Annotated in this window: 46 protein-coding genes; 19 read left to right on the top strand and 27 right to left on the bottom strand. The window is 48.9% G+C overall.

The annotated features are described in order from the left end of the window. Positions 1-155: 155 nt before the first annotated feature. Positions 156-4,772, bottom strand: coding sequence for a C25 family cysteine peptidase (locus L1278_RS19110; protein WP_253406621.1), 4,617 nt, complete (start codon positions 4,770-4,772; stop codon positions 156-158). A gap of 78 nt (positions 4,773-4,850) precedes the next feature. Here L1278_RS19110 and L1278_RS19105 point away from each other — a divergent pair, with 78 nt between their 5' ends. Then, complete coding sequence (locus L1278_RS19105; protein WP_253406620.1) at positions 4,851-5,165, top strand: hypothetical protein; 315 nt, start codon at positions 4,851-4,853, stop codon at positions 5,163-5,165. An 80-nt stretch (positions 5,166-5,245) separates the two neighbouring features. Here L1278_RS19105 and L1278_RS19100 read toward each other — a convergent pair whose 3' ends face one another. Beyond that, positions 5,246-6,340 (bottom strand): PorV/PorQ family protein, encoded by a 1,095-nt coding sequence (locus L1278_RS19100; protein WP_253406619.1) that lies wholly within the window; start codon positions 6,338-6,340, stop codon positions 5,246-5,248. Between the two features lie 287 nt (positions 6,341-6,627). Here L1278_RS19100 and L1278_RS19095 point away from each other — a divergent pair, with 287 nt between their 5' ends. From L1278_RS19095 to L1278_RS19085, 3 genes are all read left to right on the top strand, one after another. Continuing rightward, positions 6,628-6,972, top strand: a complete 345-nt coding sequence (locus L1278_RS19095; RefSeq protein WP_253406618.1) for a PadR family transcriptional regulator — start codon at positions 6,628-6,630, stop codon at positions 6,970-6,972. After that, the gene (locus L1278_RS19090; RefSeq protein WP_253406617.1) at positions 6,969-9,488 is read left to right on the top strand and encodes a GIN domain-containing protein; all 2,520 of its coding nucleotides are present in this window, start codon (positions 6,969-6,971) and stop codon (positions 9,486-9,488) included. Before L1278_RS19095 ends, L1278_RS19090 begins: the two co-directional genes overlap by 4 nt. A gap of 112 nt (positions 9,489-9,600) precedes the next feature. Further along, a complete protein-coding gene (locus L1278_RS19085; protein WP_253406616.1) occupies positions 9,601-9,966 on the top strand; it encodes a hypothetical protein in 366 nt (121 codons plus the stop codon). A 189-nt stretch (positions 9,967-10,155) separates the two neighbouring features. On the opposite strand, the gene L1278_RS19080 is transcribed toward L1278_RS19085, so the two are convergent. The 3 genes from L1278_RS19080 to mce form a co-directional block, all read right to left on the bottom strand. Then, positions 10,156-11,583, bottom strand: coding sequence for a CCA tRNA nucleotidyltransferase (locus tag L1278_RS19080; RefSeq protein ID WP_253406615.1), 1,428 nt, complete (start codon positions 11,581-11,583; stop codon positions 10,156-10,158). Positions 11,584-11,725: 142 nt separating this feature from the next. Next, positions 11,726-12,298 carry an L-threonylcarbamoyladenylate synthase gene (locus L1278_RS19075; protein ID WP_253406614.1) on the bottom strand — a complete coding sequence of 191 codons (573 nt, stop codon included), beginning with the start codon at positions 12,296-12,298 and terminating at the stop codon, positions 11,726-11,728. Positions 12,299-12,410: 112 nt separating this feature from the next. Further along, positions 12,411-12,812 carry a methylmalonyl-CoA epimerase gene (mce, locus tag L1278_RS19070; protein ID WP_253406613.1) on the bottom strand — a complete coding sequence of 134 codons (402 nt, stop codon included), beginning with the start codon at positions 12,810-12,812 and terminating at the stop codon, positions 12,411-12,413. Between the two features lie 117 nt (positions 12,813-12,929). On the opposite strand from mce, the gene L1278_RS19065 reads away from it, so the two are divergent. The 4 genes from L1278_RS19065 (at position 12,930) to L1278_RS19050 (ending at position 15,409) form a co-directional block, all read left to right on the top strand. Beyond that, positions 12,930-14,144: an IscS subfamily cysteine desulfurase gene (locus tag L1278_RS19065; protein WP_253406612.1), complete on the top strand. Its 1,215-nt coding sequence runs from the start codon at positions 12,930-12,932 to the stop codon at positions 14,142-14,144. An 88-nt stretch (positions 14,145-14,232) separates the two neighbouring features. Next, the gene (gene iscU, locus L1278_RS19060) at positions 14,233-14,646 is read left to right on the top strand and encodes a Fe-S cluster assembly scaffold IscU (RefSeq protein WP_018478387.1); all 414 of its coding nucleotides are present in this window, start codon (positions 14,233-14,235) and stop codon (positions 14,644-14,646) included. A 15-nt stretch (positions 14,647-14,661) separates the two neighbouring features. Further along, positions 14,662-15,069 carry a hypothetical protein gene (locus tag L1278_RS19055; RefSeq protein WP_253406611.1) on the top strand — a complete coding sequence of 136 codons (408 nt, stop codon included), beginning with the start codon at positions 14,662-14,664 and terminating at the stop codon, positions 15,067-15,069. A 13-nt stretch (positions 15,070-15,082) separates the two neighbouring features. Then, the gene (locus L1278_RS19050; protein ID WP_018478385.1) at positions 15,083-15,409 is read left to right on the top strand and encodes an iron-sulfur cluster assembly accessory protein; all 327 of its coding nucleotides are present in this window, start codon (positions 15,083-15,085) and stop codon (positions 15,407-15,409) included. 97 nt (positions 15,410-15,506) lie between these two features. On the opposite strand, the gene L1278_RS19045 is transcribed toward L1278_RS19050, so the two are convergent. The 9 genes from L1278_RS19045 to murI form a co-directional block, all read right to left on the bottom strand. Then, a complete protein-coding gene (locus L1278_RS19045; protein WP_253406610.1) occupies positions 15,507-16,802 on the bottom strand; it encodes a T9SS C-terminal target domain-containing protein in 1,296 nt (431 codons plus the stop codon). Positions 16,803-17,099: 297 nt separating this feature from the next. Next, positions 17,100-17,414 (bottom strand): NADH-quinone oxidoreductase subunit NuoK, encoded by a 315-nt coding sequence (gene nuoK / locus L1278_RS19040; RefSeq protein ID WP_253406609.1) that lies wholly within the window; start codon positions 17,412-17,414, stop codon positions 17,100-17,102. Then, a complete protein-coding gene (locus L1278_RS19035; RefSeq protein ID WP_253406608.1) occupies positions 17,414-17,926 on the bottom strand; it encodes an NADH-quinone oxidoreductase subunit J in 513 nt (170 codons plus the stop codon). Before L1278_RS19035 ends, nuoK begins: the two co-directional genes overlap by 1 nt. A gap of 41 nt (positions 17,927-17,967) precedes the next feature. Further along, the gene (locus L1278_RS19030; RefSeq protein ID WP_253406607.1) at positions 17,968-18,576 is read right to left on the bottom strand and encodes an NADH-quinone oxidoreductase subunit I; all 609 of its coding nucleotides are present in this window, start codon (positions 18,574-18,576) and stop codon (positions 17,968-17,970) included. Positions 18,577-18,679: 103 nt separating this feature from the next. Then, the gene (locus L1278_RS19025) at positions 18,680-19,783 is read right to left on the bottom strand and encodes a complex I subunit 1 family protein (RefSeq protein ID WP_253406606.1); all 1,104 of its coding nucleotides are present in this window, start codon (positions 19,781-19,783) and stop codon (positions 18,680-18,682) included. A 69-nt stretch (positions 19,784-19,852) separates the two neighbouring features. Then, a complete protein-coding gene (gene map / locus L1278_RS19020; protein ID WP_253406605.1) occupies positions 19,853-20,611 on the bottom strand; it encodes a type I methionyl aminopeptidase in 759 nt (252 codons plus the stop codon). A gap of 29 nt (positions 20,612-20,640) precedes the next feature. Further along, positions 20,641-21,828 (bottom strand): glutathionylspermidine synthase family protein, encoded by a 1,188-nt coding sequence (locus tag L1278_RS19015; RefSeq protein WP_253406604.1) that lies wholly within the window; start codon positions 21,826-21,828, stop codon positions 20,641-20,643. 160 nt (positions 21,829-21,988) lie between these two features. Continuing rightward, positions 21,989-22,543: a hypothetical protein gene (locus L1278_RS19010; RefSeq protein ID WP_253406603.1), complete on the bottom strand. Its 555-nt coding sequence runs from the start codon at positions 22,541-22,543 to the stop codon at positions 21,989-21,991. A 690-nt stretch (positions 22,544-23,233) separates the two neighbouring features. After that, positions 23,234-24,049 (bottom strand): glutamate racemase, encoded by an 816-nt coding sequence (gene murI, locus L1278_RS19005; RefSeq protein WP_253406602.1) that lies wholly within the window; start codon positions 24,047-24,049, stop codon positions 23,234-23,236. A 308-nt stretch (positions 24,050-24,357) separates the two neighbouring features. Between murI and L1278_RS19000 the strand changes: the two genes are divergently transcribed. The 3 genes from L1278_RS19000 to L1278_RS18990 all read left to right on the top strand — a co-directional run bounded on the left by L1278_RS19000 (position 24,358) and on the right by L1278_RS18990 (position 27,331). Further along, positions 24,358-24,885: an RDD family protein gene (locus tag L1278_RS19000; RefSeq protein WP_253406601.1), complete on the top strand. Its 528-nt coding sequence runs from the start codon at positions 24,358-24,360 to the stop codon at positions 24,883-24,885. A 120-nt stretch (positions 24,886-25,005) separates the two neighbouring features. Then, positions 25,006-25,362 (top strand): hypothetical protein, encoded by a 357-nt coding sequence (locus L1278_RS18995; protein ID WP_253406600.1) that lies wholly within the window; start codon positions 25,006-25,008, stop codon positions 25,360-25,362. A gap of 97 nt (positions 25,363-25,459) precedes the next feature. Next, entirely contained in the window at positions 25,460-27,331 is a 1,872-nt protein-coding gene (locus L1278_RS18990) for an ABC-F family ATP-binding cassette domain-containing protein (protein ID WP_253406599.1), read from the top strand. A 56-nt stretch (positions 27,332-27,387) separates the two neighbouring features. On the opposite strand, the gene L1278_RS18985 is transcribed toward L1278_RS18990, so the two are convergent. Together L1278_RS18985 and L1278_RS18980 are read right to left on the bottom strand one after the other, a co-directional pair. Beyond that, on the bottom strand, positions 27,388-28,527 hold the full coding sequence (locus tag L1278_RS18985; RefSeq protein ID WP_253406598.1) for a hypothetical protein: 1,140 nt from the start codon (positions 28,525-28,527) through the stop codon (positions 27,388-27,390). Positions 28,528-28,611: 84 nt separating this feature from the next. Then, positions 28,612-29,637 (bottom strand): alkaline phosphatase family protein, encoded by a 1,026-nt coding sequence (locus L1278_RS18980; protein WP_253406597.1) that lies wholly within the window; start codon positions 29,635-29,637, stop codon positions 28,612-28,614. A gap of 160 nt (positions 29,638-29,797) precedes the next feature. Here L1278_RS18980 and L1278_RS18975 point away from each other — a divergent pair, with 160 nt between their 5' ends. Next, positions 29,798-29,971: a hypothetical protein gene (locus L1278_RS18975; RefSeq protein WP_253406596.1), complete on the top strand. Its 174-nt coding sequence runs from the start codon at positions 29,798-29,800 to the stop codon at positions 29,969-29,971. A 104-nt stretch (positions 29,972-30,075) separates the two neighbouring features. Continuing rightward, positions 30,076-30,834: a phenylalanine 4-monooxygenase gene (locus L1278_RS18970; protein ID WP_253406595.1), complete on the top strand. Its 759-nt coding sequence runs from the start codon at positions 30,076-30,078 to the stop codon at positions 30,832-30,834. 76 nt (positions 30,835-30,910) lie between these two features. Here the strand turns inward: L1278_RS18970 and L1278_RS18965 are convergent, their stop codons facing one another. Further along, on the bottom strand, positions 30,911-31,582 hold the full coding sequence (locus L1278_RS18965) for a hypothetical protein (RefSeq protein WP_253406594.1): 672 nt from the start codon (positions 31,580-31,582) through the stop codon (positions 30,911-30,913). A 125-nt stretch (positions 31,583-31,707) separates the two neighbouring features. After that, a complete protein-coding gene (locus L1278_RS18960) occupies positions 31,708-32,865 on the bottom strand; it encodes a CaiB/BaiF CoA-transferase family protein (RefSeq protein WP_253406593.1) in 1,158 nt (385 codons plus the stop codon). Positions 32,866-33,526: 661 nt separating this feature from the next. Between L1278_RS18960 and L1278_RS18955 the strand changes: the two genes are divergently transcribed. The 4 genes from L1278_RS18955 to pncA all read left to right on the top strand — a co-directional run bounded on the left by L1278_RS18955 (position 33,527) and on the right by pncA (position 39,224). Beyond that, complete coding sequence (locus tag L1278_RS18955) at positions 33,527-35,014, top strand: DEAD/DEAH box helicase (protein WP_371927377.1); 1,488 nt, start codon at positions 33,527-33,529, stop codon at positions 35,012-35,014. A 257-nt stretch (positions 35,015-35,271) separates the two neighbouring features. Continuing rightward, on the top strand, positions 35,272-37,719 hold the full coding sequence (locus tag L1278_RS18950) for a TonB-dependent receptor domain-containing protein (protein ID WP_253406592.1): 2,448 nt from the start codon (positions 35,272-35,274) through the stop codon (positions 37,717-37,719). A 125-nt stretch (positions 37,720-37,844) separates the two neighbouring features. Beyond that, complete coding sequence (locus L1278_RS18945) at positions 37,845-38,558, top strand: PIG-L deacetylase family protein (protein ID WP_253406591.1); 714 nt, start codon at positions 37,845-37,847, stop codon at positions 38,556-38,558. A gap of 51 nt (positions 38,559-38,609) precedes the next feature. Beyond that, positions 38,610-39,224, top strand: coding sequence for a bifunctional nicotinamidase/pyrazinamidase (pncA, locus tag L1278_RS18940; protein WP_253406590.1), 615 nt, complete (start codon positions 38,610-38,612; stop codon positions 39,222-39,224). Positions 39,225-39,579: 355 nt separating this feature from the next. On the opposite strand, the gene L1278_RS18935 is transcribed toward pncA, so the two are convergent. The 6 genes from L1278_RS18935 to rocF form a co-directional block, all read right to left on the bottom strand. Further along, complete coding sequence (locus tag L1278_RS18935) at positions 39,580-40,527, bottom strand: aldo/keto reductase (RefSeq protein ID WP_253406589.1); 948 nt, start codon at positions 40,525-40,527, stop codon at positions 39,580-39,582. Positions 40,528-40,610: 83 nt separating this feature from the next. Then, complete coding sequence (locus L1278_RS18930; protein WP_253406588.1) at positions 40,611-41,543, bottom strand: 1,4-dihydroxy-2-naphthoate polyprenyltransferase; 933 nt, start codon at positions 41,541-41,543, stop codon at positions 40,611-40,613. Between the two features lie 48 nt (positions 41,544-41,591). Continuing rightward, positions 41,592-42,185 carry a glutathione peroxidase gene (locus L1278_RS18925; RefSeq protein ID WP_371927376.1) on the bottom strand — a complete coding sequence of 198 codons (594 nt, stop codon included), beginning with the start codon at positions 42,183-42,185 and terminating at the stop codon, positions 41,592-41,594. 120 nt (positions 42,186-42,305) lie between these two features. Then, positions 42,306-42,671 carry an endonuclease domain-containing protein gene (locus tag L1278_RS18920; RefSeq protein WP_253406587.1) on the bottom strand — a complete coding sequence of 122 codons (366 nt, stop codon included), beginning with the start codon at positions 42,669-42,671 and terminating at the stop codon, positions 42,306-42,308. Between the two features lie 169 nt (positions 42,672-42,840). Further along, the gene (argS, locus tag L1278_RS18915) at positions 42,841-44,631 is read right to left on the bottom strand and encodes an arginine--tRNA ligase (protein ID WP_253406586.1); all 1,791 of its coding nucleotides are present in this window, start codon (positions 44,629-44,631) and stop codon (positions 42,841-42,843) included. Between the two features lie 8 nt (positions 44,632-44,639). After that, positions 44,640-45,611: an arginase gene (gene rocF, locus L1278_RS18910; RefSeq protein ID WP_253406585.1), complete on the bottom strand. Its 972-nt coding sequence runs from the start codon at positions 45,609-45,611 to the stop codon at positions 44,640-44,642. Positions 45,612-46,068: 457 nt separating this feature from the next. On the opposite strand from rocF, the gene L1278_RS18905 reads away from it, so the two are divergent. Both L1278_RS18905 and L1278_RS18900 read left to right on the top strand, forming a co-directional pair. Then, the gene (locus tag L1278_RS18905; RefSeq protein WP_253406584.1) at positions 46,069-47,466 is read left to right on the top strand and encodes an arginine decarboxylase; all 1,398 of its coding nucleotides are present in this window, start codon (positions 46,069-46,071) and stop codon (positions 47,464-47,466) included. A gap of 90 nt (positions 47,467-47,556) precedes the next feature. Beyond that, entirely contained in the window at positions 47,557-47,715 is a 159-nt protein-coding gene (locus L1278_RS18900) for a hypothetical protein (RefSeq protein ID WP_155800585.1), read from the top strand. A 138-nt stretch (positions 47,716-47,853) separates the two neighbouring features. On the opposite strand, the gene L1278_RS18895 is transcribed toward L1278_RS18900, so the two are convergent. The 3 genes from L1278_RS18895 to L1278_RS18885 form a co-directional block, all read right to left on the bottom strand. After that, positions 47,854-48,399 (bottom strand): GNAT family N-acetyltransferase, encoded by a 546-nt coding sequence (locus tag L1278_RS18895; protein ID WP_253406583.1) that lies wholly within the window; start codon positions 48,397-48,399, stop codon positions 47,854-47,856. Positions 48,400-48,507: 108 nt separating this feature from the next. Next, positions 48,508-48,858 carry a hypothetical protein gene (locus L1278_RS18890; RefSeq protein WP_253406582.1) on the bottom strand — a complete coding sequence of 117 codons (351 nt, stop codon included), beginning with the start codon at positions 48,856-48,858 and terminating at the stop codon, positions 48,508-48,510. A gap of 10 nt (positions 48,859-48,868) precedes the next feature. After that, positions 48,869-49,078, bottom strand: a 210-nt coding sequence (locus L1278_RS18885) for a hypothetical protein (RefSeq protein WP_253406581.1), incomplete at its 5' end; no start/stop codon positions are given.

Here is a 49,078-nt window from a genome sequence, read left to right as displayed (position 1 = left end):
GCAAGGTATAGCCGCAAGGTATAGCCGCAAGGTATAGCCGCAAGGTATAGCCGCAAGGTATAGCCGCAAGGTATAGCCGCAAGGTATAGCCGCAAAAAAGGAGCGCCTGACGGCGCTCCTTTTTATTTTATATGGATGACTCTTTGGCTTAGAGCTTACCGCAGGATATAAACCTTGCCATAACCATTCACGAAGCCCTTATCTCCTTTCTTCCAGATGTGCTTCATCTCCTCAGTATCTTTCGGCATCACCACACGGTACAGGTACACGCCATTGGCTAGCTTGTCGCCATACATGTCAGTGCCGTCCCAGGCATACTCCGTTTTGTTGTTACCAATACGGATCGGCCCGATTTCCTCCCGCAAGATCTCCTTCACAATTTTACCTGTTACGGTCATAATCTGAATTTTAAAATCATTTGGAATTACACCGCCGGTTAGGGTAAAAATAAACTGTGTCTTGGTAGAGAATGGGTTCGGATACGGGTAGAAGTTTGTGATTTTTGACTCGTTGTCTACCATGAAGTTAATTTCGTAGGCAGAAAGCCCAGAGGCTTTACCAGTTGCATCATTTCCTCGGACAACCAGTTTGTACCTGCCATTTTCTAACCGCTTAGGTTTATACTCAAAACGAAAATCATTCTTTTCATCTGCAGGGAAAACCTGAACTTCACCCGGATTGTTACCTATTGTGACGTCCTTTTGGTTGTTCATTTCATCAACAAGCGTCACATGCATCGCATCAGCATTCTCCAGGTATACATGCTTGTTTTCATCCTTCATGGTAATACTGATAAGCGGACTAGGTGCCACCAGTTCTCCGTCCATAATATGCACCCCGTCGAAAGCCACATCCATAATAGGATGTAGTTTCGATTTTACGGCAAAGTTCACTTCGTAAATGTTATTCTGGTACTGTTGCTCCGGCTGCAGCTGTGGGTTCACGTACAACGACAACTTGTAACTACCATCCAAGTCAAGCGTGGGTATAGCATGGTTGAACGTAGCTGTCTTATTGCCCTGCAGGGCTTCAATTTTGAACCGCGACACTCGTGGTTCTATACCTTCTCCAGTCAGGGTTACTTCCACCGTAATTGAGTCCCGGAAAGCATACGGCGTCACATTCTGAAACGCCATCGGCATCTCAATCCGACCCCTACTCGCTTGCTGTGTTATTATTTCATCATTAACTTCTACCAAGTCCGGCCTTATCACCCCTTCCGGTGCCGCCTGGTAATAAACCATCCACTGTTTTAGTTGTGGTGCCGTTCGGTCTTCCGTATCAGATAACTCAGCTTGCAGTTGCAAATGCGGGTATTTTATGGCATCTACCTGACTTAAGTTAAAAGTTTTAGTCGTTATTGCATCATTTAACAACTCGCGATTGCCATCTGCTCCAATACCAAACAACTTCAGCTTGTAGCTGTCGTTACCCGCTTTATAGCGTTCAATATTATAATGCAAGCTGCTCCAAGTTAGTGCAGGCCCAATGATACTGGAGGTAATAGAGCCTTGAGTATTATACGAACTTACTTGATGGATCAATTTAATATCTTGTTCTAGAGGATTAGGTGAGCCCGCTGTTAATTCTTGCGCACTTCCTATTGCCCCCCCCTGCTGTCCTATCATAGCAAAAGGGTACCCTGTCTTTATTTCGTTAATTAATTTAGATCCTAATTTATTAAATGCAGCCTTTAATTCAGGAGAGAACTCTCCAAATGGCACCTTGTTTACACTCATCGCTATTACATGATAGTCTTCAGGTATAGTCTCTAAGAATCGTTGGACTGTTGTTCGCGCTGATACATTATTCAGATTACCAAATTGGTAAAGCCCCCCCATAAATCTACAAGGTGTAAATCCTGGTACAGACACTACTTCTAAGGTCGTATTATTAATAACCAGAAAATACATAAGTGGAGCATCTGATGACATAAATCCACCACACGCATTATCTACCCGTGTAACGCTGTTAATAAATATTCCATAGTCTGGTGTCTTAAACCTTTTACCGCCCCCTACGGTTCTAATTTCTATATTGCTGAGTAAAGGTGTAAAGTTCCAGCCTGCCGCATTGCTAATTGATGTTTTATCAAATTCAGATTTAGCAAATTGTCCTGGATGGCTTTGTGACCAACCACCTGTACTGGCATCGATATATCTAAAAGAACTTTCTACCCAAATAGTATCTTCTTCCTTTGCAAAACTATCAAATCTTGCCCTCCAGTAGAACACGGTGCTATCAACAAGTTGTGTTGGGAGTATTACTTCCCAAGCTGGTAACACACCAGCTTGGGCTTGGAAACTTTGCTTGAGCGAAGATGAGAAAGTATCTGTAGTATCGAGTTCAAAGTAAACACCTTTGGGTTCAGCACGTAATTGAGTAGACTGTACCATCAGATTTACTGATTTTTCAGTTACAATTGCAAATTCGATAGGAGACAGGACGGATAAACCTGAACTTGGAAGGAAGTGCTGAACTTCCAGAATATTGTTATTTTCATTTAGCTCATCAACCCCATTCTCATAATCTAAGTATACTTCAAACCTATTCATACCTGCGGCAGAAATATCGACATTTGGAATATGAAGCATTAATTGCTCTTTATAATGTACAGGCTTCACTTTATTTGTTACTGTAGCCAATTCAGAACCATTTGGTAGTATACGTTTAATGCCTATCTGTACAGAGTCAGTAATAGCCTTGCCTAAGTTCATCGCATTTATTGCAATGGTAAAGCCACTTGACACTGCTATAGCAATATCACCACGAGCGTCTTTTATTGAAACCTGATTGTTTTCAAACGTATAATCAGGTTTACCAGGTGAATACATTCTGACTGCTGGATCTCCCTGCAACACCATTTGGGTCATCGTAGCAATATTAACATCATTAGTACTAACCTGCGCATTTCTGATAGTTTCCTTGTGGATATCACCAATTGTACTACCATAAAATTCATCATCATTGAAAGCAACTTCATAGAATTTGTCTGAAAATGAATTTAATGGTGTATCACCTCCTATAAATGATTGTGCCATAAAGGCAATGGCTCCACGGTCTGGAGTAACCAGCCAGTCTTCACCAAAAGAGTTTTTATTATGAAAGTAGGCATCACCACTATAGCACCCATTCATCAAAATCACCGGATATTTACCCTTGTTCCTGTAACCATTTACGTTAGTGGATACAAGACCAATCTCAAGATCTGTGACTACAGGAGAGCTATGACCAAAAAAAGTCAATAATGAAAGCCCTGCATTAACCTCGGAGGAAACATTAAGAAAATTACCTGGCTGGAAGTTAACGAAATATGAATTGACATTTGCCCCAAGGTGTATTCCTTCAGCTTTCCTTTTATACTCATTCAAAAAGCCTCTGTACCTATCGGCTTGATCTGGCCCCGCATGCCCTCCTCCTAAATGGAAAATATTTTTACGCCATTCTAACCCATCTGGTAGACTTTCATGCTCTTTTACCTTATTCAAATAAGCTATTATATTTTCAGGGGTTGTGGCGGGTAATCGACCTGTCGGTATTCGTGGCTCAAAGCGATTATTCCTAAAGTCAAAAGAGAAAAAAACATCTGAAGCGGGTACCATACCTGTTGGTACCAAATCCATTTCATGTACTTTAGGGTGTCTCGCATTGACATGATAAAAGCTATACCTATTATGAGCACCTGTCCAGTGACTATCCCTTAAGGACCTGTAATCAGGATCAGCATACTTCATACCCTTACCTATTAGAAATAGTTGTTTAGGGCGCGCAGAAGTAAGCATATAAAGCATAAACTTTCGTATAGCATTGGAAGAAAATTCTCCATAATGAAATTGGTCTACTACCTGATCCATTTGCACAAGAAGCGTATCGTATCCACCGCCCGGCGCTGAGGCTCTGTAAGCTGCATACTCAAGTGGAGCTGGTTTTTGGATACCAGCAACAGTTTTCATTAAGCGTTTATTTGTAATCATAATATAGTTATGATCATTTGGGGTAATCTGCCTAAAGCGGATGGAAGCAGTTTTACTGGCTGGCTTAAACGTACTACTTGTATTTGCTACTAGTACTTTATGAGATGATCCAGGACCAGTCTGTATCACAAACCCCTTTCTGTTACCACTCAGAGCACCTTCAATACGCTTTGGATTATAAGGGTCTGTAACGTCGTATGCAATGGAATTGGCTGTGGTATTTTCTATTTCATAATATGGATTTACTGCACGAGTTGAATCTGTATTAAACAGCAATGTATTACCTAATAAAGTCACTCGATGAGGGTACGTAATACGCATGTTCGACACACTGACATTGCTACCTTGAACAGCATTCGGGATGATTTGTATCGTTACCTTACCATTGGTTGAAATATCCGAAAACTCAATTTGCCCTTGCACATGCTGAAAATCATATGCTCTAAACATAAAAGACGTTATTTGTCTCGCTATTCCTGAAGCAGGTTCTACATTAATAATACCTGTCTGAGTAGTAGCGTTGGGACCAATAAGGTTTAGCTCAATCCTCGGTTTAGGACCAGTATTTACAACATTTGTTACAGCAGTGAAATCATAGCTTTTCTTTTCAGCACTAGATGTAGAAGTAAATCCTTCACCAGCATCCATCCAGGAGTGTTGAGCTTTTACATCATTCCTATTTACCGAACTATTATAGGTCATACCACTATAATAGAGATCCACAAAAATCTGCGTCACCTTCCTTAGTACATACAGCTCCGGTGTCTTCCCCGCCGGCGAAGGATTCACCTGCTGCATCCGCTTACCCCCAGCAGGATTTACCGTCAAAAAGTAAGCAGCTGTATCAGTATAGAGGCTATACAACTGATGCGGCTGATGCGCCGGATTCTTATACAAGTCCTGGTCCAACCTACCATCGTTTCGCTCACCATAGAACTCAATAAAGTCTTCTCTTTCCAATCTGCCATCAGTTTCGCCAGCTACGTGGATGGCGACTTCTTTGCCTCTTCTGAAAAGCTGGAAATGTTGCGGATTGGTGCCGGCCAGCCCAAGGCTGTCCAGGAAGCCGTAGCTGAGGCGGTGGAGGCCGGTGTTAACTACTTTGAGTTTGTAGTAGGTTTTGTTGTAGTCAATCCACTCGTTGCCGTAGGGCGTGGGCGACTGGGCTTGGGCAGTTGCCTGCAGACCTAATGTCAGCACGCTAACGAGTAAAAACTGTTGGAAGATTCTGTTTATTTTCATCGGCTGAAAAAACTTGAAACCGTATGTCTTTAATTGAAAGAATAACCTAGCGAAATGATAATGGAATAAAGACCCGCAGCATTGGCCGTATTACCATCGCTGCCATTGATGCGTGACATCGCTAAATCGATGTTCAATCCATTGTTCTGGAAGCCTACCCCAAAGTTGGGCTGCACTTTAGAAGACATGCCCCCGTCAAAATTCCGGAACTGCTGGTAGTTATTCAGGCCGCCGCGTACAAACACGGTCTGGGCATAGGCTAGCTCCATCCCCACATGTGGGTCCACGGAGGCAAAGTCGGATTTGAGGAGCACATTGCGTCGGCCGTCGAAAGTAAAATCAACATCAGTAGCCAGTATACCTGTGATCTTGTCAGAGAAAGTGAAGTTCTTGGCGGATCCGAGCACCAGACGAGGAAGCGTGAGTTCGGCTGTACTTTCGGGCAGGTCGTTGCCGGTTTGCTGATAGGTTGCCTCCAGTGCTTCTACGTTGTGGGTCCACGCGGTGAAGGTGGTTGTTACGTCTTTGGCCATCACGCCAAACTGCCAGGTACCGTGACGCAACTGGGCACCTGCATCAAAACCAAAACCCCAGGCATTGGCAAACTCGCCTACGTTGCGGTAGATAATCTTGGCATTCACACCCAGTGTTAGGCCTTCAATCAAATTGCTCTTGCGGGCATAGGAAAGTAGCACAGCATAATCGGCTACAGAGAAGAAACGGATGCTGTCGTACTGAATGTAGCCATACTCGTTCTGCAGACGGCGGGTGTCCACAATATCATCGACGCCGAGGCGGATCACCGAAACGGCCAGCGCGCTACTGGAGTCTATAGGCATGGCAAAGCTTCCGAAGTCGTTTTTGGCTATACCTGCGAATAGCTCGGAGTGCATCAGGGAGATGTTATACCTGTTTGGGAGCTGCACAAGACCGGCCGGGTTCCAGAAGCCAGCCGTGGCATCGTCTGCAAAAGCGACCTGCACATTGCCCATACCTAGCGCCCTGGCTCCTACGCCAATGTTCAAAAACTCGTTGCTGTACTTCGGCGTGGACACCTGCGCACACACGGCCCCACCCACAAAACACAACACGACAATAAATACAGAAAGGGTAAATCTGTTCATAGGCACAGGTATACTGTCACTTCAGTGGTCTTAAAAAGAATTTATTCGCTCAGCTGTAAAAAAAAAAATTTACCGCTCCTCAGGTATGTCAATTTGACTCCTAACACTTCAGAAACTGAATTAGTTGACTTTATGCGACATTTTTTCGCATCCAAAAATAATCATTTTTATCCACAATTAGCTGCCACTTAAACCCTTTAGAAAAAGTTTCGTAATTATTTTTACACAGTACCTTGCGTTACATAGTACCTTTTAATATCTTTGCTTCAACATTAAACGGAATCATCATGAAAGTAGAAAACACACAAGTGCAGATGAGGAAGGGAATTCTGGAATTCTGCATCCTGGAGATTATCGCTCGTGGTGAGGTATATGCGTCCGATATGTTGGAGGAGCTGACAGCTGCCAAGATGATAGTAGTGGAGGGAACCCTTTATCCTCTCCTTACTCGCCTCAAGAATGCGGGGCTTCTCGACTACAGTTGGGTCGAATCTACCTCAGGGCCTCCCCGCAAGTACTACACACTGACCGAGACCGGTCGCACATTTCTGGAACAACTCCGGGATACATGGGGCGAACTGGTAGCTTCCACCGAATTCATCATGCAAAACAAGAAAGCGCAGCAATCATGAAAAAGAACATAAATATCAACCTGCAAGGCATCATCTTTCACATCGAGGAGGATGGGTATGAGCAACTGAGCCGCTATCTTTCTTCTATCCGCAACTACTTTTCGAGCTACGAAGGCCACGAGGAGATTGTCGCTGATATCGAAGCACGTATCGCGGAGATCTTTTCAACGCGCCTTTCTCCGGGCAAACAGGTGATCACGCTAGAAGACGTGCAGTCCCTGGTTGCTCAAATGGGTGAGGTGACCGACTTTGAAATACTGGAGCCGATGGAAGAGGAGATGTCGCACGCCAGAAAAGCCTATAGCGCCGGTGCTCCTGAGCCCGAGTTTGCCGAGGCCGGAGGTGCCGCCGCAGCCGCTACAGCATTCAGACCCAGACGCCTGTACCGCGATGTGAGCCGCAAAGTAGTGAGTGGTGTAGCAGCGGGTATAGCCAACTACCTGAACGCAGACCCGGTGTGGATCCGCTTGATCTTTGTGTTCCTGGTAATAGGCACCCCGATTACTAAGGGTATCTCAGGTTCTTTCGGTCTGATTCTCTACATCATTCTCTGGATTGCGCTGCCGGTGAACTACTCACTGCCTGAAATCACGGTGAAAAAGCTCTTCCGCGACCCCGATGACAAAAAACTGGCGGGTGTGGCAAGCGGCATCGCCAAGTATTTCGGTGTGGATGTGGCCGTTATCCGCATCCTGTTCCTGGCCCTGATCTTCGCGGGCGGCTTTGGTATACTGGCCTACATCATCCTCTGGGTAGCGGTCCCGGAGGCGGCCAGCCTAACAGAGCGTATGCAAATGCAGGGGAACCCCGTTACGCTGGCCAGTATTGAGCACACGCTCAAGGAAAACCTGAACATAAAAGACCAGAACGGTGAAGAAAGTACGGCCGCCAAAGTATTATTGCTGCCATTTCGCATCATCTCGCAGGTGATTAACTGGCTCAGTCGTGGCCTGGGACCTATACTTGGTGTCCTGATTACGCTGGTAAGAATAGCTGCAGGTATAACTCTGCTGGTTATTTCACTTGGCCTGACTGTAGCGCTTTTCACTTCGCTGTTTGTGACGCTAGGTATAGTAGATGGTGATTCAGCGTTCATGATGGGTGATTTTCCGGCCTCCGTGCTTTTGGAGGGCTTTCCCCGGCTCGGACTGGTGGCTGGTTTTTTTGTAGGACTTATACCTATTCTGTTCCTGATTCTACTGGCCATCGGTCTTTTGGCGAAACGCTTCTTTATGCGTCCATTGGTAGGCTGGTCATTGTTCGGTATCTGGCTGATCAGCTTGTTCACCATGATAGCCTTTATCGCGGCGCACGCCGAAAACTTCCGTCGCTCGGGTGAAGTGGTAACCACGCAGTCTTTCCCGGTGGGTCCATACCCTACCATCACGCTGGATGGGTATAACACGAATTCGTCTTATGAAAACCGCATCTACTTTGATGTGCAGGGCCATACTGGCTCTAACCTGGAAGTGCAGCAACGCCTGCAGGCCAAAGGAAAAACTGAAGCCGAAGCACAGCAAAACGCCCGCATGGTGACTTACCGCGTGGTGCAGACCGACTCTACGATCCGTTTTGATGACAGCTTTGAGTTTGCCTCCGGAGCAGCCTACCGTAGCCAGCGTATGGACGTAACCTTGCTGATACCGCAGGACAAACAACTGCGCCTGACCAACAACTTCCTACGCATGGTGCCAAGCAGCGCTTTCGAGGAAGAGTACAGCCGTGAGAAAACCCTGCGTAATCTCTGGCAGGTAAAAGGCAACTTGTTGAGCTGCATCACCTGCGCCACCGATACACTCGATGTTGCCGACAGCGATTTCACTTACAATGCCGCTGCCACGATGGGCGCAGGCGGAAGCGTGCTGATGAACGAAGCGGAGTACAGCTCGAACAAGCAGACCTACGACTTTAGCGACTTCGATGCCATTACGGTAAATGGTGCCTACCACGTGCAGATTACGCAAGGCAGTAACTACAGCGTAACAGCCAGCGGTGACGCCGACGACCTGAAAAAGCTCGAAGTTAGAAAAGACGGTAGCGAACTAGTAGTGGAGCATGAGGACCGCACCATCAAGCTTTTTGAAAAACAGAAGCTAGTACTGATTCAGATCACTGTGCCTGAGCTACGCAGCCTCGACCTGAACGGTGCCATCAAGGCGGATATCGGGCATATCAAGGCATCTAACCTGAGCCTCGGCTTGACAGGTGCTACGCAGGCATTCGTGGATGTAAATGTGGGCCGTTTGAAAGCTGATATCGCGGGAGCCTCTAAAAGCACGTTTTCAGGCCGCGCCGATAATGTGGATATGGATATTGCAGGCGCCAGCAAGTTGGACGCTACCAGACTGGTTGCTAATACTGTGGAGATAGAAGCTGTTGGTGCATGTAATGCCGATGTGCATGCCACCAATACGCTGCGAGCCGACGCTGCAGGTGCCAGCAAAGTGCGCTACAAAGGCAATCCTAGCAATGTAGTAACTGATGTATCAGGCGCCAGCAAAGTATCACGCCTGTAGTAAATTTACAAAAAAGGGATAAGCTGTCTGGCTTATCCCTTTTTTATACCTGCCATACACCTGTTGGGCGCAAGCTTTATTAAATGTTTCCTGATAAATCTAAACCATAAAAATGAGAAAATACACTCTCATAGTCCTGACGACTCTGCTAATCGGCTTACTCGGCTGTTCAGAAATGACCGGAGAATTCAACTATATGGATCGTCTAAAAAAATCTATCTCAGCAAAATATGAGACCGACGAAGTAGAAATAAACATCAAAAACAATAATGAACTTACTGTATCGCTTATTGACCCAAAATTTCATGATTTCTCTCCAGCAAAAAAAGAGCAGATTGCCCGAGAAATTGGAAAGCTAGCACAAGAACTTCGAGAGGATAAGGAATCAATAAAATCTGGTGTGGTGAATTTCCGGGATGAAGAAAATTATGGTATAGCTAAAACCAGCAGCACGGTGAGTTTCCAGATGTACGAATAGATCATCCTATCCCATCATTAATTAAAAACAGTACTTGATTTGGTCTCTATTCGAAATCCTAAGCTTGCTTCGCAGACCATCCTGCGGACAAGTAAGCTTACCAGCCCGCACTGTTTCCATACCTGCCACTTAGTACAAGATAAGACTTTATACCCTGTTGCAGGTGCTATACCTGAATGATTTGTTTGCTTAGCTGTTTGGTGAGTTTACCTGGCGAAGTCCCAGTTCTCCCCCCTTCTTGAGGAGGAAAGCAAAGGCTTCGCCAAACTCGTTTTTGACTGTTCCCTCCAGTATTGCCTCTGTCAGGGCTTCCTTCAACTCCCCTACCGTTTTGGACGGTTTCAGGTCGAAAGTCTCCATGATAATCTCACCCGTGATCACGGGCTGGAAATTGCGCAGTTTGTCGCTCTCCTCCACTTCCACCAGTCGCTTCTCCACTTTATCAAAGTTCTGCAGATAACGCTTCACCTTGCTGTCGTTTTTGGAAGTGATGTCGGCGCGGCACAGTTTCATCAGTGCCTCAATGTCGTCGCCAGCCTCAAACAGGAGTCTGCGTATGGCCGAGTCCGTCACGGTGTCTTTTACCAGCGCGATGGGGCGTAGGTGCAGGCGAACCAGCTTCTGCACGAATTTCATGTGCTCATTTAGCGGCAGTTTCAGGTCTTTGAACAGCTTGGGCACCATGCGGGCGCCGCGCTCCTCGTGGCCATGAAAGGTCCAGCCCACTTTTTCGTGGTAGCGCTTGGTGTCGGGTTTGGCAATGTCGTGCAAAATGGCCGACCACCGTAGCCACAGGTCATCCGACACCTCGGCCACATTATCGAGCACCTGCAAGGTATGGTAGAAGTTGTCTTTGTGCGAGTTGCCTTTTACGGTATCCACTCCCTGCAATTCTGCCATTTTTGGGAAGATCAGCTGCAAAAGACCGGAGGCAAAAAGCAATTTGAAACCATAGGAAGGCTTCGGCGAGAGAACGATCTTGTTCAGCTCGTCCGTAATACGTTCCTGCGACACGATCCTGATGCGGTCTTTGTTATCGATGATGGCATCGAAGGTTTCAGGGGCAATGTCGAAGCTGAGCTGGGAGGCAAAACGGATGGCACGCATCATGCGCAGCGGGTCGTCGGAGAAGGTGATGCCCGGCTCCAGCGGCGTACGGATGATTTTGCGCTTCATGTCCTTCAGCCCATCAAAGCGATCAATCAGCTGACCGTAGGTGCTCTCGTTTAGGCTTATACCTAGGGCGTTTATGGTAAAGTCGCGACGCTTCAAGTCATCTTCTAACGTCCCGGTTTCTACCTCCGGCTTGCGGGAGTGCTCTACATAAGACTCTTTTCGGGCGCCTACAAATTCCACCTCCCACTCGCCGGAGCGCAGCATGGCCGTCCCAAAATTCTTGAAGACCGACACCTTCGGCTTGTGCGGCAGCTTATGCGACACGCGCTCGGCTAGCGCAATGCCATTGCCTACACATACTACGTCAATATCTTTAGAGGGCCTTTTGAGGACCAGATCACGTACAAAGCCCCCAATCACGTAAGCGTCAACACCTGTTTCCGCAGCGGCAGCGGCCACGGTATCAAATATGGGGTGCTCTGGTAATTTTATTGTATCCATTCAGAAAAATCAAAACCTCGGGCATTACAGAACCGCAAGCCCGAGGCGCAAAAATAATGAGATAAATTCAGAGCGCGGGCAAATTTTCTTTGACGTCGCTAAAACAGGTATAGCCTTTGTCCCGGCACCAGCTATACCTGCCCTACTCCCGAATAACCGTCTGTTTACCGTTTTTATCAATCTTGATGATACGTGAGGGACGTGTTTCCACGTCTTCGTCTTGCCGCCATTGCACGATGTAATCAACTCGCTCCTTGATCGTGTCAGAGATTTCGGAGAAAGCCTTCGGAGCAACTTCACCGCTCACATTGGCCGAGGTAGACACCAGCGGGCGACCGATCTGCTGCATCAGCCGATGGCAAAACTCGTCTTTTGTGATGCGCATGCCGATGCTGCCGTCCTCGGCAATCAATTCCTGGGGCAGGTTCTGTGCACCAGACAGCACAAAGGTGGTCGGCCGCTTTTGTGACTCGACCAGTTTTTCTAAGTCCTCCGGCTCATCGCGCACGTAGCGGCGCAGCATTTCCACGTCGCTCACCAGCACGATCATCGATTTGGACTCCTCCCGCTCCTTTATCCTAAATATCTTTTTAACGGCTGTGGCATTCTCAGCATCACAACCGATTCCCCATACCGTGTCGGTCGGGTATAAAATGACGTTGCCAACCAGCAACTCATCTTCTGCTGCCTGTATCGCTTTCAGTAAGTGATTCATAGTTTTAATGGTTAAATTGTTTTATTGTTAAATGGTTGTTCCTCTAAGAATTTACACTCAAATAGAAATTATAGCTGAGCTCAACAATTTAACAATGCAGCCATTCAACCATTTACTTAATCTCCTGCGTCAGTTCTATCAGCACACCATTGGCGCTTTTGGGGTGCACAAAGCAAACCAACTTATTGTCGGCTCCTTTTTTGGGCGTTTCGTTCAGTAGCGTAAAGCCTTCGCCTCTCAGTCTCTCCATTTCAGCAAGTATATCTTCCACTTCAAAGGCGATGTGGTGTATACCTTCACCGCGCTTTTCGATGAACTTACTGATGGCGCTGTCGGGCGTTGTACCCTCCAAAAGCTCTATTTTAGTGCCGCCCACCTTAAAGAAAGAGGTGTTTACCGCCTCTGACTCCACAAACTCTGTATTATAGGGCTCTACGCCCAGCAGTTTAAAATACAGGGCATTTGCCTCGCTAAAATTTTTAACTGCTATACCTATATGTTCTACGTTTACCATTTTCAATTTGTAATTAGTCTAAGTAAGCTTTTTTTGTTAATTTTGCAGGGATTCAAAACTAATAATTTCTTACAACTGTTAATCAGACAGGATTAAAAGAGATAAAAAAATAGTGATATGCTAACATTCCCGATATACTTGGACAACAACGCCACTACACCGCTTGACCCGCGCGTGCTGGAGGCCATGATGCCGTACTTCACTGGCAAGTTTGGCAATGCCGCTTCCCGTAACCACGCATTTGGCTGGCATGCCGAAGAGGCTGTTGACTATGCCCGTGAGCAAATCGCCTCACTTATCAACTGTTCACCTAAAGAAATCATCTTCACTTCGGGCGCTACCGAGTCTGACAACCTCGCCATCAAAGGTGTGTTTGAGATGTACGCTTCGAAGGGTAACCACATCATCACGACTACTACCGAACACAAAGCGGTACTGGATACCTGCAAGCACATCGAAAAAATCGGTGGTAAGGTTACATACCTGCCTGTAAACGCTGAGGGTCTGATTGACCTGCAGCAACTGGAAGAAGCCATTACAGACAAGACCATCCTGATCTCGATCATGTATGGCAACAACGAAGTGGGTGTAATTCAGCCAATTCGTGAGATCTCTAGAATCGCTAAGAAGCGCGGTGTACTGTTCTTCACAGACGCCACGCAGGCAGTAGGCAAAATTCCGGTGGACGTTGAAGCTGACGGCATCGACCTGATGGCTTTCTCTGGCCACAAAATGTATGGTCCGAAAGGCGTTGGCGCCCTGTACGTACGTCGCAAAAACCCACGTGTGAAGGTAACTGCCCAGATGGACGGTGGCGGACACGAACGCGGTATGCGCTCAGGTACGCTGAACGTGCCAGGTATAGTTGGTCTGGGTAAGGCTTGCGAGATTGCCCAGCAGGATATGGAGAAAGACACAGCCCGTCTTTCAGCTATGCGTGACAGACTTGAGAAAGAGCTTCTGACAATTGAGGAATCCTATGTAAACGGTTCGCGCGAGCACCGTCTGCCGCACGTAACCAACATTTCCTTCAAGTATGTTGAGGGCGAAGGTTTGATGATGGGTGTGAAAGATATCGCTGTTTCTTCGGGTTCTGCCTGTACCTCAGCATCTTTAGAACCTTCTTACGTGTTAAAAGCGTTAGGACTAAGTGATGACCTTGCACACTCTTCGCTGCGTTTCGGTTTGAGCCGCTTTACAACAGAAGAAGAAATTGATTTCGCCATCAACCACGTGAAAGAGGCTGTTGCCAAACTGCGTGAGATGTCGCCACTTTGGGAGATGTTCAAAGAAGGTATCGACCTGAACTCCATTGAGTGGGCGGAACATTAAGATTTTAATTAATAATGTATAGAGTAATGAATAATTACTCGGTATATATTAGTCATTCATCATTATTAACTAGTAATTAAATACAGCTATGGCTTATTCAGATAAAGTAATCGATCATTATAACAACCCACGCAACGTTGGCACGCTTGACAAAGCAAAGAACAACGTGGGTACTGGCCTGGTAGGTGCGCCTGAGTGCGGTGACGTGATGCGTCTCCAGATTGAAGTAGACGAAAACCAGATCATCACTGACGCGAAGTTCAAAACGTTCGGTTGTGGTTCTGCCATCGCTTCTTCGTCTCTGGCTACCGAGTGGCTGAAAGGCAAGTCTGTGGACGAGGCCCTTTCCATCGACAACATGGACATCGTGGAAGAACTGGCATTGCCTCCGGTGAAAATTCACTGCTCTGTGCTGGCTGAAGATGCAATTAAATCTGCCATCAACGACTACAGAGTAAAGAACGGCCTTCCAGCTTTGGAAATGCCGAAGTCTCACCACTAAGACCCGGACTCACGCATGGAGTCAACGACAGAGGTGCATGTAGAAAGTGCACGCATTCAAAAGCAGATTGAGAACCACTTAGGCTTAAGCGGTGACAGTCTGCTTTTCGAATTCCGACCGATGAATAACAAAGTGCGTCTGGACCTGATTACGGTAAACCCGCGCCACCTGCAATCCTTTCTGTTCCATACAGAAATAGGGTACGACAGAGTGGATGCGCTCCGTAAGATGTGGGACTACGTGCAGAGTTATAAAGCAAAAGAGAGTCCGTATACCGTGCAGTGGATGGCCCATGGAGATAAAGAGTTGAATACGTCTTACTTCCGGGCCCGTAATATGTACGAGGCACTCGACAAATTATACTTTGGCCGCGACATGAACACGATTACTGTTTTCAGTGTGGTGCTGAATCCGGTATCTTAAAGAAAGAAATGTTATGATAACAGTATCAGATAAAGCAAAAGAGAAAGTATTGAGGCTGAAGCAGGATGCTCAGCTCGACGATACGTTTCGCCTGCGCGCATCTGTAGCCGGAGGTGGTTGTTCCGGTCTCTCCTACAACCTCGACTTCGACGACGAAGTAAAGCCGATGGACCAGGAGTTTGAGGACAAAGGCATTAAGGTAGTGGTAGACATGAAGAGCTTCCTATACCTGGCGGGCACCGAACTTGACTTTTCGGACGGCCTGAACGGCAAGGGCTTTTACTTCAACAACCCGAACGCTTCCCGTACCTGCGGTTGCGGCGACAGCTTCTCCGTTTAACAAAAACAGCAGCTTATACAGAGCAGAAGGGCCAGCTATTTCTAGCTGGCCCTTCTGCTTTTTTACCTGTGGCAGGTATAGCTAACTTCAGGTATAGCTATCTTTTCAGAAATCGTAATGCCTGCTTCTCCCCCGCTTCATTCAAAAGTACCAAAGTATAGTTCCCATGCCCCAGGCGGCTGACATCCAGTGAGTGAGTATAACCTTTGAGGCTTTGCCTGAGTACTATACGACCCATCTTGTCATATACTGCTGCATCGTAAGTTAAATGTGCAAGTGGTAATTCTACTTTGAGTTCCTGCTGCACAATAGTTGGATATACCGTGGCTGCTTTGGCTTGTTGGTTGGAAACTGCGACAATCTGGTAATAGGTAAATGAAAGATCTTCATCCACTTGTTTCAGGCGGTAATAGGAAGTGCCTACTAATGGTTCGCGGTCGTGAAAGGTATAGTTTGTAGTTAAGCTCGTCGTGCCTTTCGCATTTACAATGCCAAGAGTTGTGAAGACTTTGGCATCAGCACTCCGCTCTATTTCGAAATGCTTGCTGTTCTGTTCAGAAGCCGTTGTCCAGTTCAACTCAACAGCTTTGCCGGTTGTGCGAACAATAAATTTGGTAAGCTCAACAGGTAGTGGGACATAATCAGGTTCAAAATTCCAGGTAACCTTCACGTCGTCAATAGCCAGTCCATGGTCTTGTTCTAACTCATCCGGGTCATACCAACGCAGCATAACATAGTATCCATCAGGTATAGCTTCAGGCAAGATATAGGAGAATTCTTTCCGGTGTTGAGGCAAGTTGCCATCATAATGACCTGCTAAAATTTTACTAACAGGGCTGTTGAATTGAAGGGATGGGACTATGATCCAGCCTTTCGCTTTAAGGCTAACTTCTAAGTTAAAAGAAGTAGGGTATTCGGCAACGGCATAAGTAAAAAGTAGTCGCTGTACATCTGTTTTTTCGCTCCCGCAGCGCCATTGCTCTGCTGCATAGGAAAGGTCCAACTCAGATATGGTTTTCCCAGAAGTATTGCGAAGCAGCAGGTTGTACGTCATCTCCCCTGATTTTGAAGCTGTCAAAGCACCAATCGCTCTATCAGTAGAACCATTATTGCCATAACTGTATAAATCACCTTTGTTGGAAGAACCACTATTAGCTACAATTATGTCATTCTGAATCGAACGGTTTACACTCCATCCATCTGGCAAGAAAGCTGTAGTACCCCATTTGTATTCGCCCGCGATAACAGGCAACGTATTAAAGTCCTGGGTATACATAGTAATAAACCTACCCATCTCTACTGCCTGCCCTTGAGCAGGTATGGCAAAACCTGCTGTGATCCACAGCACTCCCATTACCGCAGACTTTGCGGCTCGGGCAATAATTGTTTTCATGTAATGGCTAAAAGTATAGTTGTAAATCCCTATAGTAAAACTCCTCTATAAATAAATTTAAACTCTAACTTTCTGGCACTCACATAAGTTCAAAAAAATTAATTTTTACTATTCGCTATTTTTTCTGTTTAAACACCGAATTATTACTTTTATCTGACCATCACAAACGATGATATTTTACACCGGAATGGATAAACTTTATGACAAGTTACCCTGATCTGAATGAGGAGGTAAATGTAGTATGGGAATTTTGAGGTTTGTACCAATAGCAGGCTAAATCTGAGCTACATACCAGAGTTACACTTCTTTTGATACAATCTCATTAAGGTTCGCTGTTTTGAAATGCTGGTATACCTTTAGCACAATGGCAAGCGCTACGGCAGCTTCGGCAGCAGCGACCAGGACAACAAAAAGTGAGAATAACTGGCCCTGCAGCAGTTGGGGATCGTGACGGCTGAAGGCAACCAGGTTAAGATTTGCTGCATTGAAGATCAACTCTATACCCATCAGCACCACCACCGCATGTCGCTTGGTAATGACAGCCAGGACGCCAATCGTAAACAAGACAGCGCTTAGCAACAGAATATGTTCTAATGGAATCTGAGTTAACATTATACCTTCTGTTTTTCAGTGGCGATGTAAGCGGCTCCCATAAGCGCAATAAGCAACAACAGAGAGGCTATTTCGAAAGGCAGCACAAAGTCGGTCATCAGTTTTATACCGATAAGCTGCACGGTACTCTTTTGTCCAGCCAATACACTGGTATCAGCCTGATGAATCCATGGAAGCGAACTGAAACCTGCCTGCCAGATGGTGTAACTTAACCCGATCAATGTGAGCATAGAGATCGTAACGCCCCATCCTACATTCGTATTTTCTGACATTACTGACTTATCGTGTACCCGGCTGCTGAGCATGATGCCAAAAAGAATCAGCACGAGCACACCGCCTACGTATACCATCAGCTGCGTAACGGCTACAAAATCAGCGAAAAGCAGCACATAGATGGCGGCGATGCTCAGCAAAGTGAGCAGCAACGAAAAACCGGCGTATAGCAGGTTCCGCGTTAGCACCATGTAGGCTCCCGAAACTATAGCTACCGCTGCGAAAATGTAGAATAACATCTATATCTGTGATCAGTAATCAGTTAACAGTAATCTTTCAATTAGCCCTGTTGCTTCCTCGCTGCCAATGCAGCTGCCTTGGCTGCGGCCATTTCTTCCTGTTGCTTGGCCAATAGCTGCTTTTTCTCTTCTGCCTTCTCCGGTGTGAGATCCGTAAAGTGGTAGATCATATTTTTGATGTCCACTTCAGCGAAATCATACACAGGAGTCATGGTCAGGCAATCGGTTGGGCAGACGGTGGTGCAGAGACCACAGTAGCAACACTTAGCCATATCAATATCAAAAACAGGTGCGTAGAGGCGTTTTTTGGTGCCGTCAGACGTCATCCCGATTTCCTCTGTTGCCTTCACTGATTCAATAGTGATACAGTTTACAGGACAGATCTTGGCGCAAAGGTCGCATACAATGCAATCGTCGATTTCGTTGTGCAGCCGGTAGCGGCCGTTTTCCGGAACAGGTATAGCCTCGTAGGGATAGGTAAGTGTAACCAGTCCCTCGGGCTGATTGAAGTAATTATCGTCCATGACCGGCACAGGCGCACGCCGCTTGTCTGCATTCCGGAAATGCCGCCAGGTCAGTTGCAAGCCGCTCAGCAGCGACTTCACCACCTCCCAGAAACCGGTTTTACGTGTAACAGACGATCTTTCCATATTTTAGATATACGGGCTGAAGTTGAAACCAACCTCTACCCTTTCCAAGCAGTAACGGAAGTTACCCAATACTTTAAACTACTAAACTCTCTAATTTATAAACTTACACCATCAGCAATCGCCAGATGCCAGCCAGCAGCACTATACCTAGCGCCACGGGTGTGAGCACTTTCCAGCACAGATGCATGAGCTGGTCTACACGCAAGCGCGGATAGGTCCAACGGATTTGCAACTGCAGGAAAAGCAGCACAAAGGTTTTGCTGAGCAGCCAGAAGCCACCCCACAGTATACCTGACAATTCCCCTACCGTACCTGTTGTCCAGTTGGCAAACTTCAGCGCGGTCAGGTTTGGCAAAGGCGTGTTCCAACTCCCCAGAAAGAGAATGACTGCCACCAGACTTACCAGCACCATCATACTATACTCTGCCAGAAACAGCACGGCAAACCGGAAACCTGAGTACTCCACGTGAAAACCCGCCACCAATTCAGATTCTGCTTCTGGTATATCAAACGGCGCACGGTTGCTCTCGGCCAGCGATGCGATGAAATAGATCACAAATGCTACCAGTAAAATTGGAGCCCTGAAAATGTTCCAGGTCGTGATGCCACCAATATTAGTAGTGTTTATACCTAATGCTTCGATGCCAAAGAGCCAGTTCGTTTCAAACTCAAGTCCGGGGAAACGGTTGAGCAGTATACCTTGCTGGTAGCTGATTTCCTGAAAATCAAGTGACTGGCAGATCATCACAACAGAAAGAATAGCCAATCCGGCTGGTATTTCATACGACACAATCTGAGCCACGGAGCGCATGGCACCCAGCATGGCGTACTTGTTATTGGAGCCCCAACCGGCCATAAGCAAGCCCACCACGTCAAGCGAGATGATAGCAAGCAGGTAAAAAACTCCAATGCCTATACCTGCAGGGATAAGATCCGGGGTGAAAGGTATAACGGCGAAACCTGCAAAAACGGCCGCGAATATCAGGATCGGAGCCAGCTTAAACAGTTTCTGATCGGCTGCTGCGGGTACAATATCCTCTTTCTGTAGCAGCTTCAGCACATCCAATACTGACTGCAACGAACCAAACGGGCCGGCCTCGGTTGGACCCATGCGGTCCTGCATAAAAGCAGCCACCTTGCGCTCTGCGTACGCCAACACAATGACGATACCCAGCAGTAGCATAAGTGTCAGCAGAAAGGCGAGCATAAGCAGTCAGGGTTTAGGAACGCGCAAAGGTAGTTTTTAATGTGCTAATGTGCCAAGCACGCCACTCAGTTAAATGCCATTAGCAGCTGTCAGGATTATCGGCTCTCCGTCTGTGATCAGGATCGTGTGCTCGTGTTGTGCTACGTAAGCACCCGAATCAGCCAATAGTGTCCAACCGTCGCCTTTCTCGTGCACATAGCTTCCTTTGGTCGAGATAAAGGTTTCTACAGCCACCACGGTGTTTTTCCGGAACCTGCGTGTCTCGTACTTGTCATAGAAGCAGGCAATTTCGTGCGGCTCTTCGTGCAGACTGCGCCCTACGCCATGACCAACCAGGTTTTTGATCACTTTGAAGCCATTTTTCTTTGCTTCTGTCTCTATGATACGGCCTATCTCAGCTATCTTTTTGCCACCTTTTATTTCCTTTAGTGCCTTGCGCAGGGCCGTTAAAGATGTGTCCACTAATTTGCCCAAGTCGTTGATGTCTTCTCCCAGGATAAAAGAACCGCCGTTGTCAGCATAATAGCCATCAAGCTCAGCAGACACATCAATGTTCACCAGGTCGCCATCTTTGAGCACTGTTTTATCGGACGGGATACCATGTGCCGCTTCATTATTAATGCTGATGCAGGTATAGCCGGGAAAATCATAGGTGACTTTCGGTGCCGACTGCGCCTTATAGGACTGCAATATCTGATAGCCGAAGTCGTCCAGTTCCTTTGTGGTCATACCGGGTTTGGCATGCTCGCGCATTTGCTTCAGGGTAAAGGCCACAGCTTCACTCACCTTTTTTATACCTTCCAGATCCTCTTCTGAGTCTATTGACATCGCTATACCTCTCTTACTTTAAATAAATATTACCCCTCCACCAGGTGCGGCACAAACTGTGACAAGTTGGTGATGATGCCTTTCTCACGTCGGAAACCGATGGCAGCCCCTTCACCTGACCAGAACACGCCGGCCTGGTACTGGTAGCCGTTGCTGTCTTCGGGCAGTTCGCACCAGCGCTGGTATACCTGCTGCTGCTGGTCATACTCGCCGCGCACTTTCGTTACCCGACCACGGTCTACTACTTCCACGCTCTGTCCTTCACGACCGAAATACGGCTTTTTGATGTACTTACCCGTCAGCGGCTCGATGTCTGCCTCCAACAAAAGCGGGTGGTACGGGAAAGCCTTCCAAAGCCAGGCCAGCATGCCCTTGCTCTGAAACATCAAGGTATAGGCGGGGTTGGCAATCGCGATGGTGCGGGAGCGGGCAAGCAATGTGAGGGTCTTCAGGAGTTCGGGCTCTTCCCAGGCAATTTGCTCCCAAGGCAGGAGTTTGAACAGAAACGGGAATTGCCGCCACTGCCCCTGCTCTACCTGCGCCCATACACCTTTTTCTTCTCCTTCCGCCGTAAACGTTACATCCTCTATCGGGCACAAATGCGCCTCGAAACCGGCTTCGTTCGCGGCTTGCGTTAAAACGGAACAGTTAGCTTCGTCTTCAGCACTGGCCCCAAGGTAGGTCACCAGCAAAGCCGGTGCTAAGTCTTGGTTGCGCTCGCGCCATACCCTGAGCTGCTCTACCAAAGCTTCGTATAAACCGGAGTATTGCAATGCGTCATTTTTACCGGCAGCAGCCAAACTAGCCCACTGCACCACGGCCGTTTCAGGTATCGAAGTGGCAGTGTCGGCATTGAACTCCAGCATTTTGGGACCATCCGGCGTTATGGCCAGGTCGAAGCGTCCGTATAGATGCACCTGGCGGTCATCGCTCCAGGACAGGCGCACCAGTTGCCAAAGGTTTTCAGGTATACCCAGCACCTTCAGGAAAGCGTCCGGCAGGTCTTTCGGAATCGCCTGCTCCATCATCGTATAGAGTGAGCTGGCTGCATCGAGCAGTTCTTCGGCCTCGTCCTCTGTGATCACAACCGCTTCGCCGGGCACGTAATTGGCGCAGCCGTCCTCCACACACCACTCCCAGCCCAGTCCGCGCACGGCCTTGTCCACATCACCCTTATGGGCTTTTATTTGTATGCTCGTCTTCGAATTTTCTGACATGAAATGCTTTGATCTAATAGATTGAAACACAAAAGAAGGTATCAGCACAAGCAAAGCGGCTCATACTGATACCTCCAGAGTAAGGGACAGCCATGATGTAGAAAGCTATACCTGTATGAGGCTATACCTCTTAGAGAAGTCTTTGCTGGCTTTGGTCGGTTTAAGCTCCCGCTCCGCTGCTGCGTCCACGGAAGTAGCCGCTTTGGCCTGTGCGCGGCGCTGTAGACTGCTGACGGTACGTCTGCACGTTCTGACGCCAGGCAGCGGTCTTGTTCATCACGCCGGGGTTGGCATAGTAGGCAGGCCTCGGTGACATCATACGACCGGCCATATAGCCCATTGCGCTCCACCACAACACGTTGCCCATTCCAAAGCCACTCCCTTGGTTGAGCTGCTGCTGGTTGTTGGCCAAGTCTTTCATCTGATTTTCGAGCGCTAAGCCCTGCAGCGTGTCCACACGACCGTCGTTGTACTTCAGGATAGCCATGCTGTGGCCGGGCGCCGTGGTGCGCTCGTCAGTGATCTTCCACTGGTCCGGTGCTTCTTCAGTCAACTCTGTCACAACCCCATCCGGCGCCGGAACTTCTGTTGCTGCGCTTCTTTCATCAGTTTGCTGCGTGTTAGAATCGCAGCTGGTTAATCCCATGGTAGCAGCAGCCGCCACAATAAAAGCGTTGCGCTTAAAATCCCCAATGGTCAAATATCGCTTTTTCATAAGTCTTTTTCGGTTGCAGTTTAAAGGTACGCTTTTTTTACGGGAATTTTGGAAGGATGGGGTTTAGGTTTAATGGTTGAATTGTTGGGTGCCATGATTCTCCCCTACCACTCCTGAGAGAAGGGCCGGTTGATTCTAGGGATTCTCCCCTTGAGGGGAGCGCAGAGGGGTGTTTACAATTGAGAGGGCTTACATTTTGGCAAATTACTGGCATTTAATCCCAGAGTAAACACCCCTATAATCCCCTCAAGGGGATACTTTTGGAGAATGAAACGGCCCTACTCCCGAGAGGAGGATCTTCCTGCAAGATTCGGTCAGGTATAGCAGTGTATGATCCTGAAAGGTATACTTGGTACATGATTGGGTTATGTATACCGGTGCGTAATTGCCGTTGCACGATTCGGACAGGTCGCGACCTATCCCTACAAATTATTATATTTTCTACAAGACTCTTCGGGATTGCTAAATCCCGAAGCAAACTGTGGGGATTTCCTAATCCCCGTATCCCAGGCTCGTTTACAGGTATACGGGTTTATATTGGCAGGAATAAGGGGACAAGGATGTCCCCGGAAGAAATACTTCCGGACATGGATGTCCGGAAGAGCCGTTGTTATGCCATTGTACAGAAACATCGGAACAGTAAAACGTCACTACATGTCAACTTCTTAACTTTTAAACACCTAAACTCCCCTACTCCCACAGCGGGTAATGCTCCAGGTGCACTTTTCGCTTAAAGAAGATGCGGGTGCTTTCTTCGAACGAGCGGGTGAAATCTGAAACATAGAAAGCATGATCGCCGAGCAACTCTGTCGATACCAGCTCATTGGCTTCCAGGAACCTGCGAACGTGTTTTGCCACAATCTGGCTGGCATCGAGCACATCCACTTTGCCTTGATAATAACTCTGGATCTGTTTTTTGATAAGCGGATAATGAGTGCAACCTAAAATAAGCGCCTCTATACCTTGCAGTTCCGGCGCCGACAGGTAAGCGTGAATCACACTCTCCGAGATAGAATCATTGAAAAAGCCTTCTTCGATCATGGCGGCGAGCAGTGGTGTGGCATGCGATTTCAGCGTAATGTCCAGATCCAGCCCGTCAATTTTTTTGAGGTATACATTCGAGTTGACGGTTTGCTTCGTGCCGATGAGCCCGATCGTTTTGCCCGCGTAGGTCTTTCCAATGTGCTCTACCAAAGGGTCTATCACATTGAGCACGCGCGCTTTGCTGCCCACATACTCCTTCACCAGTTCGTAAGCGGCCGCAGAAGCCGAGTTACAGGCAATCAAAATCACTTTGCAGTGCTGCCGGAGCAGCAAATCACAAATCTTGACGGCATAGGCCTGGATCGCGGCAGTTGACTTATCGCCGTAAGGCAGGTGCGCCGTGTCGCCAAAGTATACCAGTTTCTCCTGCGGCAGCTCGGCCACAATCGCCTGCGCCACCGTCAGTCCGCCAATGCCACTGTCAAAAACCCCAATCGGGGATGCATTTTTTCTATCTCCCATACGGTGCTAATTTATGCTAAAACCGGCAAAGTAAGTTGTTCACCCTCGTTTTAAGATCGTTCACTCATTATGTATTTTCTATTGAATTTTTCAGACTTATACTTGAGTTAAGAATCGAGCTGAAGACTCAAAAAAAAGTTAAATATTATTTTTACAATATATTTTGTAATTAAAATTAAACTCATTATATTTAACTACTTTACTGAAAGGGAGTTGCTATTTATTTCTGTAGTAGCTAAACACGACGCCACGGTGGCTTTATCAACAAAGCGGATAAAGCAGATTATCCACCTTTTAGCCTAACCCTTATGCCAACAGCTATAACTGACTCTGCATTCATCATGTCTTCCGCTTCACCTGTGGTGAAACGCGCTCCCCTGTATGGTAGTTTTATGAGTCGCTTTGTGGCGTTCCTCATCGATACGACCATACTGGTGTTCTGGTATTCGATCATAATTTATTCTATGGCCGAGTATTCGCTGCAATTTAATACGTGGAAGCAGGTGGTTTTTGACGGGGGCGTCAGCTTACTGGAGTTCGAGGTAGTCCTGCAGTTGTTCTTTTACAGCCTCTACTTCCCTGTGCTGCACTGGCTCTACTATACCTTGCTGGAGGCGTCTCCAAAGCAGGCAACGATCGGCAAGTATACCTTAGGGCTCAAAGTGACTGACTTGCGTGGCAAGCGCATTACGCTTCTGCAGGCGAATGTGCGCTATTTTTCCCGCATCCTTTCAGCACTACCCCTGTTGCTGGGCTTTGTGCTCATTCAGTTCCAGCGCCGCAGGCAGGCACTGCACGATTATGTGGCCCGTACCTTGGTGATGACAGATCAGTAAATTGAACTATTTCTCTACTATATATCAAACACTGCTTTTACTGAAACGTATATTATACCTTGTAAAACAATAAGAAAGGAGGTAATAATGCGTTTTATCCCAACCCGTTTTCACGGAATATTGGACTATTTATACGGTATCCTGCTTATTGCATCGCCCAGGCTGTTTGACTTTGCCGCCGGTGGTGCCGAGACCTGGGTGCCCGTTATCATCGGTGCGATTGTACTTCTACAAACGATCTTCACAGATTTTGAAATGGGACTAGTGAGAAAGATCCCGATGCAGTCCCACCTGATGATGGACTTTGGTATAGGTGTCATCTTAGCCCTATCGCCCTGGCTGTTCGGATTCGCTGACCGGGTATATGAACTGCACCTGATTTTCGGTGTGTTCTCGATGCTGGCTTCGTTGACAACGCATCGTACGCCAAGCAGAGCGTACAAGACTCATGTAGCGCACGAAGATCCTTTAAAATAAGCCACATTAACCATGTGTAAACCAACAGGCTGACTATACCAGGTCAGCCTGTTTTATTTTGCCTGCTGCATAGCGCAGAAATGCCTAAATTTGCCTTATGAATTACCTATCCGCAGATAATATATCGAAAAGCTTTGGCGAACGCTGGCTTTTCAAAAACCTGAACTTTGGCATCAGCCAGGGGCAGCGAGTAGCGCTTGTGGGCGTGAACGGCTCTGGCAAAACCACCCTGCTGAACGTGCTGGCAGGCAAACTGCCCCCCGACGAAGGAAGCGTGAGCGTGCGCAAAGAAGTCACAATCGGCTTTTTGGGCCAGAACCCGGAGTTCGACGAAGAGCTAACTGTACAGCAGACCATTTTTGGCGGACAGGGCGAAGTGCTCGATACCATACGCGACTACGAGGTGGCCATCTCCCACCCGGATACCAGCGCCGAAGTGATGCAGCATCTGATGGAGCGCATGGACGAACTACAGGCCTGGGATTTCGAGATCAAAGTGAAGCAGATCCTCTCCAAACTAGGTATACACGACCTGGAGAAGCAAATCAAGCATCTTTCAGGCGGGCAGCGCAAGCGTGTGGCTATGGCTCGTGTGCTGATCGAAGAGCCCAGCATGCTGATTCTCGACGAGCCTACCAACCACCTGGACCTGGACACTATTGAGTGGCTTGAGGGCCTGCTCTCTACCCAAAACACCACCCTGCTGATGGTGACGCACGACCGTTACTTCCTCGACAAAGTGGCCAACGAAATCGCTGAGCTCGACAACGGCGAACTCTATACCTACAAAGGCAACTACAGTTATTTTGTGGAGAAAAAAGCCTCCCGCGAGGAAATGGCCGCAGCCGAAACCGAGAAGGCGCGTAACCTGATGCGCAAAGAGCTCGATTGGATCCGTCGGCAGCCTAAGGCCCGTGGCACCAAAGCCAAGTATAGAGTAGATGCCTTTGAGGAACTGAAAGAAAAAGCAGCCAAGAAAACGGCAGGTCCGCAACTCGAACTTTCTGTAAAAACCACGCGTCAGGGCGGCAAAATCATCGAAGTAGACCATATCTCTAAGTCTTTTGGCAACAAGAAGATCGTAGACGATTTCTCCTATGTGTTCAAGAAGAAAGACCGCATTGGTGTCGTAGGCCCAAACGGTGCCGGCAAGTCTACATTCCTGAACATGCTCACGGGCAAATTGCAACCTGACAGCGGTACTATTGACGCCGGCCAGACTACCGTATTTGGTTACTATACCCAGGACGAGCTGACTTTCAAGGAAGACCAGCGTGTGATCGATATCGTGAAGGAAATTGCTGAAGTGGTGGAGATGGCCAATGGTGAAGTGATCACGGCGAGTCAGTTTTTGCAGCACTTCCAGTTTCCGCCGGCACAGCAGTATACCTTTGTCAGCAAACTGAGCGGTGGCGAAAAGCGTCGTCTGCAGTTGCTGCGCGTGCTGATCAAGAACCCTAACTTCCTGATTCTCGATGAGCCTACCAACGACCTCGACATCATCACACTCAACATTCTGGAGGACTTCCTGCTCAACTTCGGCGGCTGTCTGCTGATGGTGTCGCACGACCGCTACTTCATGGACCGATTAGTAGAGCACCTGTTTGTGTTCGAGGGCGAAGGCAAGATCCGTAACTTCCCGGGCAACTACACCGATTACCGCGAATGGCTGAAAGAGCAGGAAAAGGTGGTGCAGGAAACAAAACCAACGGTTCCCGTTATTGAACAGAAACAGGAAAAACCGGAAGGCAAGCGCAAACCGACTTACCAGGAGAAAAAGGAATTTGAAGACCTCGAAAAAGAAATGCCTCGGCTGGAGTCCCGCAGAACAGAACTGATAGAGACCATGAACGCTGGCACCACCACCGACCACGAACAGCTGAACGCCTGGGCCAAAGAACTGGAACAGCTGAACGAGCAACTGGAGGAAAAAGAAATGCGCTGGCTCGAACTGTCTGAAATCATGTAAATCGCACCATTGCTATACCTTAAAATCGCCGGAGCAGCCTGTCTGTTTCGGCGATTTCATTTCAGACCCCTCACGGTTACGTACGCTTTCTGGTTGCGCTCCCCCACCTTCACGATTTCCCGCTCGAACTTGCGCGGGTGGTTGATGATCTCGTAAAAACTATCCAGGTAACTGAGCGATTGCCGCAAACCTGACTTGCTCAAAGGCTCACACTGCCTGTATACCGCGTAAATCGGGGTGCGGTAGGAATTAAAGGTATTGACCATTTCCCGATGCATGTTCTCCGGAAATTCGTAGGCCCGGTACAGGCGCTGCTTTGTTGACTTTATACCCAGCTCAGGTGGCGGCGAAGCATAAGGGGCGCCTACTATACCTGCGTAGTCGAAGTCGAAAGGCACGGGAATGGGTGCGGAAAGGGAGTCAGGTGCCAGTAGCTCGATGTTGTGGCGGTAGGGCACTGACCAGTCGGTGTTGCCGATCATGTACTGAAAGAGCGCCAGCCGGGCCATGCCTTTCTGCTCCATGTGGGCCATCCCGATGATCCTCTTACCAGGTATAAGCTTCAGGCGAGTACGTTTGGCCATCGCCTTATCATCTTCTATCAGAAAAGCATAGCGCACTTCCTCTTTCCGTCGTCCGGTACTGTCCTGGTAGGTCACCTGGCACAAGCGCACCCGAAAACTCTCCTCAGCCAGAATGTTGTATACCTTGTAGACGAGGTACTCCTTGATCACATAATCGTCGTCGATGCAGTGCGTCACCAGTTTTAGCTTGTTCTGCCCTTCGAAGACAGAACCTTTTGGCATTTGCTTGCGGATCAGGTTGAGCATGAGCGGGGGAAAACGGCAGACGCTGGCATCCCGGCGGCGATTACCCCGCACCATCACCTTAAGCGGCATATTGACTGTAGCACCTGTACTGTCGGCGTACGAGAGTGTGGCTGTGTGATACTTTCTTTCCTCGCCACGGTCTTTCAGCAGCTTCTGGTAGTTGACCACGAGCTTAAACTTGAGCAGCGAATCCTCCGAAAAAATGTCTTTTGGTTTCGCCGCTTGTTCGTGTTGCTGATCTGCTATACCCGGATTTTTGGTTGAGTATACTTGTGCCATACCCTGCAACGGCAGACACAGCACGACAGCCCACACCAGCAGGTATAGCTTATACCTAAACTCTTCAAAATTTCGGGAAGCTGCCATTGGACAAGAGAATAAAGGATGCAGCCCGTAGCGACATAAATCAGATAAAAGCTATACCTTGAAATTGCAATTCAGGTATAGGCATCAAGGAACAGGCACGTTGGCCAATGGCAGTTTGCGCAAACTGCGACGCGTAAACAGTTCTTTCATGACCGCACCCTCTGATTGTGGAAAAGCTATACCCAGCATCGGGGCCACCGTTGCCGAAATATCCACCAGCGTATACTTGGTCTCCACAAATCCGCCCTTCCGGAAGTCAGGCCCAAGCGCCAGTAAGTAAATGCACCGGCAGCCCTCACAATCATCACCGTGGTCAACGAAACCGCCATCCACCGTATCCAGATGACGGCCGTGGTCTGTGGTAATGAGCAGGGTCGTTTTTTTGCGGTAATGTTTGTCTTTTTGCAGAAAGTCCCACAGTTGCTTCGCATAGCGGTCGCCGCGGGAAATACCGCGTAGGTAGTGCTCCCAGTTACCGGCATGGGCATAGCCATCGGGCTCCATAAAGTTGATCAGCATCAGATTGGGCTGATTGGTTTTTAGTACTTTCAACACCTCAATTAAAGTCAGGGAGTCTGCCCGGTAGCCACTGCCTGGTCCGCTGACGCCACAGTTGAGCGAGGGCAACGCCTGGTTGTGCCAGTCGGGGTTCAGGGTGTTGCCCAAAATATCCAGCTTGTCTTTGCTCGACACGATCCAGGCGGCAGTGGCGGGTTTGCCCGTCTGCTTGAGCCATACCTGGAACAGGGAGGGATTAGCGGGAAGTTCGGCGCCGTAGTTATCGATGGGCTGGTTTATACCTGTCGTGATGGCGGTATGGCCGGAGTTGGTGTAAGTGTATCCTTCGTTACGGAAGTTATTGCAAAAGGTACCCTGCGGTACCAACTTTTGCGACATGTTCGGTATAAGGCCCGGCACAGCCCCCCAGGTCTCAGAATAGCGCACCCCGTCGATCACCAGAATGATCACATTCTCAGAGCGCAGCCCACCGGCCCCTCCCCCCGCGCCGGATGCGGCACAGGAACTGAGCAGCGCCGTACCAGACAAGATCAGCATCATCTGCTGCCAACCTGCCTGCCATCGCTTCAAAAATGCCGGGAGTGCGTCCATACCTAACACAAATAAAAGAATATAAAATCCTATACCTAGGTATACGCATCCCGCAAAAGTTCAGGTAAGCCACCGAGACGATCTCAAAAATTCAATAAACCCGGCAGAATTATTTGCGTTTACGCTCAAGAATACTCTAATTGCAACCATCAAAAGACAAATGCATACACCAGCAGCCATAGCGACCCTCCAATTGCCTTTGCCACTCGGCACTGTGCTGCTGCATGCTGTTTCCGCTGATTGCTATCGTGCCGCCTATTATTGCTACGGTTATTATTACCGCTGCTCTACTGCGCTCTCTCAGGCAATCAGGCGACTCACAAACCGCACTTAAACAGGAAAAAAGCCAACCGGCATACCTGAACTGATAAAACTGAAGCAGAGCGAAAGCTCTGCTTTTTTCATTTATACCTATTCCAAAATTTAAAATCAAACCATATGACAGCCATGAACCTGACACAGAACTACAGCAGCTACACCTCCGAGAACCACCAGGTATGGGCCATCCTCTACGACCGCCAGTTGCGCAACCTTCCCGGCAAGGCTATACCTGAGTTTATGGAGGGGCTTGATAAAGTCGGTTTCAGCCGCGACCGTATACCTGACTTCAACGATATCAATCAAAAACTCAAGCCACTGACCGGGTTTGAAGTGGTGGCAGCACCCGGCATTGTCGACGATGCCCTGTTCTTTCAGCTGATCGCCAGCAAGCGCTTTCCGGCCACGGTTTGGGTGCGCCGCATGGACCAGCTCGACTACCTTGAGGAGCCCGATATGTTCCATGACGTATTTGGCCACGTACCGTTGCTCACCATTCCGGTGTACTGCGAGTTTTTGGCCAAACTTTCCGAGCTAGCCCTCACTCACCTCGACCGTCCAGATATCATTGACCGCCTCACGCGCATCTACTGGTATACCATTGAGTTCGGCTTGTACCGTAAGCCGGGCCAGAAGGCACAAATCTACGGGGCCGGCATCCTTTCGTCTGTAGGCGAGAGTAACCTGTCTGTATCGGATGAAAGCGTGAAGCTTGATTTTGATGTGAACCACATTCTGGACACGGCTTATATAAAAGAGACTTTCCAGAGCCAGTACTTCTGCATCCACAGCTTTGAGCAATTGCTCGAGAGTCTGCCAGCAGTTGAGGTAGCACTTCAGAGGCTGCGCACCCAGGATGCCTTGGTCTCCACAACTTAGCTTTAAATGTAAGCCCCGCCTGCGGCAGGTATAATTTACCTACCGCAGGCGGGGCTTGCTTGGCTATACCTAGCGGCTAATGCGTAAGCTCGTGGCTGATCATGAAGCCCAGTTTGCGTGGCTTAGACAGCTGGGAGTTTTCGAGTTTCTGCTTATAGGTGATGCGCTCAATATCCGACACATCCTGACCCATCAGGTCGTTGTTCACAGCCGCGACCATAGCGCTCTCCACGATCAGGCGCAGCTTGTCGTCGCTGATCACGTTGCGGGCAATGCGGTCCGAAGGTAAATCCATCTGCTTCACCCCTTCTATCACAAAGTGGTTTTCGATGTTGATCAGCATGCGGCCCACCAGATAACCCGGGTCGTCGAGGCGGTTATACTTAATAGTATCGGCCATGAAGTTGTAAGCCATGATGTGCCCGAAGAAGCGACGGCGGAAGTCTTCGTCCACATAATCGTTGCGCATGATCTCGTAATCGTCCGGGAAGGTGATAATGTTGGAGTGCATCACAAACACAAGCAGGTCGCCAGAGAATTTGATCTGAAACTCCAGATCGCTGATGGCCTTGTACTCGATCACCACGTCGGCATTGTGCGTCGTGATCCGGTTGGTGAGCTCGTCCACAATTTCCTGCGAGAGCTCTTTCATGCGGGTAAAGGTTTGGTACGTATTGCGGTAAATTGCCTGCTTTGTGGCAGATTTTTGCTGCAGTCCTTGTATTATATCGTCGAGTCTATCTTTCATACTTGCTTTTTCTCGGGTGCTGTGTTTTTTACTCAAATCCTTTAGAAATAGTTATTCTGCTCAATTTTTGGCCTGCTAAACAAGTACAAGCTAGTAGTTTGGTTGCTGATGTATAAGTGCCCGTCTCAATGCCCATGCTTTTCCAGCATCCCCATCACTTGGTCCTGGTGCTGCGCGAAGGCTGGTGGAGGCGTTACAGTTTCAGCTGTCGTCCCTTCCATCACAAAGGCTACCTGCCTGATACCGCTCGGGCCATTGGGTTGGGTAAGTAGCATCCGCCTGGCCTGTAGCTGCTCAAATACTTCGGGCACGCTGTTGACGGCGCCAGCCGGCACATGCAGCCTGTGCAGCTCTCCCAGCAATCCATCGCGCTCATGCTGACTGATCAGCTGCTTTAGTTGCTGGTTTACCGCGCTCCGGTTCCGCACTCTTGCACCATTGGTAGCAAAATCGGGGTTATCGGCCAAGGCAGCATCTCCCAATACCTGGCACAGGCGCCTGAACTGCCGGTCGTCGCCTATGGCGAGCACCAAATGCAGACCGTCTCTGCAGGTATACACGCTTCCGTAAGGCACAATGTTGGGATGCTCCGATCCCATGCGCTGCGGACTGTGCCCCGCCACCAGGTAATTCGTTCCCTGATTGGCCAGTGCCGATACGGCCGCATCAAATAGCGAAACTTGCACATAGCAGCCCTTGCCGGTACGCTCCCGCTGCAACAGTGCTGTCAGGATGCCTTCCTTGAGCTGGTGTGCTGCCAGGATATCCATCAATGCCACGGGCAATTTGGTGGGAGGTCCGTCTGGTGATCCGTTCATGTACATAAAGCCACTCTCTGCCTGGATCACGGCATCGTAGCCAGCCCGCTGGTCTTCCAGCCCGTAACCGGTGATATGCCCGTAAATCAGATTGGGATTCAGTTGGGCCAGGGTATGGTAGTCTACCAGCAGTTTCTCCGCGTCTCCGGGCTTATAGCTGGCAATGACCACATCAGCTTTGGCAGCCAGTTTGTGCACGGCCTCCAGCGCCTGTGGCTGGGTGATATCGAGCCCAATGGAAAGCTTTCCCCAGTTCGCCGCTGAGAAGTAAGCCGACGCGTCTTGACCTCCCTGCTCCCCTGCCAGTTTCCAGGTACGCGTTACATCGCCGCCGGTTCCCGCGTTCTCCAGTTTAACCACGGTAGCGCCCAGTTCCGCAAAAAACTGTCCCACACTCGGCCCCGCCAGCACACTGGCCAGTTCGAGTACCAGCAAATCTTTAAACACAGGTTCTGCCATCTTCATCAGGTATAGGTATAGGTATAGAGCATAATTACCTCAAGCTGCCGCTCTATAAACAAAGCTATCAAAAAGGGCATAAAAAAAGCAGCCCTTCCGAGGAAGAGCTGCCTGTATATTTTTGCTATTTTTTTTTAATTAGGTTCCGATCAGGAGGTGTGCTATATCAAAATAAAGATAGCGTTGATGATGTTTACACCCAGTAGAAGATAGAAGTTCGGAGATTCTTGTATAGCTTTTTTCATTTTAATTTTAAATAAATCTTTCTTTTATATGTTTTAAGATGATTGATTATATCACTTTGAGCTTGTTTACGCCTCACTTAATCAAATGTTTCGGCATTAATATAAAAAAATCTATGTAAATAAAATTAAATATTATTTAAGTACTATAATGTAAAAAAGTATTCTTGATTTTTACTCAGATTTAAAGCATTCTATCTATATAGTGATTTTCTAATTCTTTGAACTTTTTGAATGCCGTGTCAACTTTTTAAGCATATCGTTATATTCTCTACTGATTGACGATGCAATATTAATATAATTTTCAATATAAATAACATCAACTTTTAAATTTTTCTTAAATAAGGTATAATAATCGTATCTTTACCCCTATAAATGCGGTTTAAAGGCCGCTAGGCCATAAAAATAATTTTAAGGAGATAACTTTGGATTTTCGTTCATTCAACCTTCACGAAGACGTGATCACCGGAATTGAGTCGATGGGCTACAATACCCCGACCCCGGTACAGCAGCAGGCCATCCCGCTAATATTGGAGCAGAAGGATATTATTGCCTGCGCCCAGACAGGTACTGGCAAGACAGCCGCCTACCTGCTGCCACTGATCGATCGTATTTCGCACGCCAACTACGATTTCACCAGCACCCTGATCCTGGTTCCTACACGCGAACTGGCAAAGCAGATAGATGAACAAGTGGAAGGCCTGGGCTATTTCGCCCCGGTAAGTTCTATCGCCATCTACGGCGGCAGCAAAGGCGATGAGTGGGAGCAGCAGAAGCGCGCCCTCACTGGTGGTGCTGATATCATCATCGCCACGCCGGGTCGTCTGATGTCACACATGGCACTAGGCTATGTAAGACTGGACCAACTGAAGTACCTGGTGCTCGACGAGGCAGACAAGATGCTGGACATGGGCTTTATGGATGATATCCTGAAGATCGTGCGTGCCTTGCCTGCCGAGCGCCAGACGCTCCTTTTCTCAGCTACCATGCCGAAGAAAATACGCGACTTGTCACAGCAGATCCTGCAACAGCCCTCCGAGATCAACCTGGCTATTTCCAAGCCAGCCGAAGGCATTGACCAGCGCCTGTACCTGACCTACGACAATCAGAAACTTCCTTTGCTGGAGCACCTGATCCGGGAACTGGAAGTGTCGAACATGATCATCTTCACGTCCCGCAAGTCGAACGTGAACCAGATCGTGCGCTCCCTGCAAAAGATGGGCTTCCCGGCAGAAGGTATAAGCTCGGACCTGACACAGGATGAACGCGAGAAGGCGTTGCAAGGCTTCAAAAACAAAAAATACAAGATTCTGGTGGCGACCGATATCCTCTCCAGAGGTATAGATATCGACAGTCTGAGCCATGTACTGAACTTCGACATGCCGCAGGATGCCGAGGACTACGTGCACCGTGTGGGCCGTACGGCCCGTGCCGCCTCTACAGGTATGGCCATTACGTTTGTGAACGAGAACGACATGTACCGGGTGCGCAAGGTAGAGCAACTCATCGAGCGCGACCTGCCGAAACTGCCACTTCCAGAAGGTTTCGGCGCAGCGCCGGTTTTCGATCCGACACGCCGCGATTTTGGCCGCGGAGGCAAAGGCGGCGGAAGACCAGCTGGTGGCAGACAGGGTGGCGGCCAGCGTTCGGGCGCAGGCGGTGGCGGAGATCGCAACCGACGCAGAGGACCAAAGCCGGAAGGTACAGCGCCGAGACCTGACGGAAATAGCCGACCAATAAAAGCAGCCAACCCGCAGCCAAGAGCAGAACTGAGCGCTCCTACAGCAGATGGACAGGAAGGCTGCCAGAAACCAAACCGCAACAAGAGTCGCAACCGGAATCGCAATCGCAACAAACCGGGCAACGCAAACCCGCAGAACAGCAACCCACCGGTTCCGCAAGACAATAACTAAACAGAAAGGGCCACTCCTACCGGGGTGGCCCTTTCTGTTTAATGTGCAGTTCCGTCAGCAGCATCACTTATTTTCATCTATAGAAAACGGGCTTTTGTATAATATTCACAGATTAATATATATTATTCAATACCTTTCTTATCGTTACCATTAAGCTCCACGGCAACTGTTTTCAGTTCAGGTTGAAGCGAAGTGTTGAGGCAAGCTGGAACAACCTAATGGTAGTGATCGTGTCATCTAATCAATTTTACTCTATAATGAAACAAACTTTACTGCTGGCGCTGCTCTGGTGCCTGACATGCACAGCTTTTGCCCAAACTCCATTACCAACGGGCACCATCAAAGGTATAGTAGCCGATTCGGCGACACAGGCTAAACTGGACTATGTGACAGTGGTGATGCAGGAAGCGGGAAAAAACCAGGCCGTCAAGAGTACTTTCACGAAAGACAACGGCAGGTTTGAGCTGGCAGGCCTGGAGCTGAAGCAGTACCAGCTGGTGCTCTCTTATGTAGGCTATAAAACCAAAGTGCTACCACTCCCGGCCTTTACCGGCACCACCATCGATCTGGGCAAACTGTCGCTCGTGTCATCGGCCAGGCAACTAAAGGAAGTGCAGATCGTGACAGAAAAACTGCTAGTGGAGCAGGACATCGACAAAATTACCTACAATGTGGATGCTGACCCCGAAAGCCAGACGATGACGGCGCTGGACATGTTGCGCAAGGTGCCGCTGCTGAGTCTGGACGCGGAAGACAACATCAAGCTGAACGGCAACAGCAACTACCGCGTGCTTGTCAACGGCAAAACCTCCTCGCTCTTTGTGCGCAGCCCAAAAGACGTGTTCAGAAGCATGCCGGCCACCACTATCAAAAGCATTGAAGTGATCACCAACCCGCCGTCGAAGTACGAGGCTGAGGGTGTGGGCGGCATTATCAACATCATCACGCATAAGAAGAACATCGGTGGGTATAACGGCTCAGTGAATGTGCAGGCTTCTACCCCCAAAGGAACGAACGTTGGCGGCTACCTAACGGTTAAAGCTGGCAAGGCAGGCTTTTCCGGCTACTTTGGAACAGGCACCTATAACAGTCCCGCCAATAGCAACAACTTGTACAGAGAAGACAAGATACGCCAAACTGTACTGGAGCAGATGGGTGAAAGCCGAAATGATAACACTTACCAGTATGCCAGTGGTGAGTTCAGCTATGAAATGGACACGCTCAACCTATTCACGGCTAACTTTGGCATGAACCTGAACACAGGCAATAGCCTCCTGACGCAGCGTGTCGAGCTGTTCGATGCCACCGGAGCGCTGTCGCAGGCTTATACCCGTCTCAACAATGGCGATTTCAGATGGAAGGGCAGCGACTTCGGGGCAGACTACCAGCGTACGTTCAAGAAAAGCAAAGACCAGTTGTTCACGCTTTCGTACCGTTTAAGCAACAGTGGCAACGGCAGCGGCTCTGATTTCATCCTGGACCCGGTGCTCAACTTCAACGGTCAGATAAGCCAGACGGATAACGACGGCAGCTCTGTGGAACACACCATGCAGGCCGACTACGTGCAGCCGATCAAAAAGCACACGCTTGAACTGGGCGTGAAAACGATCTTCCGACTCAACAGCAGCGACTACTTTTACAGCAACCGCGACCCGGAGACGGGCACCTTTGTAATCGACCCGAACCTGAGCAATAACTTTGAATACCGTCAGGACATCTATGCGGCTTATACCTCGCTGAGCCTCAAAAAAGGCGACTGGGGTTTGAAAACCGGTGCCCGTCTGGAAGAGACCAAGCTGGACGCCAACTTCAAGTCATCCGGCACGGTGGCCACCCCGGACTATTTCAACCTGATCCCGAACATCACCCTGTCGCGCAAGTTCAAGGGAACGAGCACCATGCGCTTGTCCTATACCCAGCGCATCGAGCGACCGAGCCTCTACTACCTGAACCCGTACGTAAACCAGATCGACCCCCTCAACATCAGCTTCGGTAACCCGAAACTGGACCCGGCCACGAACAATGTGTTTAACCTAGCCTATAACACCTTCGTGAAAGGGACGTCCATTAACGCGAGTATCTTCCACAACTTCACCAACAACTCCATCCAGAGCTACACCACGCTCGGCTCTGATACGGTGGCCCGCACGACGTATGGCAACATCGGCCGCAACCAGACATACGGTTTCTCTTTGAGCGGCAACACCACCCTGTTTAAAAAGCTGAGCATCAACCTGAACTCCACTACCAACTATGTAAAGCTGAGCAGCGTGATCGGCGGCTTGCCTCAGAACAACGAGGGCTTCACCTACAATGTGTTTGGCTACTCGAGCTACCGCTTCGACAAGGGCTGGCGTGCCAGCGGTAACATTGGCTACTCCTCTTCGCGCATCCTGCTGCAGGGCCGCTCGGCCGGGTATGTATGGAACAGTATTTCGGTGAACAAGCAGTTCCTGAAAGACAACAAGGCGACAATCAGCTTCTCGGTGAACAGCCCGTTCCAGAAAAACCGCCGTTCCCTGAATGAGATCAACGACCCGCGCTTCACCCAGAACCAGGAGAATATATTCTTAATGCGCCGCTACAGTCTGGGCTTCAACTACCGTTTCGGCAAGCTGAAGGGCGACATTGCCCGCAAGAAACGCGGCATCAAAAACGATGATGTGAAAGGTGCTGAGCAACAAGGCGGAAGCGGTGCAAACTAAGATTTTGTTAGGTGAGACCAGGAGCCACACTATGAGGTGGCTCCTGGTCTCACCTAGGCAACCATTTCCAGCCATGCCTGTGCTTTTGCACGTTTAAATACTCTGTACATAAAACGAATGCCTCCATGCGCATCCTCTACATTTTCCCCCATCCAGACGACGAGTCGTTCGGTCCGGCCCCTGTCATGTGGCAGCAGTTGGAGCAAGGGCACCAGGTATACCTGCTTACTCTCACCAAGGGTGGTGCTACCAAGGTGCGGCACGAGCTAGGCCTGAGTGTAGAGGTAATGGGCGAGGTCAGGTATAAGGAGATGCTGGCGGTAGAACAAGTACTGGGGCTTACGGGTATGACGGTGCTCGACCTGCCCGACGGTCAACTGGCTGAGCTGGACCCGCGCGATATTGAAAAGGTGGTGGAGACACACATCCGTCAGATTGAACCGCAGCTGATCGTGTCGTACCCGGTGCATGGGGTGAGCGGATTTCATGACCACCTGGTGATGCACGCCGTGGTCAAGCGGGTATACCTGGAGCTGAAAGAAAGTGGCGTTGATTACCTGAAGCGGCTCGCTTTCCTGACGCTTCCCAACAAAACAGAACAACCGTTGCAGTCCGGTAAATTTCTGATGAAGCACAGCGACCCCGCTCTGATCGACTGTGAGGTAAAACTCCGGCCCGAGGATGTGGAGATCATGAAAAAGGCGCTGAGCTGCTATGACACCTACCAAGATGTGATCAAACAGGCGAATGTGGTGGAGTCGATCGGCGACACCGTTTACTTTGAAATTTACCAGGAAGAGCACAAGCCGCCGCTGGCTAACCTGACGGAAGGGCTTTAAATTCACTCAAATTTGCTATTTTAGCGGATCCCTATACCTGATAGCTTAATTATGAAGGCATTACTCCTGATTGATATACAAAACGATTTCCTTCCCGGCGGTGCGCTGGGTGTGCCAGAAGGCGATCAGATCATCCCGATTGTAAACCAGATCCAAGACCATTTTGACTTAATCGTGGCGACACAGGACTGGCATCCGACCGATCACAAAAGCTTTGCCTCCAACCACGAAGGCAAAAACCCATTTGAGACAACCGAGTTACTGGGGTTGCCACAAGTGCTATGGCCCGACCACTGCCTGCAAGGTACGACTGGCGCCGACCTAGCCTCTGCCCTCGAAGTAAATAAAATAGAAGCTATTTTCCGGAAAGGCACCAATCCTGAAATTGACAGCTACAGTGGCTTTTATGACAACGGTCGCCTGAAGTCCACCGGGCTGGCTGACTACCTGCGTGGAAAAGGCGTAACGCAGTTATACCTGGCCGGGCTGGCCGCTGACTACTGCGTGTATTACTCTGCCAAAGATGCTTTGGACGAGGGCTTTGAAACCTTCGTGCTGGAAGACGCCGTTCGCGCCATCAGCTCGGAAGGCTACGAGGCAGCCCGAAAGGACATACTGGAAAAAGGCGGCAGGCGCATACAGAGCAGCGAATTACTGGCCAGCTGATCCATCTATTTACATTTCAAGCTATACCTATCGCTTATTACTTGTTTGGGAGCGAGCAGGTATACCTGTTTAAATGGAATTGCCAAAATTGTCAACCATCCTCCAGCAGCCGCGGGGACTCTTCATTCAATTTTTGTCATCCTGTAAGGATCTTGGTCGCAAATAGTGTAGGCTTAGGTAGGGGCCCTCTATTTCAACCAAGTTTATTAACAGAATGACAGTAAGATTTAAGCCTGCTTACTCGGGATGAAACGAGCTAAATGGTAACTAATTATCCTTCTGATATAGTCATAAACCAGCAAGAGCCGCTAAAAAAGCGGCTCTTGCTGGTTTATGACTATATCTGTGCTATCCTTTAATAGGAACTCGCCTCGTTCAGCTTTTTAATGGCGGCCTGATCCAGTCTAAGTCCGGCTGCTTTCACCAAATCCTCCAGTTGCCCAAGTTTAGTAGCGCTGGCAATCGGTGCTGTTATACTGGGGCGTGCCATTAGCCAGGCAAGCGAAACGCTGGCTGGCGTAGTACTGTACTGCTCGGCCACTTCATCCAGCGCCTGCAGAATGTGAAAGCCACGTTCATTGAGGTAGTTTTTCACCCCATGACCTCGCGGGCTTTGCCCCAGATCCGCCTCAGAACGATACTTGCCTGTCAGGAAACCGCTGGCTAACGCGTAATAGTTGATCACACCCAGACCATATCGGGTACAGATTGGCTCTATCTCTTTTTCGTAGACTTCGCGATCGTAGAGGTTGTATTCCGGCTGAAAGCTCTCGTAACGTGGCAGGTTGTTCTGCTCACTTGCCTTCAGCGCCTGCTCCAACCGCTCGCCGCTGAAGTTGGACGCGCCGATCGCACGCACTTTTCCCTCCTCTATCAGTTTGGAGTAAGCCTCCAGGGTCTCTTCAATGGGTGTTTCCGGATCGTCGTAATGCGACTGGTACAGGTCAATATAATCGGTCTGGAGTCGTTTAAGGGAAGCCTCCACTTGTTGCCGGATGTAGTCTTTGCCCAGGCCGCCCTTCCCTTCCAACTTGGCCCCGACTTTAGTGGCAATGATGATCTGCTCCCTGCCTCCGCGCTGCTTCAGCCAGTTTCCGATGATGGTTTCAGACTCTCCGCCCTTATTGCCTGGCACCCAGGAAGAGTACGAGTTAGCTGTATCGATGCAGTTAAATCCGGCCTCCACAAAGGCATCCAGCAGTTGGAAAGAGGTTTGCTCGTCGGCCGTCCAGCCAAACACATTTCCACCAAAAACCAGGGGCGCAATTTCAAGACCAGAATTACCAAGCTTGCGTTTTTCCATGTAATCAAGATTAAAAAGGTAAATACCTCTTTACGGAAGCAGTGCGCACAGGGTATGGCAGGTATAGCCGCCAAGGCATTTTGCTACAACACTTGTCCTAAGCCGAAGAGCAGCACAAAGAGCATCGTGGTGATGGCCATTTGCTTCAGGTATGGGTCGAGCTCGGCAGATGTCTGTTTGCGCCATACATTCACACCATTCGAGATCAGCAGCGGAAGGGCCAGCACAAACAGGAACTGCCAGGCGCTGTAGAAGTGGAACAGCACATAGGCAAAGGCACTTGCCACACCGCCTATCAGCAGGAAGATGTGGTAGATACGGGCACGTTTCGGGCCCAACCGCACAGGTATAGAGCGTTTGCCGGCCAGCACATCGGAGTTAATGTCGCGAATATTGTTGACATTGAGCACCGCCATCGAGAAGAAGCCGCAAACCATAGCCGGAAAAATGACCAGCGGTTCCAGCTCCCGCGCCTGCAGGAAGAAGGTACCTAGCACGCCCACCAGCCCAAAGAAAATGAACACAAACACGTCACCCAGCCCGGCATAACCATAGGGCTTGGAACCGGCGGTATAGTTGATGGCGGCCCAGATGGAGGCCAGACCCAATCCCAGGAAAATTAGAAACAGGTAGATCCCCTCGGTGCCGAATGCCACCCACAACAACAGCAAACCCGTCACCAGCGACAGCAGGCTGAACACGGCCATGCCTTTCTTCATGTGCTCGGCCTTGATATGGCCCGCCTGCACCGCCCGCTTCGGCCCTTCCCGGTGTACACTATCAGCCCCATGTATAGAGTCGCCGTAGTCGTTGGCCAGGTTGGAGAGGATCTGCAGGAAAAGGGTAGTGAGCACGCAAAGGCCTACCACCGCGGCATCGAAGGTTCCGTAGGCAGCGGCCATGAAGCCGCCCATACCGATACAGGAAAAAGCCAGCGGCAGGGTGCGCGGCCTAAAAGCGGAAATCCAGGCCTTTACCAGACCTGGATTCTGCGGAATGTGTTGTGTAGTATTCAAGGTATATGCTATAAAAGCAGGTATAGTCCACAGGCTATACCTGTCATATTACTTTTGGATTGCCGCCAGGATCTCCTCTCCCATCGGCTTCACTTTCGACGGGTAAAAGGCCACTACCTTGCCGTTCTCATCAATTAGGTATTTGCTGAAGTTCCAGCCCGGCTCCTCGTGGTTCGGGCTATTTTTTTTCAGCCACTGGTAGAGCGGGTGCTGGTCGTCGCCTTTCACTGAGATCTTCTCCATCATCTGGAAGGTTACGCCGTAGTTTTTCTGACAGAACTCCGCGATCTGCTCTTTCGAACCAGGCTCCTGTCCTCCAAAATTATTTGCCGGGAAGCCCAGGATCACCACCTGTTCACCATGCGTCTCGTGCAGCTTCTGCAGGTCGGCATACTGTGGGGTATAGCCACACTCCGAAGCGGTGTTCACTACCAGCACTTTCTTGCATTTGAATTTCGAGAAGTCAATCTCCTTCCCTTCCAGGCTTTCTATTTTGAAAGTGTAGAAGCTGTTGGCCTGTGCCGTCTGGTTGGTTTCTGTTGCCATATCTTTTTCCTGGTTTGTGTTGGATGATCCGCCTGTGCAGGCTGTCGATACACCTAATACAAGGCCTACTGTCAAAAGTTGTGCGATGCGCTTCATTTTAGTTTTGCTTAAGGTATAGATTCTGGCTATTAACCTGTGTTTATTGGTTTTGTTTTTAAACAATTATGAAATCGGGCTAGAGAAAAAGTCCCCCTTCGAAGGGGGCTGGGGGATGACCTACTTCTGCAGGTCCTCTATGTAAGCATCAATCACTCTTTGGACATTAGGTAAATCTTTCATCACCTCTTCATCATGAAAGCGAAGGACAGAGTAACCTAGTTCAATTAATACCTTATCCCGCTCTTCATCCTCTTTCGCTTTAAAGTTATGCGAATAGCCGTCAACTTCAATAACCAGATTTAGTTCTTTGCACATAAAGTCGGCAATATACTGCCCGACTGGTCTCTGCCGTAAGAAAGTGTAGCCTGTTTTGCCTTTGCTTAACACCTCACACCACAACCTTACCTCTGCTTTTGTTGAATCCTTACGGAGAGCTTTGGCAAGTGGTTTAAGTTGTTGGTTGTAGTGACTGTTATGCGGCATGGTACAAAATTTTATCGATGCACGATTGTCATCCCCCTGCCCCCTTCAAAGGGGGACTTTCCTAAATACGTGCTTCAGTGATGATTCGCGCATATTGAGTGTCTCCTCTGAAAGAGTAGCAGGAGATGACCACTACATGTGCCATACCTTTATTAACTATACCTCTACCTTACATCCGCTCCGGCACTTCAATCCCCAGCAGGCTCATGCTTTCGCGCACGAAGCGGGCTACCATGGCTGAGAGGGCGATACGGAAGTTGCGGGCTTGCTCGTCAGTTTCGTTGAAGATCGAAATCTCTTGGTAGAAACGGTTGTAAGCTTTGGCCAGTTCGTAGGCATAGTTCGCGATCACGGACGGCGCATACAGCTTACCTGCCTCCTGCACCACTTCCGGATAACCTACCAGTAGCGTGATCACTTCCTGTTCTGCTTCGTGCAGGTTTTTGAAGTCGCCAAACGAGGCGGCATCAACGGCGAGGCCCATCTCACCTGCTTTGCGCAGGATGGCCGAGATACGGGCGTGCGTGTACTGCACAAACGGACCGGTGTTGCCACGGAAGTCAATCGACTCCTGCGGATTGAAAAGCATGCGCTTCTTCGGGTCCACTTTGAGCAGGAAGTATTTCAGGGCTCCCATCGCCAAGGTATGATAAAGTTTAGCCGCTTCTTCCGGTGTAAAACCTTCTATCTTGCCCAGCTCCTCGGTCTGCTGACGGGCGGTGTCGATCATCTCCTGCACCAGTTCGTCGGCATCCACAACGGTACCTTCTCTTGATTTCATTTTGCCCGATGGCAGATCCACCATGCCGTAAGACAGGTGATAGATTCCTTCTGCGTATGGTTTGCCCAGTTTCTTGAGCACCGCCTTCAGCACCTGGAAGTGGTAGTTCTGCTCATCCGCCACCACGTAGATGGACTGGTCGTATGGGAAGTCATTGTGCTTCAACTCAGCTGTACCCATGTCCTGGGTGATGTAAACGGAGGTACCGTCTGAGCGGAGCAGCAGCTTCTCATCCAGCCCTTCATCAGTCAGATCAACCCATACCGAGCCGTCCGGTTTCTTGAAGAAAACGCCTTTCTGCAGACCTTCCTCTACACGCTCTTTCCCCAAGGTATAGGTCTCAGATTCGTAATAGAACTTATCGAAATCAACACCGATGTTGCGGTAGGTAGCGTCGAAGCCTTCGTATACCCAGCTGTTCATGGTCTTCCAAAGCGATACCACTTCGTCATCGCCTTGCTCCCACTTTTGCAGCATGGTTTGGGCTTCTAGTATCAAAGGGGCTTTTTTCTTGGCTTCCTCTTTGTCCATACCCTGCGCCACCAGTTCGTCAATCTGCTCTTTGTAGGCCTTGTCAAACAGCACATAGTACTTGCCAGCTAGATGGTCGCCTTTGATACCGCTGCTTTGCGGTGTCTCGCCATTGCCAAACATTTGGTACGCCAGCATCGATTTGCAGATGTGGATACCGCGGTCATTCACCAGGTTGGCCTTCATCACGTGGTGACCGTTGGCCTTCATGATCTCGGACACCGAGTAACCCAAAAAGTTATTGCGCAGGTGGCCCAGGTGCAACGGCTTGTTCGTGTTGGGCGAAGAGTATTCCACCATCACTTTTTTGCCGGAGTCCGATGCCTGGCCGTGGCTCGGGTTGGTCATCAGGTCGCGGAACAGGAGCACCCATACCTGCTCTTCAATCTCGAGGTTCAGGAAGCCTTTTACCACGTTGTAGTTCTTCACCTCTTCTGCATGTTCTTTCAGGTAGGCACCAAGTGCCTCCCCGATCTGCTCCGGGCCTTTGCCGGCCTGTTTGGTGTATGGGAAAGTCACGAAGGTGAAACTGCCGGCAAACTCCTTGCGGGTAGGCTGCAGACTGATGGTAGAAGCGTCAACGGTAAGGCCGAACAAAGCTTCCAATGCTTGGCTGATGCGCTGGCTGATGGCGTTTTGAAGTTGCATTAAGTAGATTAATGTATAGCTGTTTTATTAAATTCCCGGTGTAAAATGGCGTCGGTGGCGGTCTCCAGTATATCGAAGGCGTTCTCGGCCATAGTGTTTTCGGTGTCGAGTGTCGGATTTATCTCGGTCATCTCGTAGCACACAATGCGCGGGTCCTGCAGCAGGTGGTAGTTGAGCCGCTGTGCTTCTTCCACTGTCAGGCCTACTTCGACTGGCGTACCCGTTCCTTTCGAAAACTTCGAGTCAAGGCTGTCCACGTCAAATGACACATAGATGATGTCGCAGTCGCGCAGTCGATCCAGCGCTTCGGCGGCCACTTGCTCCGGCCCTTTCTGGGCAAACTCGGCATAGGTAAAATTCTTGATGCCGTACTTTTCGATCAGAAAATCCTCAGGCTCCTCCGTGTCGCGCACCACAATGTAGACCAGGTGCTCCGGCTTGAGTTTCGGGCCGTCGAAGCCCAGTTTCTTAAGCGAATTCCAGAAAAAAATCGTTTCCTGCTCGGGGTCGTTTATCTGGCGCTCTAGGTTGTCGATGTTCAGGGCCATGGCTAACGGCATGCCGTGCACGTTGCCCGAAGGCGAGGTATAGGGCGAGTGGATGTCGGCGTGTGCGTCTATCCAAATCACACCCAGGGTCTTGTCGGGGTAGGCGGCTTTTATACCTGCTATGGTGCCGTGCGCATTGGAGTGGTCACCGGAAAGCACCAGGGGGAACATGTCCAGCTCCAGCGTTTGCACGACGGCACTGGCAATGTTTTTCTGGACAGCCAGGATGCTGTCGATACGGTGCGCATTCGGAAAGAGGTCTTTCTCGAACAGGGTATAGTTGAGGTCAGGCACACTGATAGAGTTGAAGCGCTTGAAATAATCGCAGCCCTTGTCCAAACAGGCTACCCGTAGTGCGTCTATCCCCATGTTGGCTCCGCGCGTGCCTGCGCCAAGTTCTGAGCGTACTTCTATCAGTTTAATCTTTTTCATAGGCAAATTGGTGGTCTAAAGTTATTCAGCCTGGTCTCCTCAGCATTTTCTTCTCCCTGGCTGCCGTCTCTCTACTACTCCTGAATCAAGTTCGGGTATCTTTAGTTTTGAAAGAATATTTCACAGTCAAAAGAGGACGCCCTTACCGCTACCTGGCATTCTGTCAAAAAATTTGTCTAAGATAAAGGGCTCCACCCCCCGGAGGTTAAGCGCCTAATTCTCGTTACAAGGATCATTTCAGGATGGCGAAGAAAGCAGGATAAAACGGACCTGCCCATGCCGCGGCGAGCAAAGCATATATGCACACGCACCGCTCTTCTACTCCATTTATTTTCGCGCTTTAATGAGCGTGATAGGAATAAATAACTGAACGATTCTTATAATTTAAACAAAGTTTTTGCAAAGATGGTAAATAACGAACAATATTGCATGTTTTCTTAAGCCCACAAGCACCAGAATGGATAAATACACCGACCTGATTCACCAGACTTTTGACTTTCCTACAGACGAGTTTACCGTGGAGAACAATGAATTGTTTTTCAATGGCATCCCGCTGATGGACCTGATCAAACAGTATGGCACTCCATTAAAACTAACATACCTGCCCAAGATTAGTTCGCAGATACAGAAGGCGAAACGTCTGTTCAACGACGGTATTCAGAAGCTCGACTACAAGGGTACTTATACCTACTGCTACTGCACCAAGGCCTCGCACTTCTCTTTTGTAATGGAGGAGGCGCTTAAAAACGACATCCACATCGAAACCTCTTCTGGTTACGATATGCAGATCGTGAAGGCACTTTACAAAAAGGGCAAAATCGATAAGAACACGTACATCATCTGCAACGGCTTTAAACGCCAGCGCTACCGCGAGTGGATCACGGAGTTCATCAACGATGGCTTTGTGAACTGCATGCCGATACTCGACCACATCGGCGAGATTGACTATTACAAGGAGCACGTAAAAGTGAAGACCAAGGTAGGTATGCGTCTCGCCTCTGACGAAGAGCCGAAATTTCAGTTCTATACCTCGCGCCTGGGTGTGCGCTACAACGACGTGATCGACCTGTATGAGCAGCAGATTAAACCAGACGACCGCTTCGAGCTCAAAATGCTGCATTACTTCATCAGTACAGGTATAAAGGACACTTCTTACTACTGGTCGGAGTTGAGCCGCTTTGTGCACAAGTACTGTGAGCTCAAGAAGGTATGCCCGGAGCTTGACACCATCGACATCGGCGGTGGCTTCCCGATCAAAACCTCCATTCAGGCGGATTACAACTACCAATACATGACTGAGGAGATCCTGCGCACCATCAAGCGCATCTGTCAGGAGGAGGGTGTACCGGAGCCAAACATTTTCACGGAGTTCGGCATCTTTACGGTAGGCGAAAGCGCGGCCAACATTTACTCTATTCTGGATGAGAAACTCCAGAACGACAAGGAACTATGGTACATGATCGATGGTTCGTTTATCACAAACCTGCCGGACGCCTGGGCATTGAACCAGCGCTGGCCGCTTCTGGCGATCAACCATTGGGACAAGGAGTACCGCAAAATACAGCTGGGCGGCATGACATGCGACAGCCAGGATTACTATAACTCAGAGATGCACTCGTTCCAGGTGTTCCTGCCGAAAGTACCGAAGGATAATAAGCCGCTGTATATTGGCTTCTTCCATACGGGTGCCTACCAGGAGCAGCTGAGTGGGTACGGCGGCATTAAGCACTGCCTGATCCCTTCACCGCAGCACATTCTGGTGGATCGACAGGAAGACGGTACGCTCAAAAGCTGGCAATTTGCCCCGGAACAGACTTATGAGTCGATGCTGAACATATTGGGATACGAAATTTAAGGCTGCGGTCGTTAAATTTGCGTATACTGTTTTGCATTTATAGTAAAAATTGTATTTTTGGTTTACCATCGTTTATTTAAATATTTTACCATGAAGAAATTAGCAGCATTCGGCGCATTCATCCTGGCACTGGGTATGACTTCCTGCAAGACATACTGCCCAGCCTACAACTTTGCCAGCGTTGAGGTGTCCGAGCAGAACGCCCCGGCAACTGACCTTGTGCAGGAAACTGAAGTGATCAAAGGCTAATCCGCGCGATTACCTCTGGATATAAAAAAACCGGCTTGAAGGCCGGTTTTTTTGTTTTATACCAGCTTTAACAAGTGGGTATCTGCTACGATAGATGCCAACCTGCGGCGGTATAGGATTGATTCAAGTTGGAAATACTCATTCTTGCTGGTGAAGCGTCAGATTATCGACCTTTAGCTCATACAACAGCAACTCTTCCGGATCATTAGGTAATTGCACCTGTTTGCTATACCTGAGGCCGAGTTTCTCCAGCAGCTTTTGTGATGCCACGTTGTCTTTTGATGTGATTGCCTTCATCTGAGAAATACCGAACTCCTCTATACCGGCCCGCTTTACCTCCAGGGCAGCCTCAAGCGCATACCCCTGCTTCTCGTGCTGGGGCATAAACGCAAAGCCAATGTCAATCCCATCGAGCCCTTCGCGGTCATAGAGGCCGCAAACACCTAGTTTTTCCCGATCTGATTTTCGGATAACGGTATAATTTGCATATCCTAGCCGCTCCAACTGTGCAGTCACTCTGTTTCGAATGTAGGTGGCCGCCTCCTCTACAGACCGCACGTTCCGGTCCCCTATATACCTGATCCAGGACGGGCTGTTGAGCAGCTCATACATAAAAGCCGCATCCTCTTCCGAAGTAGGTATCAGCAGCAGGCGCTCGGTTTCAAATGATTTGTAGTGCGTCATGTTGGCTTTTGAATATAGCACGCGCCTGTTCACAAGCCGAAAGTACCAAAGCCAACCTTCTGTAAAAGCGATGACTGAAAGCTGTAGGGCGACTGCTTTGTTCTGTTGTTAGATGCTGGCGTTTATTTTTTCGAACACTTGTCCTTGTCCTTTATTGCTACCACCGGTATATACCTCACATATAAGAAGACTATCTGTGGCAAAGGCTGCGTAAATTTCTTTCTTGATATTATTCTTATAATTTGTCAATATGCACTTTACATGTTTGTCGTCCGAATCAAACTTGTAAGTGCCTATCCATTTTTCATTTTCTAGATTTTCTTTCCATTCTATAAGCCCCGCACGAGTAATTTCTATATCATTGGTTAAAGTCACCTGTCCAGCATCTGTAAAAGTTAATATTTGTCGATATATGATCCCGAAGATAGATCCAGCATTATGGATATCTGTCAATGCCATTCTACCGGACCTAAATTTCATCCCACTTATTTGTCTCAATTTCATCTATTTCAGGTTCACACCTAACATGCTCGTGCAAGAGGCGTGCAAGGCCGTCTGCCGTAGCATGACTTATGCACCTTGTAGCACTAAACCTTCGGTAGCTGGTTTTAAAAAGCAGCGGATAAGCGTTACCTTTTGATTCAAACTTATTCCTTACATAAAGATGAAAAAAAAGAGC

Origin of the sequence: Pontibacter sp. HSC-36F09 (assembly GCF_024171605.1) — a bacterium.
Lineage (GTDB): Bacteria > Bacteroidota > Bacteroidia > Cytophagales > Hymenobacteraceae > Pontibacter.
This window is presented reverse-complemented; position numbering and strand designations above follow the sequence as displayed.

Bases quoted from the DNA above. Each gene is read 5' to 3' on its own strand.
- L1278_RS19110 (WP_253406621.1), bottom strand. From the start codon at position 4,772: ATGCAGCAGGTGAATCCTTCGCCGGCGGGGAAGACACCGGAGCTGTAT.
- L1278_RS19105 (WP_253406620.1), top strand. From the start codon at position 4,851: ATGCGCCGGATTCTTATACAAGTCCTGGTCCAACCTACCATCGTTTCG.
- L1278_RS19100 (WP_253406619.1), bottom strand. From the start codon at position 6,340: ATGAACAGATTTACCCTTTCTGTATTTATTGTCGTGTTGTGTTTTGTG.
- L1278_RS19095 (WP_253406618.1), top strand. From the start codon at position 6,628: ATGAAAGTAGAAAACACACAAGTGCAGATGAGGAAGGGAATTCTGGAA.
- L1278_RS19090 (WP_253406617.1), top strand. From the start codon at position 6,969: ATGAAAAAGAACATAAATATCAACCTGCAAGGCATCATCTTTCACATC.
- L1278_RS19085 (WP_253406616.1), top strand. From the start codon at position 9,601: ATGAGAAAATACACTCTCATAGTCCTGACGACTCTGCTAATCGGCTTA.
- L1278_RS19080 (WP_253406615.1), bottom strand. From the start codon at position 11,583: ATGGATACAATAAAATTACCAGAGCACCCCATATTTGATACCGTGGCC.
- L1278_RS19075 (WP_253406614.1), bottom strand. From the start codon at position 12,298: ATGAATCACTTACTGAAAGCGATACAGGCAGCAGAAGATGAGTTGCTG.
- mce (WP_253406613.1), bottom strand. From the start codon at position 12,812: ATGGTAAACGTAGAACATATAGGTATAGCAGTTAAAAATTTTAGCGAG.
- L1278_RS19065 (WP_253406612.1), top strand. From the start codon at position 12,930: ATGCTAACATTCCCGATATACTTGGACAACAACGCCACTACACCGCTT.
- iscU (WP_018478387.1), top strand. From the start codon at position 14,233: ATGGCTTATTCAGATAAAGTAATCGATCATTATAACAACCCACGCAAC.
- L1278_RS19055 (WP_253406611.1), top strand. From the start codon at position 14,662: ATGGAGTCAACGACAGAGGTGCATGTAGAAAGTGCACGCATTCAAAAG.
- L1278_RS19050 (WP_018478385.1), top strand. From the start codon at position 15,083: ATGATAACAGTATCAGATAAAGCAAAAGAGAAAGTATTGAGGCTGAAG.
- L1278_RS19045 (WP_253406610.1), bottom strand. From the start codon at position 16,802: ATGAAAACAATTATTGCCCGAGCCGCAAAGTCTGCGGTAATGGGAGTG.
- nuoK (WP_253406609.1), bottom strand. From the start codon at position 17,414: ATGTTAACTCAGATTCCATTAGAACATATTCTGTTGCTAAGCGCTGTC.
- L1278_RS19035 (WP_253406608.1), bottom strand. From the start codon at position 17,926: ATGTTATTCTACATTTTCGCAGCGGTAGCTATAGTTTCGGGAGCCTAC.
- L1278_RS19030 (WP_253406607.1), bottom strand. From the start codon at position 18,576: ATGGAAAGATCGTCTGTTACACGTAAAACCGGTTTCTGGGAGGTGGTG.
- L1278_RS19025 (WP_253406606.1), bottom strand. From the start codon at position 19,783: ATGCTCGCCTTTCTGCTGACACTTATGCTACTGCTGGGTATCGTCATT.
- map (WP_253406605.1), bottom strand. From the start codon at position 20,611: ATGTCAATAGACTCAGAAGAGGATCTGGAAGGTATAAAAAAGGTGAGT.
- L1278_RS19015 (WP_253406604.1), bottom strand. From the start codon at position 21,828: ATGTCAGAAAATTCGAAGACGAGCATACAAATAAAAGCCCATAAGGGT.
- L1278_RS19010 (WP_253406603.1), bottom strand. From the start codon at position 22,543: ATGAAAAAGCGATATTTGACCATTGGGGATTTTAAGCGCAACGCTTTT.
- murI (WP_253406602.1), bottom strand. From the start codon at position 24,049: ATGGGAGATAGAAAAAATGCATCCCCGATTGGGGTTTTTGACAGTGGC.
- L1278_RS19000 (WP_253406601.1), top strand. From the start codon at position 24,358: ATGCCAACAGCTATAACTGACTCTGCATTCATCATGTCTTCCGCTTCA.
- L1278_RS18990 (WP_253406599.1), top strand. From the start codon at position 25,460: ATGAATTACCTATCCGCAGATAATATATCGAAAAGCTTTGGCGAACGC.
- L1278_RS18985 (WP_253406598.1), bottom strand. From the start codon at position 28,527: ATGGCAGCTTCCCGAAATTTTGAAGAGTTTAGGTATAAGCTATACCTG.
- L1278_RS18980 (WP_253406597.1), bottom strand. From the start codon at position 29,637: ATGGACGCACTCCCGGCATTTTTGAAGCGATGGCAGGCAGGTTGGCAG.
- L1278_RS18975 (WP_253406596.1), top strand. From the start codon at position 29,798: ATGCATACACCAGCAGCCATAGCGACCCTCCAATTGCCTTTGCCACTC.
- L1278_RS18970 (WP_253406595.1), top strand. From the start codon at position 30,076: ATGACAGCCATGAACCTGACACAGAACTACAGCAGCTACACCTCCGAG.
- L1278_RS18965 (WP_253406594.1), bottom strand. From the start codon at position 31,582: ATGAAAGATAGACTCGACGATATAATACAAGGACTGCAGCAAAAATCT.
- L1278_RS18960 (WP_253406593.1), bottom strand. From the start codon at position 32,865: ATGAAGATGGCAGAACCTGTGTTTAAAGATTTGCTGGTACTCGAACTG.
- L1278_RS18950 (WP_253406592.1), top strand. From the start codon at position 35,272: ATGAAACAAACTTTACTGCTGGCGCTGCTCTGGTGCCTGACATGCACA.
- L1278_RS18945 (WP_253406591.1), top strand. From the start codon at position 37,845: ATGCGCATCCTCTACATTTTCCCCCATCCAGACGACGAGTCGTTCGGT.
- pncA (WP_253406590.1), top strand. From the start codon at position 38,610: ATGAAGGCATTACTCCTGATTGATATACAAAACGATTTCCTTCCCGGC.
- L1278_RS18935 (WP_253406589.1), bottom strand. From the start codon at position 40,527: ATGGAAAAACGCAAGCTTGGTAATTCTGGTCTTGAAATTGCGCCCCTG.
- L1278_RS18925 (WP_371927376.1), bottom strand. From the start codon at position 42,185: ATGAAGCGCATCGCACAACTTTTGACAGTAGGCCTTGTATTAGGTGTA.
- L1278_RS18920 (WP_253406587.1), bottom strand. From the start codon at position 42,671: ATGCCGCATAACAGTCACTACAACCAACAACTTAAACCACTTGCCAAA.
- argS (WP_253406586.1), bottom strand. From the start codon at position 44,631: ATGCAACTTCAAAACGCCATCAGCCAGCGCATCAGCCAAGCATTGGAA.
- rocF (WP_253406585.1), bottom strand. From the start codon at position 45,611: ATGAAAAAGATTAAACTGATAGAAGTACGCTCAGAACTTGGCGCAGGC.
- L1278_RS18905 (WP_253406584.1), top strand. From the start codon at position 46,069: ATGGATAAATACACCGACCTGATTCACCAGACTTTTGACTTTCCTACA.
- L1278_RS18900 (WP_155800585.1), top strand. From the start codon at position 47,557: ATGAAGAAATTAGCAGCATTCGGCGCATTCATCCTGGCACTGGGTATG.
- L1278_RS18895 (WP_253406583.1), bottom strand. From the start codon at position 48,399: ATGACGCACTACAAATCATTTGAAACCGAGCGCCTGCTGCTGATACCT.
- L1278_RS18890 (WP_253406582.1), bottom strand. From the start codon at position 48,858: ATGGCATTGACAGATATCCATAATGCTGGATCTATCTTCGGGATCATA.